This window comes from Paenibacillus lupini, assembly GCF_011761355.1.
GTDB lineage: Bacteria > Bacillota > Bacilli > Paenibacillales > Paenibacillaceae > Pristimantibacillus > Pristimantibacillus lupini.
On record NZ_JAASRW010000003.1, the window covers coordinates 173,014 to 230,684 of the forward strand.

Consider the following 57,671-nt stretch of genomic DNA (forward strand, 5'->3'; position numbering starts at 1 on the left):
TTTTTGAACAGCCGCGAAAAATAAAATACATCGCTGTAGCCAAGCGCTCCCGCGATTTCCTTAACCGTCTGCTCGGTATTGAGCAGGCGGTTTTTGGCTTCCGCCATCTTGAGGCGATGGACGTATTCATGCAGGGCGAAGCCCGTGTATTCGCTGACAGTACGGCGAAGTGTCGACAATGCCCAGTGATGGCGCTCTGCAAAAGCTGCAGCGTCGAATGGCTCATGCAGCGTAGCGGACAAGGCTTCTAACAGTGGGGCAAGCCTTGCTGATTTGCTCCCGGAAGGAGAAGCTTGGCAGAGCTGCACCCATTCGTAGACAAGTGATTCAAGCAGCAGGGAAGCACGGTCGGCGTTGGCGGGTGTACCACTTTCCATCAACGCGAAGATCCGGTCGATTCGGTTCTGCGACGAGGCATCCTCGCCCGGATGCATGACCGTATTCGGCTGAAATGGCCAATGGTCCAGCCATTCCTGCAATCTTGTTCCTTCAATTGTAAAATAGTACTCATCCCAAAAACCGTCTGGGTCCGGACCATAATCATAGTGGACACCAGGCTGGAACAAGAAGAGGCTGCCCGCTGTCACGCCTTGCGGTTCTCCATGGTTCACCCGATAGGTGCCAGATCCTCCTGCAATATAAACGATCGCCCAATGGGTGAAAACAGCCCCCTGCCGGTAATGAGTCCGGCCTGGCAAATAGCCTGCATTCCGAATGACGAGAGAACGAACGGACAGCTTGGCGGGATCAAGCGTCAAATCGACAACGCGGAGGGGCTTTGGACTGATCATATAATCCATGAATTGAGCCATGCTGTTCATTCCTCTCTTTTTAATCTCATGATAAATTGAACATAGATCTGATTGCAACTGATTATAGGAAACATGGAGGAGATGCGGGCAATGGCGAAATTAAAGGTTGGAGTTATTGGAGCAGGGTCAATATCGAGTTCACATTTGCATGCTTATTCGGTTCATTCTGAGGTGGAGCTTACAGCAATTGCTGATATGAACGGAGAACGTGCGCAGGAGAAGGCTGCAGCTTATGGCATCCCTCATGTTTATGATAACTATATAGAACTGCTGGCTAATCCGGATATTGATGCGGTAAGCATCTGTACTTGGAACAATAGTCATGCGGAAATTGCTGTAGCTGCGCTGCTCGCTGGCAAGCATGTGCTATGCGAAAAACCGCTTGCCCAAACCGTGGAACAAGCACTAACCGTACAGGAAGCGGTGAAGCGTTCCGGTAAAATGCTGCTTGTCGGCTTTGTACGCCGCTATGCCGATCAGGCACAGCTTGTGAAGCAATATGCAGAGAGCGGGCAGCTTGGAGAAATTTATTATGCGAAAGCATCCGCTATCCGCCGTCTTGGCAATCCTGGCGGGTGGTTCTCGGATGCCACGCGTTCGGGCGGCGGCCCGCTGATTGATATCGGAGTACATATGATTGATTTGTGCTGGTATCTGATGGGCAAGCCAAAGCCAGTCTCCGTGAGCGGGAATACGTACCGGAAGCTGGGCAACCGGTCGCATATTGAAGGTTTAAGCTTCTATAAGGCAGCGGACTACAATGCTTCGCTTAACGATGTCGAGGATATGGCCAATGCGCTGATCCGCTTCGAGAACGGTGCTTCGCTGTACGTGGATATCAGCTATACGCTGCATGCAGCGCAGAACGAGATGAGCAGCAAAATTTACGGAACCAAAGGCGGAGCGGAGCTTGATCCAAAGCTGGTGATCGTAACCGAGCAGTTCAACAAAATCGTGAATATCGAGCCGCAGTTGGATCATCTGGACTTCCAGTTCCAGGACAGCTTTAATCAGGAGATTGCGCATTTTGTAGATTGCTGCTTCGGAAAAGCCGAGCCAATCAGTCCGGTTGAGGATGGCGTTGAGCTGATGCGGATGCTGGAGGCGGTCTATCTGTCGGCGGAGCTTGGGGCAGAGATTATATTGGAATCAGATGCAGTGGTTGAAGTAGCAGCTGCGACGAAGGAGGGTGTATAAACGATGACGGATCTGGTGAGAACAAAGATTAGCAATCCAATCGGTGTTATTGTCGAGAGCTTCGGAATTGGTCTGCAAGAGGGTTTAAAGAAGGCAGTAGAGGTTGGCGCAGAAGGCGTACAGATCTACGCGGTCAGCGGCGAGACCGATCCTGCAAACTTATCGGCTTCGGCACGGCGTGAGCTGAAGGATCAGATTGATTCGCTCGGATTAACCATATCCGCCTTGTGCGGTGATCTTGGCGGGCATGGTTTTCAAGACGCGTCCGCGAATCCGGCTAAGATCGAGAAGTCGAAGCGTATTCTGGAGCTGGCGCTTGATCTTGGAACGAATATCGTGACTACACATATTGGCATTGTACCTGAGGATACAGAATCGGCGATTTATGCTGCGATGCAGAGCTCATGTGAAGAGCTGAGCAGCTATGCGAGCAGCATGGGGGCGTATTTTGCAATCGAAACAGGACCAGAGCCTGCTGCACGATTGAAGTCATTCCTCGATTCATTATCGACAAACGGCGTGTCGGTCAATTTTGACCCGGCGAATATGGTGATGGTAACGGGAGATGATCCGGTCCAAGGTGTGTATCTGCTGAAGGATTACATCGTGCATACCCATGCGAAGGATGGGCTGAAGCTGGCGGCTGAAGTGGATCCTCGTCAGGTGTACGGCTACTTGGGTTATAACAAGATGGACCATAATGTGATCGCCGATATGGTAACGGACGGGGCTTTGTTCCGTGAAGTGCCGCTTGGCGAAGGCAGTGTTCCTTTTGACCGTTACTTGAAGGCGCTTCAGGATATCGGGTTCAACGGCTATTTGACGATTGAGCGCGAGGTAGGGCAGCAGCCGGAAGAGGATATCCGTAAGGCAGTTCAGTTCCTGCGGGCTTTTCGCTAGAGACAAAGCCTGAGTGGTCACAAGGTAGCATGTCTTGATATGACGCTCACTATGCCCATAGTTGGCAGATTTCAGTGAAAACCGTTGCAAAATGTTAATATTTACGCCGTATACAACCCCCTATTGTCCGTTAATATAGAGGTAATAGCGAGAAGGGGGTAGTTACAGATGAACGTTCCTGTTGGAGTATGGATTTTTGCCGGCATCATCGTTGTTTTGCTCACCTGGATGACCCTTTGGGTCACAAAGAAAGCATATTCGAAAAAATGGGACGACTCCGACGTCTAGTCAGATCGCACTATTATAAATAAGGGCTGCCTGAAGTGAACATAGTTCACTGGGGCAGCTCTTTTTCGTTGTTGGGGCGGCGGGCTTAGCGATACGGCGCATCGTTAAGGAGTGGAAAAGCAGGTAGGGAGAGGGCTATACGATGTGCGACATCGTTAAGGTGGACGAAAACGTGCGAAAGTGGCTTAAAAGTAGCTGGTTAGTTGGGCTAAACGATGTGCGACATCGTTAAGGAGTGGAAAAGGCAGGTTGGGGAGAGCTATACGATGTGGGACATCGTTAAGGTGGACGAAAACGTGCGAAAGTGGTCTGAAAGTAGCTGGCTAGTTGGGCTAAACGATGTGCGACATCGTTAAGGAGCGGAAAAGGCAGGTAGGGAGAGAGCTATACGATGCGGAACATCGTTAAGGTAGGCGGAAACTTGCGAAAGTGGTCTGAAAGTAGCTGGTAAGTTGGGCTAAACGATGTGGGATATCGTTAAGGGTAGTACGGGTGGAGGCGGAGTATGATCAACCTGTAAAAGTACATGTAAATACACTGCATTGGTGCTCGTATGGTTAATGTGATGCGAAAATGCAGGTAATTTTACTGTCACTGCACCAATTAGCTTCGTTCCCTGCATTTTATCTGCACTTTTGCATCAGGATGTTTAAAATTAGGTTCTATCAGCGGATTAAGTTGCACTTTAGCAGTAGAAATCAAAAGAAAAGGGCTACCCCTAAGCCTGTAGCTTAGCGAGCTGCCCTTTAGATATTTCCTATTAACCCTTGAACTCGAGCAGAGATGGGTCGAAGGCAGGAACGAGGCCTTCTTCGGCTGCACGGGTGAGCAGGGAAGTGATTGCGGCATAACCGCTGCTGCCGAGGTTGCCGGTGAAGTCGTTCACATACAGGTTAATGTGCTGCTGGGCAACGGACGGGTCCATTTCCTGCGCATGCTGCATCACATATTCCTTCGACGCTTCCGGATGCTTCCAGGCATACTCGACGGATTGCTCGATCCAGCTCGAGATGGATGCCAGATCCAGCGATCGGCGGGCGATAATGGCACCAAGCGGGATCGGCAGTCCGGTATCAGACTCCCACCAGCTGCCGAGATCAACCAGCATGGACAAGTCATAGTTCTGGTAAGTGAAGCGTGCTTCATGAATGACAAGCCCCGCATCAATCTTGCCATCGCGTACAGCAGGCATGATCTCATGGAATGGCATAACGATAATTTCGCCTACGCCGCCGGGCACATTTTGAGCGGCCCATAGACGGAACAGCAGATAAGCAGTCGAACGCTCACTTGGTACGGCTACCTTTTTACCGTTTAAAGTAGACGGATCTTCAAGCTTCTCCTTCGTCAGGACAAGCGGGCCGCAGCCTCGGCCAAGTGCACCGCCGCATGGCAAAAGAGCATAATCTTTGAGCACCCATGGCAGAGCAGCGTAGGAGATTTTGAGCACATCCAGATCACTGTCGCCGCTGGCAGCCAGGTTGTTTGTAATGTCGATATCAGCATATGTCACTTCAAATTCCGGCGCGCCGGGAATCAGTCCATGCGTCAAGGCATGGAACACAAACGTGTCATTGGGACACGGGGAAAAAGCAATTTTCATTCGATAACCTCCCGTAATACGGAGCTTGCAGCTTCAAGAGACTGCAGAGCGTCCTTGATCCGCCAAGCGCTGCGGTCACGCGGGCCAACCGGATTTGAGATGGCACGAAGCTCCAGCACTGGAAGACCAGCACGGCGGGCAGCAGCGGCAACACCAAAGCCTTCCATCGCTTCCGCGGCAGCACCAGAAATACGCTCGGTGAGCGCAGCAGCTGTCTCGGCTGATCCGGTTACTGTAGACAAAGTAAGGACTGGGCCTAGTGTTGTTTGTAACCCGGCAGCTTGAAGCGCCGATGTTAAGCGCTCAGCAAGCGCTACATCTACCTCAATAACAGCGGAGCCAAATCCAAGCTTGTCCACGCTGTGGAAGCCTTCCGGTGTTTCAGCACCAAGATCGGCGGCGATAATCGTATTTGAGACGACAAGCGAACCAACCAAGGCACGCTCCTTGAATCCACCGGCGATACCGGCGGAAATTACAAGGCGATAAGCACCGGGACCTGCTAGTGCAAGCACCGTTGCTGTGCTGACAGCCGCTTCAACCGGGCCAACACCTGCTTCCATCACCTCGAAGCGGCTGTCTCCTTGTAGACCGCGCAGGACGGCATCTCGTTCAACCGCTACTGCGGTCATGACGAGTATTTTTCCATTTTCGCTCATGCTGCAAACTCCTTTAATAATGAAACGCGTCGCCAAAGTTCGACGAAACATTTCACATTGGCGATAAAATCTACCTCGTAACGCGGTCGCTCATCTGCGGATAAGCTTCAATAATGATTTTCTCACTACTAAAGTAATTATAGACCTCTTAGAAGGCTGTTGTCATTTTTTCGAACGGCTGTTATCGCTTGCGAACCTCAAAAAACTCGCATTCCTGCCTGGTGTAGTAGACGAGGTCGCTTACGCTGGACTGGATCACAACGATGTTGTCGTCGAATCGGACCACGGAGCCGCCGCTGTTCACAATATAATCATCCTTAAAGACGCGTACCGGATATTGCCGTTTAACGGCCTCTTCGAAGTCCGGATCGGTAAACAATTTACGGTTCATAGCCACTATTCTTTTCTCCCCTTTCGTGCTTAATGAATTCGTTAAAAACAGTGTAGGCTTAAATGAGGCCGTTGTCCATGCGGAGCACAGAGCTTGGTTTATGTATCCTAAGAGGGTACAATATAGAGAGCATTTATAGAAGCGGGAGGAAATAATTCATGACCTTACATAATGAAAAACTTACTGTATTTATCGGATCTTACGCAGAAGCTTCGGCCAGCGGCGTGTACCGGTATGAATTTGATACGACGGAAGGGACGCTTACGCTGCTGAATCAAGCATCGGGTCTGAAGAACCCAACGTTCCTTAATGTAGACGTAGCTAACCGCAGACTATACGCGATCGCAGAAGGTGTGGACGCTGAAGGGGCGAAGGTTGGTGATAGCGTTGCTTTTTCGATCGAGGGAAGTGGACTTACTGAGTTAAACCGGAAGCTTGCGATTACAGCACCTTCCTGCCATATTCAACGTGATGCGAACAGCGAATTTGTGCTGCTCTGCAGTTACCATGGAGGCCGGATCAGCCTTGTTTCCTTGACGAAAAATGGTGAGATCGGCGAGCTTCTCGACATCCAGCAGCATGAAGGAACTGGCCCGCATCCGAACCAAAATCAGCCGCATCCACATAGCACGAATTTCAGCCCGGACGGTAAATATATTTTTGTGCCGGATCTTGGCATTGACCGGATTGTGGCTTACACCCTGGATAAAGAAAACTGCAAGCTGGTTCGCCATGGCGAGACCGTTGTGCATCCTGGCGCAGGCCCGCGTCATATGACGTTCCATCCGAACGGTCAGTTTGCTTTTGTCATTAACGAGCTGGACTCGACAATCATTGCTTACCGTTACGATGCGGAAAAGGGTGCCCTGGAAACGCTGCAGACGGTATCCACTTTGCCTGAGGGTTATACGGAAGCGAATGGCTGCGCAGAAATCGCGATTTCAGAGGATGGTCGTTTCTTGTACGGCTCTAACCGTGGTCACGATAGCCTTGTTGTTTTTGCGGTTGATGGGGAAAGCGGTCAGCTTACACTGGTTGGACATGTGTCGACGGAAGGCAAACATCCACGTCATTTTGCGCTGGTACCAGGTGGTCAATTTGCGATTACGGTGAACAAGGATACGAATAATGCTGCGGTGTTCCGTATTGCGGAGTCGGGTATGCCGGTATATACGGGTTATTCGATCGAGATCGCTGGGCCGGTGTGCGTCATTCCTGTTCAGCTTTAATATTGCGTGCGTAGGGGGAGAGGTCGGTTATGCAGATTCCTGAGCATTTGAGCGAGACGATTAAATCCGTTCATGGCGAAAAAGGCGAGCTGTGGCTGGCAGATTTCGATCAGCTTTTGCTTCAATGTGAAGAGCAGTGGGGGATGACGGTAGAGCTGCCGTCTCCCTTTACGTTATCGTTTAATTTTGTAGCTCCGGGTGTGCTCCGGGATGGGACGGCTGCCGTGCTGAAGCTTTGCGTGCCCTGCCGGGAATTCCGTACGGAGCTTGCGGCGCTGCGATTATATGATGGCCGCGGCGCGGTGCGTGTGCTGGCCGCGGATGAGGAGCGGGGCGCGCTATTGATTGAGCGCGTGAGCCCGGGTATGATGCTGGCGGAGTCGGAGCTTGGTGACGACGACAGGACATTGGCGGCCGCCGAGGTGATGCGGCGGATTTATGTTCCTGCGCCGGACGGGGGAGAATTCCCGTCCGTAGCGGACTGGGCCGCGGGCCTTGGCCGGCTGCGTCAGCGGCATGGCGGCGGCACGGGGCCGTTGCCGGAGCGCGTGGTCAGCCGCGCGGAGGCAGTGTTTGATCGGCTGCTCGGAGAGCGCAGCCGGATGCAGTTGCTGCTCCATGGTGACTTGCACCATGGGAATATTTTGTCTTCGGGAGATGGGCAGCCGGGATGGCTGGCTATTGACCCGAAGGGTGTGGTTGGAGAGGCGGAATACGGAACGATTCCGCTGCTCTTGAACCAGCTGCCGCCGAAGGGGCAGCTGGATGTGATTCGGCGCCGCGTAGAGCTATTATGCGGCGCGCTTGGTCTTGACCACGCCAGGTTACTGGCGTGGGGGTTCGCCCATGCGGTGCTGTCAGCCGCATGGTGCGATGAAGACGGCGTCGGCGATATCGACGGCACACTGAAAGTAGCGTACTGGTTCGAAGAGCTGCTCGCTGAGTTGCCAACTAGCTAACCCCACGGCAAACCTCGAGCAAATAAGACGGAAAAACCGTACTACAGGCGGGAAACGAGTAGTCTAGGCGGCGCATCGAGTCCAATAAGTCGATTAACCCGTACTACAGTGGTAGGCCGAGCAGTTTACATACAACGCGATAACCTAAAGCCGACCTCGCGTCGGCTTTTTTTCAATCCAAATAAAAATTCCGCATGGAAGTAGTTGACATTTCCAGTAAAATAGATTAATTTATTGATAAATAAATAAACGAGGTAGCCTATGACGCCAAGAGAAAAAGACTTCACTGCTATATCGAACCGAAAAGATCAGATCCTGGATGCTGCCGCTTCACTGTTTGCAAACAATGGATTTTATAAGACGACAACGGCTATGGTAGCTGCAGAGGTAGGGGTGACCCAGCCTTATGTGTTCCACTTCTTCAAGACGAAGGAAGAGTTATACCTCGCCGTACTCGAGAGAGCACAGAGCCGGCTTATGCATGCTTTTTCTACGGTTGACGCTCCGCCGGAAAGACTTGCTTATATGATGGGCAATGCATTTAACGAGCTGATGGCAACACACCGCGATGAGATTCTGTTATGTATGCAGTCGTTTGCGACACCTGAGCCGAATATTCGGGAGATCGTGAAAGACAAATTTGCTGAAATTCATACGGTTGTCGCCGAACGCTTCGAACGTGCCGGTCTGCCAAATCCGAGCGCGCAGGCTTCATCCTTTATTGCATGTGGAATGGTCATTACGATGTCCGAAGTCCTGCAGCTTCCTGTACTAGGACAGCTTGGGCAAACAGGAATGCAGTAACACGCTGTGCACGGATTCTCACCTCTAGACGCGGTCGCATATTTTCGATAGACCACGGTAGAGGTTTTTTTACTGGATTCATTTATTTATCAATAAATAAAGTTCCAATAAAAGGAGAAATTCACATGCTATCTACTGGTTCACGGGTTAGGCTGCTTGTTGTCACTTGTATTGCCCTGTTTATGGCGATGCTCGATAATCTGGTTATTGGGGTGGCGCTGCCATCCATCCAGGAAGATTTTCACGCGGGTATGTCCGATCTGCAATGGTTTCTCAATGCCTACACCTTAGCTTTTGCCGTACTGCTCATTCCGTTTAGTGTGCTGGGGGATCGATTTGGCCGTAAAAAAATGTTCCTGCTCGGCGTCGTCCTATTCACCTTAGGCTCGCTTGCTTCCGCGCTTAGTACCAGCTCAATTGAGCTTTCGCTGTCACGGGCTTTGCAGGGTATTGGCAGTGCGGCGATCATCCCGCTTAGCTTGACGCTGGTGAATGCAGCTTTTCCTCCTGAAAAACGTGCCGCGGCTATCGGCCTATGGTCCGGCATATCCGGACTAGGGCTGTCCATTGGTCCTTTGGTCGGCGGTATTATTGTAAACGGAGCGCCTTGGCAGATGATCTTCTGGATTAACGTGCCGATTGGGATCGTTGCGATAATTTTCGGAGCATTTTGGTTGACGGAATCGAAGGGAGAGCGCAAGCCTTTGGACCTGCCGGGTATTGTACTGCTGGGCACTTCCTTGTTTGGCATTGTATTCGGATTAATGCGCGGCAACTCGGAAGGCTGGGGAACAATTGATGTGTGGGGATCGATGGCAGGCGGGGCAGTCCTGTTGCTGGCGTTCTACCTATGGGAGCGCAGCCGGAAGCAGCCGTTCGTGCAATTCAAGTATTTCCGTAATCGGTCGTACAGCGCCTATTTGTCGGCTGGCTTTTGGATGAACGCGGGGATCTTTGGTGCGATCTTCCTACTAACGTTGTTCCTGCAGCAAGCTCAAGGTTATTCAGCTCTTGGAGCAGGTGTAAGGGAAATGGCATGGACCGTATGTACGATGATTTGTGCACCGGTTGCGGGTCTATTAGTCGGACGTTATGGTACCAAACGAATCCTACTCTTTGGACTATTGCTGCAGATAGCTGCGATGGTCTATATTGCAGTGCTTATTATCAATCAAGGCGCAGTCATCCCGTTTGCCATTCTAGTCCCGGCAATGGTTGCGGCAGGCGCAGGTATGGGCTTCAGCTTTACGCCGCTTTCCCACGGTATTCTTACATCTGTTCCGGAAAATGCGGCAGGTGAAGCAAGTGGCTTAAGCAATGCGTCGCGTGAGCTTGGCGGTGTGTTTGGCGTAGCGATTAGTGGTCTTGTCTTTGAGAGTGGCGGAGCAATCACTTCTCCGGAAGCTTTTGGTGACCATCTTGTTCCTGCACTATTCGTGCTGGCTGGTATGCTGGCTTTGGGCTTCTTGTCGGTTGCTATCCTAATTAGAGGAAAACATAAGTCCTCCTCAAAGGAATCTACGACCAACGTTCGAGTCGAAACTAGCAATTAATATTTTGTATTTCGAAAGAAGCCTAGTCAGGTCCAATTGGATCTGACTAGGCTTCTTTCGTATGTTGGATTTCCTCCAGTGAAACAAAACCCAAACCGATCGTCTTACCCTCTAGACTGGATTTCCTCCAATATAAACTCCATTCTGGCGCATCTCGAAAGTATTTTGATTCAATTCTACTGGATGAAATCCAGTCTAGCTTCAGGAGAACGTCCCAGAGAGTAAATATAGTGTACAAAATCCAACGTAGCGCGCTAGTTTGGTGAATTGCGGGAGAAGTCAGTGAAAGAGCAGATAGTAGTAGGGATATATGACGAGTTGGATAGGTGATAGGAAAGTTGCCTGGAGTGTGAATAGCGCTAGTTAGGTGAATTGCGGGAGAAGTAGGCGAAAGAGCAGATAGTAGTAGGGATATATGATGAGTTGGATTGGTGAGAGGGCAAATACTTGGAGTGTGAATAGTGTTAGTTGGGTGTTATGTGGGAGAAGTCGGTGAAAGGCAGATAGTAGTAGGGATATATGATGAGTTGGATAGGTGAGAGGGCAGATACTTGGAGTGTTAATAGCGCTAGTTAAGTGATATGCGGGAGAAGTCGGTGAAAGGGCAGATAGTAGTTGAAATATATGACGGGTTTAATGAGTGAGTAGGCAGGTGGTTGAAATTCGATTGAGGTAGGTGAAAGGGACAAATGGGAGTGGGAATAGATAACGGAATGGATGGGTAAAGAGGCAGGTATTTGGAATGTGAGAGAGGTAGGTGAAAAGGCAGATAGTTCGAATATAAGAACGTTTGGTGGTCGGAATTAGCGCTCCGATGGAGGATATAACGGGGTTGATAACGGAGAAAAGAAAGCGGTTGAATGCTATGACAAATGGATCAAATCGCACTAAAACGGCTGGTGATTGAGTGAGAAAAGCATCCAAACGAGTGAGAATGAGCGCGAAAGCATGATGATTGTTATCACAAAACCCATCCTACAGGCGGCCTAGGGGACCCCCAAAATGGGTTGCTGCTGCGCTCAAACCAATTGTCCAATGTCCTACCGCTGGACTAGGTTATTTACAATTAGTTCAAAGGAGATGGCAAGCAACTAGCGTAATAACGGTATTTTTCAATCACTAGTATCCTTTATGATGAAAAACGACATCAAATGTTCATGAATTGCCATTGCTCAAGCCATCATTTACTGCTTGATTCTGCCTAATCAGGGTCAATAGACTATAAAATAAGGACAAACCTAGGCCAACTGGCAGGAAATCGGGAGGGTTGTCCTTTATGAGAATACTCTTATCATTTTTGACCTACCGGGCAATATCCCGATTCTGCTACTGTCTGTGGCAAAAGTCCTTGCATTCTACTCGGCATTAACCTCCCCACACATTATTTCCTCCTGCTTCCATATTCCGCAGAGCCCGCTGTTATGCGGAAAATCACGATTTTTGCAAAATCCTGACTCTATGCCAATGGATGTGTTTTAGATACCTAGAAATACATCGATTTTGATCGAATAATACATGAATTTACTGGAAATAATTCTCTCTTTTACATTAATTCATGATGAGAAATATGAAAAGCTAGGAAATTCAGCATGCAATAGTAATCAAAAAATGATAACAGCCGCCTAATTGAAAATATTACCTTCTTCCCTCATTGTCAGGGGGACCCTTGTGACATAATCAAAGTCGAATGTTGATGGAAAGGGATGGAGGTTATTGTCGTTTTGAGCAGCCAATTGGATTTAAAGGAAATAGTGTGGCTCGTTCGGAAAAAGCTTTGGCTCGTCATTATCGTGACCCTTATTGGTGCGACAGCGGCGGGAGCCTATAGTGCATGGGTGATGAAGCCTGTCTATCAAGCCTATACGAAACTGATCGTCAACTCGACAGCGGGTCAGGCGGGATCGTTCAAGCTGGATCTGAATATGATCAACACAAATTTAAGCTTAATTAATACGTACAAGGAAATTATTCGTACCCCGGCCATTATGGATCTGGTGGTACAGAAACATCCTGAGCTCGAGCTGACGACGGATCAGCTTATGCATAATATCCGGTTCAGCTCGGTAAATGGAACGCAGGTCGTTACCATTTCTTATTTGGACACGGACTACAAAAGAGCAGCACAAGTGGTTAATTCAGTCTCCTATGTATTTCAACAGCAAATTCCACTCATTATGAAGGTCGACAACGTGTACATCCTTCATACAGCAGACCTCGATGATCAGCCTGTGAAGGTAAAGCCGGATACGAAGCTGAACACGGCAATCGGTTTTGTCGCAGCATTCCTACTCTCGATTACACTTGTTCTGGCCCTTAACTATTTCGATGATACGATCCGCACGGAAGCGGATGTGGAACGGTATCTTGGCCTTCCTACGCTGGCAGCCATACCGAATATTAAGCAAGGCGATCTGAAGCCGAAGACACTCTCTATAAGTAAGACGACGAGTACAGGGAAGGACGGTGAGAAGAATGTCACGCAGTGATCTTAAACTTCGCCCGGTTGTAGCCGACGCAAATCCGACTTCTCCGATCTCAGAAGCGTACCGAACCTTACGTACGAATCTGCAATATGCCGAGACGGACCGTCCGCTGCAGCTGCTTATGGTGACTTCGGCGGGACCAAAGGAAGGCAAATCAACAACGATTATGAATTTGGCGGTTACTTATGCTCAGATGGAAAAGCGGACGATTCTCGTTGACGCGGACCTTCGAAAGCCAACAGCCCATTTCACTTTTGGTCTAACTAATCGAACGGGACTGTCGCATGTCCTGTCCGGACAGGCAGATCTGAGAGAAGTGGTAAAGGAAAGTCGTATTCCGGGGCTTGATGTGATGACCTCCGGACCGATTCCGCCAAATCCTTCGGAGCTGTTAGGTTCATCTCGAATGGATGCGCTGCTTGATCAGCTTCGTGAGCAGTACGATATCGTCTTGATCGATACGCCGCCAGTGCTTGCAGTTGCGGATGCGCAGGTTGTGTCCTCGAAAAGTGACGGTGTGCTGCTTGTCGTGAATGCTCGTACTGGTAAAAGACAGCATGCAATCAAAGCACGGAATGCACTGCAATTCGTGCAGGCAAGAATCGTTGGTATTGCCCTCAATCAAACCGCTCACCGCGATGCGGGTCCTTATTACGAATACGTAGATCGGACGTGAGACGACCCCAATCTAAAGCGGTATAAACCTGTTTAGAACAAGTTGATGCTTACGAAGCAAGAATTGCTTTACGAAGCAAGAATTGCCTCACAAATTTTTTAAGGAGGAATTCATTGTGCTGGCTCATTATCGGACAAAAGTCATTGTAGCGGGGGATTTGGCAGCTATGCTTGTCAGCTTCGCTATAGCGTATGCGCTTGAACCATCAGCTCCGCAAGGCGGGGCTATTGCCTGGCTGGCTTATGCAGCTTTAGCAGCAGTCGTCGGGTTCTGGAGGCTTCATCGGATGCGGCTTCACCGCCGGATCTGGCAATATACTGGCATCTCCGACATGCTCTGCCTGCTGCAGGTCGCACTGGCTGCGGCTGTTATCCCTTTTGCGGCTTGGTGGGTGATGCAAGGTGAAGCACATACGCTCTTGATGCTGCATCACGCAGCAGGCATCTTCTTGCTTATGGCTGGCCCGCGCCTTACCTGGCGTATTTTCTGCGATAAATACAGTGTAAGTAAGCCCGCTGTTGATAGCCGCCGCGCCTTGATCATTGGTGCAGGCAGCTGCGGTACGCTGATCGCGAAGGAAATGCAGCAGAACGACGGAGTTAGCGTAACGCCGGTAGGTTTTATTGATGACGACCCTTATAAGCACCTGATGGATGTCCTTGGTCTACCTGTTCTAGGCAACCGCCGGGAGATTGCTTGTGTCGTGGAATCACACCATATTGACGAGATTATTATCGCGATGCCGTCGGTATCGAAGTCACAAATCTCTGAGCTTGTTAACCTTTGCAAAACAACGAAAGCCAAGCTGAAGATCGTTCCGGATCTGCAGGATATGATTGATAACCGTGGTGCGGCAGGCCGTATGCGTGATGTCAGCGTTGAAGACCTGCTCGGGCGTGACCCGATCCGAACGGATCTCGAGCATATTGCTGGTTATGTTCAAAATAAAGTGGTTCTCGTAACAGGTGCGGGTGGTTCAATCGGCTCCGAGCTTTGCCGCCAGATCGCTCCTTTCGCACCAAGCAAGCTGCTGCTTCTTGGTCACGGCGAGAACAGTATTTATACGATTGAGATGGAAATGCGCAGTCTTTTCCCTCACTTGCCGATCGAAACAGTGATTGCGGATGTTCAGGACCGGACGCGTATCGATAGTGTATTTGCTAAATTCAAGCCGCAGGTTGTCTTCCATGCCGCAGCCCATAAGCATGTGCCGCTGATGGAGCGTAACCCTGCAGAAGCGATTAAAAACAACGTATTTGGTACCAAAAATGTAGCCGAATGCGCAGATGCATATGGAGCAGAGCGTTTCGTGCTCATCTCCACAGATAAAGCCGTTAACCCAACAAGCGTTATGGGAACAACGAAACGGATTGCCGAGATGTTCATTCAAAGTCTCGACATGCACAGTAATACGAAGTTTGTAGCGGTGCGATTCGGCAACGTGCTTGGCAGCCGCGGCAGCGTTATTCCGCGGTTCAAGGAGCAAATTGTGAAGGGTGGTCCGGTGACGGTTACGCATCCAGAGATGGTGCGGTATTTCATGACAATTCCGGAAGCCGTTCAGCTTGTTATCCAAGCAGGCTCATTCGCCAAAGGCGGAGAGGTATTCATTCTCGATATGGGTAAACCAGTTAAAATTTACGATCTGGCTGTTGACCTGATCCGCTTATCCGGCTACGAGCCGCATGTCGACATCGACATTACGTTCTCTGGTATGCGAGAAGGCGAGAAGCTGTACGAAGAGCTGCTGACAAATGAAGAAGGCCTTACTTCAACGATACACAATCGAATCTTCATCGGCAGACCTGTACAGCTCAACCGTAAAGATCTTGATTTCGAAATTCGCAAGATGGAAAAGGTGCTTGGACAGCATCCGGATGATATCCGTGCGGTTCTGCAGCATCTGGTGCCAACTTACCGGAACGGCGGCGCGACAGCTGCTGGTTAATGATTAAGTTAAGCAATTCTTTTTAGGAGAGTGCAGCATGAAGGACGGCGAAAAATCGGGCGCTTCAGCCATCAAGTCTGTCCGAACGCTTATAACAACTCGGCTTAGCCGGGGAGGAGGCGCCAGCTTCCTGATCAATTCGATTGGCATGGGACTGGCGATGCTGCTGCAGATCGCACTGGCACGACTTCTTGGTGTAGCAGATTACGGTATTTATGCCTTCGTAACGACAGTCGTTACGTTTATGGTGTTCCCGGCTAAGCTTGGCTTTGATACGGCAACGGTTAAGCTCGTCTCTGCCTACCGGGTAAAGGGAGACTGGCCGCTGATTAAAGGCCTCTTGCGCCGCAGCAATCAGATTGGCTTCACCCTCTCCATTCTTACTGCGATCATTGGCATTGCGGTTGTGGCTTGGATGGACTGGGGCAGTGGGAAACAAAGCGAAACCGCTGATCATGCGAAGACGATTGCTTATATCGCTGGTTTTGCTGCGATTCCACTTCTGACGCTTGCAACCTTACGTCAAAGTGCACTGCAAGCGATGAAGGACGCATTGTTCGCACAGCTGCCGGAGAAGATCATCCGGCCGGTGCTGACGATCGGCTTTGTTGCTGCACTTGGAGCTTCGGGCGTGAAGCTTGGCGCTGCTCTAGCACTGCTCTGCTATCTGCTGGCAACGGCCGTCACCTACGTCATTGGTGCGGTTGTGCTGAAGAAACGGATCGGTACTCAGACTGCGTCAGTTGTCCCTAGCTTTGAGACACGAGGCTGGCTGCGATTATCATCGTCGTTAATGGTTAATGCCGGCATGTATTTAATACTTGGACAATTAAACGTGTTAATGATGGGGTTTATGCGGGGAGAGACGGAGTCGGGCCTATTCTCCGCAGCGGTTAGATTGGCCGTATTGGTATCGTTCATGCTGACGGCGGTTAATATGACGGCTTCGCCGCTTGTATCGGAAATGTACGCAAAAGGCGACATGAACGGGCTGCAGCGGGTGTGCAGACGGACAGGCCGAATTGGTTTTGCATTCGCGGCTGTCGTTTTTGCCTACTTCGTCATCTTCGGACATTGGACGCTTGGATTGTTTGGCGCCGAGTTCACGAAGGCGTACCCGTCACTGCTCATTCTGGCCTTTGGTCAGCTGTTCAGTGCTTACTGCGGGCAGAACGGTACGGTAGCTACAATGACCGGACGCCAGAACTCATTGACTAAAATACTTATTGCCGCAGCGATTGTGAATGCAGCCCTTAATGCACTGCTTATTCCTCAGCTTGGCATGCTGGGCGGCGCACTTGCTGCTACTTTATCGCTTATCGTGTGGAACTCAGCGGCTGTGCTGCTCGTCAGTCGTAAGCCTGGTGTGCAGACGCTTGCCTGGGCGCCAAGATTATCACTTGTTAGAAAGAGGGGGAATTACTCGTGAAGAAGGTATTGCTGGCGGGGGTTCCGAAGTCGCCAAATTTAGGAGACGGCCTCATTGCCTATACGTTAAATCGCATTATCGCTATGCGCGGCAAACATCAGGTTATCCATTTTGATCTGCTGGATGGCCGATGTGATCAATCGATGCCGATCTACTCGGCTCGTGGTGGTCTGCATTATGCAATTGCTGGTGCTCCAGCAGCAAAGTCAGCGCAAGCTGCTTCGGCACCAGCCCTTAAGCTGAATAGTGCCGGCTCCAGCAAGAAGATGACGCCAGACGCCCTTCGCCGCTTGAAGGCTTATTGGCTGCATCGCAGCAAGAACGAGAAGCTGAACGGCGAACTGAGGAAAGCGGTTAGCGAGTCGGAAGCCGTATTTATCGGGGGCGGACATCTGCTGATCGATACGTACTGGACCTTCCCGCTGGCAGTCCGTCGTGTAGCGGAAGAGGCTAAGCGTCAAGGCAAGCCGCTTCATATTCTGCTTGTTGGTGCACGTGGACCTTGGAGTGCGCAAGCCAAACGCTGGCTGCTTGGGGTTTGCCGGTATGCCGCTTCTATTGCTGTGAGGGATGAGGACTCGCGGCGTTTTCTGCTTCAACTGGATCCAAAGCTGGAGAGCAAGACAGTTACTTTAGCTGACCCTGCTCTATTCACACCAGAAGCTTTTGGTTTGACCGAAGCTTCTGCTGGTGCTGAGAGACCAGGGAAGCGGAAGATTGGCCTCGGTATTATGGATCCACATGAGATGAATCGTCACTGTGAGCTCCGCTGGGAACGTGAAGACTGTGCCGATTGGTGGGCTGCTGCAGCGAAGGAAGCTCTTGCAGCCGGTCATGAGGTAAGCTTGTTCACCAACGGTGCTGCATCAGATAACGCTTTTGTTGAGCAATTTGTGAAGCCTCGTTTGAAAGGTGTGCCGGGTGTCGAGATGACGCCGTATCCAACAACCGTTGAGCAGCTTGTTGGCACGATAGCCGCCTGCCATACCGTTATTGCGCAGCGTCTTCATGCCTGCATCCCGTCGCTTGCGATGGGCAAGCCGACATACGGTCTTATCTGGGACAGGAAGCTTGAGAATATTTTTGCCGATCTCGGCATGTCCAGCCAGCTAATTGATTTCCGTAAAAGCAGGCAGCAGCTTGCTGCAGCAGTGGAAGGCAGGATGGCGGATTCGGCAGAAGCCATTAATGATAAAAAACTGCAGCTCTATGAACATATCGGGAGAATACTGCCATGAGCCATAACAAAATCAAAGTGCTGCACGTCGTTGGACGCATGCATCCAGGCGGCATCGAGACGCTGCTGATGAATGTGTATCGGAATATTGATCGGGACAAGTACGAATTCCATTTTGCCGTACAGTCGCCGGAGCCTTCTTTTTACGATGAGGAGATCCGGGAGCTTGGCGGGACAATCTTTGTTCAGCCGCCGCCGAAGGACGGTATTCGTTCCTTCCGCAAACAGCTGATGGAGAACATGAACAAGTACGGGCCTTATGCTGCGGTTCATAGTCATGTATTTGGTTTCAGCGGCTATGTGCTCAAGCTGGCAGACAAGCTGGGTGTACCCGTGAGGATCAGCCATAGTCATAACACAAGCGACAGCAAGTCGTCCTCGCCGCTGCGCAATATCTACCGGTCGTATATGCGAGGATTGATCCGCCGTCACTCTACGGACATGCTGGGCTGCTCACGCGCTGCTTGTGAATCGCTCTTTGGCTCAAGCTGCTGGAAGGACGGACGGGTTGATGTATTTCCGAACGCGATAACGCTTGCTCCTTATGAGTCGCTCGTTCAGGAGAACCGTCAGGAACTTCGCAATCGCTTTGGGGCAGCAGATGATGAATTGCTTATTGGTCATATCGGCCGGTTCAGCAAACAAAAGAATCATGCGCTGCTGCTTGATAGCTTTGCTTCCCTCGTAAAGAAGCGTCCAAAGTCGCGTCTCTTGCTTTGCGGTGATGGTCCGCTAAGACCCGAGATGGAACGTAAGGCGAAGGAGCTTGGAGTAGCGGACAAAGTCAGCTTCCTTGGCCTCCGTAAGGATGTGCCGGAGCTGCTAGGTGCGCTGGACGCATTCGTGCTTCCATCTCTTTATGAAGGACTTGGCATTGTGCTCATTGAAGCGCAGGCGGCAGGAGTACCATGCTTGATCTCGGAAGGTGTACCACGTGAAGCGGATCTGCGGATTGGTCTAATCGAGCGGCTTGCGGTGAATGATTCACCAGAGCGCTGGGCAGAAGCAATGGCTAGTCTAGCAGAACGCAAAGGCAATGGCGGCGGGGAATGGCAGGCAAGAGCGGCAGCATTAGGAGAGCGCGGCTACGATATTCGGGTAAGCGCGGCGAAGCTGGAGCGATTGTATGCAGGCTGATCGTTTTATCGATTCGCGGAAGGTCATGCTGCTCGGCTACTCCGTCCTTCTGATACTGACGGCGAAGTGGGCTTTTGCCGCGGATGAAAGACTGTCGCTGATTTTATACTGCGGACTGCTGCTTCCGTTCTTCGTGTTAATGCGCTGGCCAAATGCGCCGGTGCTGCTGATGGTAAGCTTTACCGCCACGCTGGCGGGGAAAGCGATCTATGCAGCAACGGTTAATCCGCTAGCCGGACCGGATGAGATTCACTATTACGAGCAGGTAACGACCTTCGAGAAGCTGTCGCAATTTATGCCGTATGCGATTGAACAGGTACAGAACGGCTGGATGAACATTTCCGCCTATCCGGTATTCGGCATGCTCTATATGCCATTCTTCAAATGGCTGGAGCTGGATGATCCGCTGGCGATTATTTTGTTTAATACCGTCATATTGATCCTGATCGTGAATAACGCCTATAAGCTGAACGAAAGCCGTTTCGCTTACACGCTTCCTGATCCGGACAATGCGAGACAGCCGTTTATTCTGATCTCGGTCATTGGTCTTATGCTTAGCCCATCGCTGATGTACATGTCCTCTTTGTTTGCAAAAGACATTACCTGCGTATGGCTGGGGTTGCTAGGGGCGATGCTGCTGCTTCGTAAAAGGTGGCTGCTGTTCATCATCGTTGTTCTGTACTCCACGGGGCTGCGGGATTACGCGGTTATATACACACTTTGTTTTTATTTCTTATATACGCAGCGAATACGTACTGCAATTGGCGTCATGCTTGCTGCGGCGGGGCTCTTGTTTATGCAGATTGGACCTCTTGGCATCATTAATGCCGGGATGCTGTCGGTCTTCCTGTTCATTAGTCCGAACCCGATTAATTTCAGCAACTGGGAGCCAGAGCTTTTGCTTCGGACGCTGGAAGCCGTATTTATGGGGATTGTCCTCATGATCTCGGTCTATCAGGCTATTGTGTACAAAGAAACACGGAAGTTTTACCTGATGGCGGCGGTGCTTATTTTCACTTATGCCTGTGCGCTGGTGCTGGTCGGATACGTGACGATTACGGGCCGTGAGCTCGACTACGGCGTAGGGACAATCGGGGATAACATGGTGCGTAAGAAGCTTCCTGTTCTGCCACTGATCTACACCATCAGCGGTTATGCACTTGTATGGTGCCGCAAAATCTTTATTCTGAAACATCGGAAAATTCAGTTATTAGAAGCTGAACAAAAAGGTGAGCTGCCGCAGCTTAATACGGCTGGGATGCCGCTTGGAGGAGCAAAGTCTCCTGCTTGGCATGGACGGCTTGCTGGAGGAAAGGGGGGCGATGGACATGCAGGAACAAGAACAACATAGGGCAGGTGAATGGACGAGAAAGCACTTGGAACGCAGCAGCGTGCATAAGACGAAGAAACGGGGCCGTGATCAGTTCGGTAAGTTTCGGGGGATTCTTCGCTTGACGGAAAAGGTACTAAAGCCGCTGCCGAGGCCGCTGCTTCAGTGGATGTGGGTACTAAGCGATTGGCTGCCGGATCTGCCAGGTGTGGCCATGCGCTACGTTTTGCTGAGACGACTCGCCAAACGCTGCGGCGATAACGTGTTGATCGGACGCTCCGTGGAGCTCCGTTATCCGGAACGGCTTGTAATTGGCTCGAATGTGAGTATCCATAAGCAATGTTACATCGATGCTTATGGCGGGCTCATCATCGAGGATGAAGTATCTATTGCGCATCAATCGTCGCTTGTCTCGTTCCAGCATACATGGAACGATCCATCGCTGCCGATCCGCGACAATCCCGTGCTGGGCTCGGCCATCCGTATTGGCCGAGATGTCTGGATCGGCTGCGGCGTCCGCATCCTCGCCGGCGTAGAGATCGGCGCACGAGCGGTCGTTGCCGCAGGCGCCGTTGTCACCAAGCCGGTCGCAGCAGGCATGCTGGCAGCCGGTGTGCCAGCCCGCCCCGTGAAGAGCATCGGGTCGGCAGCGGGTTCCGCGCCGCATGGCGGCGCGGAAGGCGGCTAAGGCCAGAGCGCCAGAATGTTGAGATAGTAGCGAGGGTCTGAGTTCGCGCAAGCGAAGAAGGTAGCTAGTGAGAGACTGGCTGGTGCATCAACGTCTGAGGTAACTAGTGAGAGATTGAATGGTGCGCCAACGTCAGAGGTAGTTAGTGAGAAACTGAGTGGTTCACCAACGTTAAAGGTAGCTAGTGAGAGTCTGGCTGGTGCGCCAACGTTAGAGGTAGCTAGTTAGAGACTCAATGATGTACCAACGATAGAGGTAGCTAGTGAAGCCAAAGTTCGCGCCAACGCCTAGGTGGTGCGCTAACACTTCAACTGTGGGCGGAGTTTAAGGTTCCTAAGGGACCTTAAACTCCAAATCGATTAGTAGTTTTGGGTAGTTAAGGTCCCTGAAGGACCTTAACGCATAGAGAAAAGCGCAAAAGTCGTAGAAAAGCAGCTGTTTGAGGAGATTTAAGGTCCCTTAGGGGCCTTAAGCTCCAGAATGAGAAGCTGTTTCGGATAGTTAAGGTCCTTGAGGGACCTTAACGGAGTACAAAAGCCAGCCCGAGGCGGCGAATCCGCCGCCGGGCTGGCAAATAAGACCCTGCGAGGGCGCTATTCGCCCCGCGCAAGTCAAGAACAGAGCGATAAGACCCCACCAGGGTCTTATCGCAGCCCCAAGGCCAGCCCGAGGCGGTAAATCCGCCGCCGGGCAGGCAAATAAGACCCTGCGAGGGCGTTATTCGCCCCGCGCAGGACAAGAACAGGGCTAATAAGACCCCACCAGGGTCTTATCGCGGCCCCAAGGCCAGCCCGAGGCGGCAATCCCGCCGCCGGGCAGGCAAATAAGACCCTGCGAGGGCGCTAATCGCCCCGCGCAGGTCACTAGAAGGAGGGAACAGCAATGAACGTGCTTTGGGCACATGACCATACGTTTTATTTTAACGAATCGGGGAAATTTTTCTCTGGCGGCAAGCTGCCTTATGCAGTGTGGGAACGGTATCTTGGCGTATTCGACCAGATTACGGTCGCCTGTCGGGGTAAAAAGGCATCAACAGATGCCGATATGGCGGGCAAAACGTTATCAAGCGGACCAAACGTTGACTTCCTTGTACTCCCGTCACTCAGCAATCCAGTCAATAAAATGACGAAGCGGGGCTACATCGAGCAATTGCTGAAGGAAGCAATCGGCAAGGTCGACGCCGTTATTGCACGTGTACCAAGTGAGATTGGTGCTGAGGCGATTAGAGTTGCACGTCTAATGGGCAAGCCTTACGCCGTTGAGGTTGTTGCTTGCGCTTGGGACGGCTTGTGGAATTATGGCAACCTGCAGGGCAAATTGTATGCACCGTTCTCGCTGAATCAGACACGGGCAATCGTTAAAGACGCACCTTACGCGCTCTATGTAACGGAGAAGTTCCTGCAGCAGCGTTACCCAAACAACGGTGGACAAACGGAATCCTGCTCGAACGTGGAAATTCCTGAGCCAGGTGATGAAGTGCTGACACGGAGACTGGAGCGTCTTCAGGCGATGAGTCCGGATGCACCACTTACGATTGGTCTGATCGGCTCGCTGAACGGCCGTACAAAAGGAATTGACATTGCTCTTCGCGCAATTGCCAAAGCGAAATCGCAGCTGCCGGCAACACGCTTCCGCGTCCTTGGCGACGGAGACCCGGCTCGCTGGCAAGCGATGGCGGACAAGCTTGGCATCGGCAGCCTTGTATCGTTCGAGGGTGTACTTCCAAGTGGTGGAGCTGTATTCGAATGGCTCGATGGCATCGACTTGTATGTACAGCCGAGCTATCAGGAAGGGCTGCCGCGGGCAACGATTGAAGCGATGAGCAGAGGATGCCCAGTACTTGGATCAACAGCCGGCGGTATTCCTGAGCTGATTCATGAGAGCTGCCTGCATCGTCCGGGCCAGGTCGGCATCCTTTCAGAGCAGATCAAGCGGGCAACATTTGACCGCAGATGGCTGATAGAACAAGCGGAACGGAACTTTGGCCGGTCACGGCAGTTCACGAAGCAGCTTCTGGATGCGAAGCGGCAGGCGTTTTGGCAGTCTTTTGGCGATGCGGTAAAGCAAGGTTCGATCAATGAAACCATTCCAGCGGAGCAAGTCCGCGTTGAACGTGTAGAGCGTGCTGAACAAAGCGACAGCAGAGAAAGGGTGGAGGCGTTATGACGATTTTGGTAACGGGAGCGGCTGGTTTTATCGGCTTCCATTTGAGCGCGAGATTGCTGAAGGAAGGTAAGCGTGTCGTCGGATTAGATAATTTCAACGACTACTATGATGTGCAGTTGAAACGGGATCGTTTTGCCCAACTGCTCGAATCGCCATCTTTTGTAGGTGCCGAGCAGGATCTGGCTGATTACGAAGGGCTGCTTAACCTCATCCGTGCAGAGGGAGTAACAACGATCGTTCACTTGGCTGCACAAGCGGGAGTACGGTACAGCATTACGAATCCTTTTGCTTATTTGGAGACGAACCTGCAAGGCTTTGGCCATGTGCTGGAAGCATCACGTCAAGCGAGCATCAAGCATCTGATCTACGCTTCCTCAAGCTCTGTCTACGGTGCAAATGTGAGCATGCCGTTCTCGGTGAACGACAATGTCGATCATCCTGTCAGCCTTTATGCAGCTACAAAAAAATCTAATGAGCTTATGGCTCATGCCTACAGCCATCTCTATAACCTGCCGACGACGGGCCTTCGGTTCTTCACTGTATACGGTCCATGGGGCCGCCCGGATATGGCGTACTTCAGCTTCACACAGAAGATTATGGCTGGCCAGCCGATTCAAGTGTTTAACGACGGCAAGATGCAGCGTGATTTTACGTACATCGATGACATTGTGGAAGGCATTTACCGTTTGCTGGACCACGCGCCGCAGCCGAATCCCGAATGGGACCGTGTGCAGCCAGATCCGGCAACCAGCTATGCGCCTTACAAGGTATACAACATTGGCAACAACCAGCCAGTTGAGCTGATGAAGTTCATCAATACGATTGAGGACAAGCTGGGGCATAAGGCGGTTATGGAGTTTAAGCCGATGCAGCCAGGTGATGTAATGGCGACTTATGCGGATATTGACGGTCTGATGGCAGACGTGGACTTCCGTCCGGAGACGACGATTGAGGAAGGAATCGGGCGTTTTGCTGATTGGTACAAGTCGTACTATGGCAGCGAAGCGACAAGCCTGGAAACGGCGGTAAAGGCGGCGGGAAGATGACGCAAAAGATAGCCCATATATGCACGTCCGGCATCAGCCACAAAATTATGGGCGACAAGCTTCGGCTGCTTCAGCAGCAGGAAGGGGTTGAGGTGACGTTCATCACTTCCCCTGAAGGGGTGGATGAAGGGCTGATGAAAGAAAAAGCCTATCCATTCGAGTGGAAGCTCCTTCCGATGGCGCGTACTATTCAGCCTGCTGCAGACCTGCGTTCGATTATCGCGATGTACAAGCTGTTCCGCCGTGAGCGGTACGACATTGTACATACCCATACAGCGAAAGCGGGGCTGATCGGACGTATTGCAGCGAAGCTTGCCGGTGTTCCGGTTGTTATTCATACGAGTCACGGATTGCCTTTCTATGAAGGGCAGCCGAAGAAAACGTATTTTGTATATAAAATGCTCGAGAAGTTTGGCGCGTTCTGCAGCCATGCACTCGCTTCGCAGAACGAGGAGGACGCGGGCGTGCTGCGGAAGCTGGCGCCTTGGCGGCCGGTGTTCGTAGAGGGTAACGGTGTTGACCTCGAACGGCTCGATAAGCTTTCGAATGCGGTTACGGCAGAGCAGGTCGCAGAATTAAAGATGAGAAACGGCATCGATCGGGAGGAAAAGATACTGTTTATGGCGGCTCGTTTTGAGCCGGTGAAGGATCATTTTCTTCTGCTGGATGCTCTGATTGAATTGAAGTGTGCGAATGCGCTGAACTGGGTGACCGTGCTGGCGGGACAAGGTCCGCTGGAGCCAGCCATGAAGCGGTATGTGGAGGAAAGCGGGCTGTCTGATGATGTGATCTTTGTTGGGCAGCAGTCTTCTATTATTCCGTGGGTTGTGATGGCCGATGCGGTTACACTGACCTCTGAAAAAGAAGGCATTCCTCGCTCCCTGATGGAAGCGATGGCGCTTGGCAAACCGATTGTTGCCACAGATGTGCTTGGCACAAGGGAGCTTGTGGCGCATGGCGAGACGGGGCTGCTTGTTCCTTATCGTGATCGGATGCAGCTTGGTGAAGCACTTGGGACGATAATGAACTCCCCGGAACTTCGCCTCAAAATGGGTGAAGCTGGACGCCGCCGAGTGGAAGCGGCATTCACTGAGACGCGGGTAGTTGAGCGGCTGATGCAGCTCTACCGCAGCACGGAGCGGCGGCAAGAGCGTGCGCGCAAGATGTCTTTTAAGCTGAACGCATTTGGCAAAAGGCTGTTTGACCTGGTAGCAAGTGTACCGGCAGCGCTATTGCTGTCGCCGGTTATTGCGGTTGTCGCCCTGCTCGTTAAGATAAAACTTGGCTCGCCTGTACTATTCAGGCAGCAGCGGCCTGGGCGGTATGGCAACCCGTTCTATGTAATGAAATTCCGCACGATGCGGGATGCTTACGATCGGTCGGGGCAACCGCTGCCGGATGAAGCAAGGCTGACGTCCTTCGGCAAGCTGCTTCGCAAGCTGAGCCTGGATGAGCTGCCGCAGCTGTTTAATGTGATTCGCGGCGATATGAGCTTGGTAGGGCCGCGCCCTTTGTTGATGGAATATCTTCCGCTTTATACGGAAGAGCAGGCACACCGCCACGATGTTCGGCCGGGTATTACCGGCTGGGCGCAGGTGAACGGACGTAACACCGTCTCTTGGGAGGACAAGTTCAAGCTTGATCTGACGTATGTCGAGCGGCAAAGTATATGGTTTGATTTTCGCATATTGGTACGCACTGTGGGGAAGGTGCTGAAGCGTGATGGAATCTCAAGCGCGGGTCAGGCCACCGTTCAAAAATTTACAGGATCAAGGGAAATGGGGAATGCATCATGATTAGCGGTCATACGGAGCAATACCGGGTAATGGAGGAGCCTGCGAGGCGTCCACTTATCGTTGTGGGCATGGGCGGACATGGGCGAGTGCTGATGGATATTGCCCGCGTCTCACAGACCTACCGGCTGGCGGCCGTACTGGATGACCGCTTCTCAGGAGTGGAGCTGCGAGGCGGACTGCCTTATGGTCCGATCTCAACGCTGAAGCATTTTCTAGCAGATGAGCCGGGCATGCATGTTGTGATCGGCATCGGTGATAACCGGACTCGGAGAGCTATCGTGGAAAAGCTCGCTTTGCCCGAGTCCTCTTACGCGGTACTTGTGCATCCTGCGGCTGTTGTCGCGGAGGATGCTCGCATCGGGCTTGGCGCCGTCGTAATGCCCGGCGCTGTTATAGGGCCTGGCGCCGCTGTTGGCGCTCACGCCATTATTAACTCCGGCGCTGTCGTTGAGCACGACGCGCTGGTTGGTCCGTTCGCGCATGTATCGCCGAACGCGACCATGGCTGGTGCCGCCGCCGCTGAGGAAGGCGCGCATATCGGCAGCGGCGCGGTGCTCATTCCGCGTATCCGTGTTGGCAGCTGGTCCGTGCTAGGCGCCGGCGGCGTCGCCGTCCGGGATATCCCCGGTGGCAAGACCGCCATGGGTGTCCCGGCACGAGTCGTAACGCCGCGCCGCAGCATCGAGCAGGCGCTGTAAGCGCCAAAAGAATCTAACAGCTGCCCACCGTGGGCCGAACAGTCGCTGCAAGCTCCAAAAGGTGCTAACAGCACGACAAACTGTGCTCCACATTGGTGAAAAGGCAGCTGTAAGCACCAAAGGAGTCTAACAACTGCCCGCAGCGAGCTCAAAAACCGCTGTAAGCGCCAAAAGGTGCTAACAGCACGACAAACTGTGCTCCGCAGCGGTGAAAAGGCAGTCGTAAGCTCCAAAGTAGTCTAACAGCTGCCCGCAGCGAGCTCAAAAACCGCTGTAAGCTCCAAAAGGTGCTAACAGCACGACAAACTGTGCTCCACATCGGTGAAAAGGCAGCTGTAAGCTCCAAAGTAGTCTAACAGCTGCCCGCCACAGGGGGAACAGTCGCTGCAAGCGCCAAAAATGTGCTAACAGCACCTAAACCAGCCGCGTGGTGAGAGAAGTGGGGAGTTGAGAGGTTGAAAACTACCTGTCAGCGACTCAACCAAGTGTGCGGCGCATGAATAGGAAACGTGTAAGGCCGAAACCAACCGGCCCTACAGCCCGCATCACCGTGTCACTCTGAAGCTGTAAGGCTGGAAACCGCCTTACAGCAACCAAACCGGGCTCACGATTAGCGCAAACGGAACTCGTAAGGCCGAAACCGGTCTTACAGCCCGCATCGCCGTGTCAATCTGAAGCTGTAAGGCTGGAAACCGCCTTACAGCAACCAAACCGGGCTCACGATTAGCGCAAACGGAACTTGTAAGACCGAAACCGGCATTACAACCGGCCCCGCCGCGATAATCAGAACCTGTAAGGCCGACATCCGCCTTACAGCATAAGCACTCTAACGCCGCTGCGCGCAGCGGCACATAAGCAACAACAATTCGAGGAGTGATCACGACGTGAACAGTCGAATCTATTTATCCCCGCCGCATTTGGGAACGCGGGAGCGCGAGTATGTGGAGGATGCCTTCCGCACGAACTGGATCGCGCCGCTTGGACCAAATGTCGACGAATTCGAGCGCGAGCTTGCCGAGCGGGTTGGGGCGAAAGGGGCAGTAGCGCTGTCCTCTGGCACCGCCGCAATTCATATGGCGCTTAAGCTGCTTGGCGTTGGACGCGGCGACCGCGTCTTCGTCTCCTCGCTTACTTTTATAGCAAGCGTTAACCCGGTACTGTACGAGGGAGGTATCCCCGTATTTATCGATTGTGATCCACAAACCTGGACAATGTCGCCGCAAGCATTGGAGCGGGCGTTCGAAGAAGCACATCGCAACAAGCAATTGCCTAGAGCTGTCATTGTCGTTCATCTGTATGGGCAGAACGCCGACATGGATGCGATTAACGAAATTTGCGTCAAATACCGTGTTCCGGTCATTGAAGACGCAGCGGAATCCCTTGGTACAACCTACAAGCAGAAATCCAGCGGAACCCACGGCAAGTTCGGGATCTACTCCTTTAATGGCAATAAAATCATCACGACATCAGGCGGCGGAATGCTCGTCTCTGATGATACAGCAGCGCTTGCCAAAGCACGCTTCTGGGCAACGCAATCTCGCGAACCGGCACCTCATTATGAGCATGCGGAGCTCGGCTATAACTATCGGTTGAGTAATGTACTTGCAGGCATTGGCCGCGGACAGCTGCAGGTGCTCGATGATCGGGTGAATGCACGTCGTGCCGTATTCGATCGTTACAAAGAAGCATTCGCTGAACTCGAAGGCGTAACGATGATGCCTGAAGCCGAATACGGCCGGGCAACACGCTGGCTGACTACAATGACGATTGATCCAATCATTGCAGGCTGCACACCAGCCGATCTTCTGGAACGGCTTACCGATGAAAATATCGAAGCGCGCCCGGTGTGGAAGCCGATGCACCGCCAGCCGCTTCTGCAATATTACCCTTATTATCCGCATGAGCAGGGCAGCAGCGTGTCGGACACGCTGTTCGAGCAAGGCATCTGCCTGCCGTCCGGCTCCAGTCTCACTTTGGAAGAGCAAGATCGCGTTATTATCTGTATCAAGCAAACTATTCAAGCTAATTCGAGGAGGATGTTGTCACATGAAAGTGCGTAAAGCGATAATTCCAGCTGCGGGTCTTGGTACCCGTTTCTTGCCTGCAACGAAAGCTCAACCGAAGGAAATGCTGCCGATCGTGGACAAGCCGACGATCCAATACATTATCGAAGAAGCGATTGCTTCTGGCATCGAAGACATTCTGATCATCAGCGGCCGCGGCAAGCGGGCGATTGAAGACCATTTTGACAAAACGTTCGAGCTCGAAGATATGCTGGCGAAGAAAGGCAAGACAAAAGAACTTGAGCAAATCCGTGGTATCTCCGAGATGGCGAACATTCACTACATCCGTCAAAAAGAACCAAAAGGTCTCGGCCACGCAATCTGGTGCGCACGCAGCTTTGTTGGCAACGAGCCGTTTGCCGTTCTGCTTGGCGATGATATTGTCCAGTCCGAGGAGCCTTGTCTCAGCCAGCTGATTCGTGTTCATGACCGTTATCAGTCCTCGGTTGTTGGCGTGCAGCGCGTAGCTGATGAGGATGTATCCAAATACGGCATCATCGCTCCTCGCGGATCGTCGATCGAGCCGTCTGTCTTTTTCCTTGATGGTCTGGTTGAGAAGCCTTCGAAGAAGGCCGCTCCTTCCAACTATGCGATCATGGGCCGTTACATCCTAACGCCGGAGATCTTCGATATTCTCGAGCATCAATCTCCAGGCGCAGGTGACGAAATTCAACTGACTGATGCGATCAAAAAGCTGAATGATCAGCGCAACGTGCTTGCTTATAACTTTGAAGGCGTTCGTTATGACGTAGGCGACAAGTTTGGCTTTATCAAGGCACAACTAGACTTCGCGCTGCAACGCGATGATCTGCAGAAGGATGTGCTGGGCTACCTGCAGCAGGTGTACGAGAAACATTTTATTACAAAGGCGGCGAACTAATATGCGGAAAATAACAGTTATCGGTACCGGATATGTGGGTCTCGTCTCGGGGACTTGTTTTGCAGAAGTGGGTAACCGGGTTATCTGCTGTGACGTTGATCAGCGTAAAATCGATCTGCTGAACGATGGTGTCATTCCGATCTATGAGCCGGGTCTCGAAGAGATGTCGCTTCGTAACAAGGCGGAAGGCCGCTTGCTGTTTACGACTGAAGTTGGTGAAGCCATTGAAGCTTCGGATATCGTCTACATTGCAGTTGGTACACCAATGTCGGAGACTGGCGAAGCGGACATGCGTTATGTCATGTCAGCGGCGAAGAAAATCGGCGAACATCTGAACGGTCACAAAATCATCGTGAACAAAAGCACCGTGCCCGTCGGTACTGGTGAGCTGGTACGCGAGGTTGTCCAGGCGAATAAGAAATACCCTTGGACAAGCTTTGATGTGGTGTCCAATCCGGAGTTTCTCCGTGAAGGGACAGCGCTATCGGACTGCATGAACATGGACCGTGCCATCATCGGCTCGGATAATGCAGAGGCGGCGGAGCAAATCGCACAGCTTCATGCACCATTTAACACGCGGATTTTCAAGACCGATCTGGAAAGCGCGGAAATGATCAAGTACGCGGCGAACACGTTCCTCGCAACGAAGATTTCTTTCATTAACGCCATTGCGAATATTTGTGAAAAAGTTGGCGCCGACGTCGAAGACGTAGCCAAAGGGATGGGTATGGACAGCCGGATCGGCGAGAAATTCCTGCAGGCGGGTATCGGTTACGGCGGCTCCTGCTTCCCGAAAGATACGTATGCGTTGGCGCATATTGCGGATAAGTCGGGTTATGATTTTGAGCTGCTCAAGTCTGTTATTAAGACGAACCAGCGCCAGCGTTTTGTCGTGATGGACAAGCTTCGTGAGACACTTGGCGGACTAGCTGGCAAACAGATCGCGGTGCTGGGGCTGGCGTTTAAGCCTAACACAGACGACATGCGCGAAGCGCCGTCTCTAACGATTATTCCGGAGCTTCTGAAACAGGGGGCGATCGTTCGGACATTTGATCCCATTGCGACAGAAGTTGCACGCAAGCTGCTGCCTGCAGATGTGGCGTATATGGAATCAGCTGAACTAGCTGCGGCAGGCTGTGATGCTTGTGTGATTTTGACAGAGTGGAATGAAGTTCTGTCTATGGATCTTGCGAAGGTCCGCGAGCGGATGAAGCAGCCAATCGTTATCGATGGGCGTAACAGCTTTGATCCGAAGGTAATGGAGCAGCACGGATTTGTGTACTACTCGGTAGGTCGCCGTCCGGTGAACCGCCTTGAAGCAGAGCGCAAATCTGTGAATTTATAACATAGCCCAAAGTAAGTTAAAGGGCGCTATCTGCTGATCCTGATCTCGAAAGGGGGTGAGCGCTTGAATGACAGTCCGCTTCGGCCGGGCGGATGGAATCCAGGTTTACCTTATAAACGAAAATGCAGGAAATGCAGGAGGCTATGCTTCCAAAGTAAGAAGGACCACGAATGTCAGATTACGTCCATTTAGGTGGAAATTCTTTTCAAGGAGGAAAAACATGAAGAAGAAATTCAGAGCGCTAACTACGCTGGCTGTTACGGCTTTGCTCGTGCCGACGCTCATCGTTAATGCGTCTTCCGCAGCAGCGGCATCGAAAGTGCCAACTGAGACGGCGAAAGTTTCGTCATTTTTCTCGCAGTCGTCTTTCGAACCGTTTGCTAATACGCTCATTCAGAAGGTGCTTCAGAACCTTGCACAAGAGGTGCAAAAGGCAATAAGCAACATTCAGAATGGCAACAGCGGTAACAGCGGCAACCATGGTAACAACGGCAACAATGGCAACAGCGGCAACCATGGTAACAACGGCAACAATGGCAACAGCGGCAACAATGGCAACAGCGGCAACAATGGCAACCATGGTAACGGTGGCAACAACGGTAACGGCGGTAACAACGGCAATGGCGGTAACAACGGCAATGGCGGTAACAACGGCAACGGTGGCAACAAAGAGAAGAAAATCCAAAAAGTCTACAATGATACTTCAGCACAGCTGTTCCAGCTGCGCAACCAGTGTCAAGCAGGCTTGACGGACATCGCTGTAGAGTTCACGACTTTGACGTCTACGCATGAGAAGACCGAATTGTATAAGACAGGTACAGCGGCGTTCAACAGCTGCACAGGTCAATACAAAACGATCATGAACAATGCTAGTGCGCAAATCACTGCTCTTAAAGGTGACCCTTCTATCCTTGAACCGATGCAAAAACGGTACTCGGAAGAAATCATCTCCGGACGTGCACAGCTTAATGCAATCGTAGGTAAATAACATTTACCGTACTTAAAAGAACCGCGTAATGGGGCGACCTATTGCGCGGTTTTTTCTATGCTCTTTTTCGATTAACAGGAAGAGGGCTATAATAGGTACGGAAATGGAGGTTATCGTAATGATCATCAGAGAACTGCAGGCGAAGGATAACGCCGCGATTGAACAAATCATCAGAGAATGCTTGATTGAATTTGGAGGCAACCGGGAAGGGCTGGCGTGGGCAGACGAGAGTCTAAGTCACCTATCCGATTACTATAATCAAGAGGGCCGTGCTTACTGGGTTATTGAGCAGGAGGGGAAGGTCGTTGGCGGCTGCGGGATTGCGGAATTTAACGGGTCTAATGAAGTATGTGAGCTGCAGAAAATGTACCTCTCCCGCGATACCCGCGGAACAGGAATTGCTGCAAAGCTTTTGGACACGGCATTAACATTTGCGAGGCTGCATTATAAACAGTGCTATCTAGAAACACTGCAAAATATGCATGCTGCTAACCGCTTCTACGCCAAACACGGCTTCGAAGCACTTGCTGCTCCACTCGCCGGCTCAGAGCATTTTGCCTGTGATGCCTGGTATATTATTAATCTGATTAAATAGCTTTCCAAAAGGCTGCCGAGGGATTGGCGGCTTTTTTTGCATGGGTATATTTCAAAACAATCTAAATATATTGTAATACGATAAATTTTGTGGTAAGTTCAATTTGAAAATAATGAAGTGAGGTGCATGTTGTGAAACGAGGGACAACACTCTTTTTAAAGGTCGCTGTTATTCTCATTGGAATCCCCATTCTGGCTTTGTGCATATTTGCGGTACCGGAGATTGCCAATTATACAGCCGAATTATACCCAGATGATACTTATCTCAAATATCTTGTGTTTATCGATTTGTATGCCGCGGCGATACCTTTTTATATTGCTTTGTACCAAGCATTTAAACTGCTCGGCTATATTGATAAGGATCAAGCTTTCTCTGAATTATCTGTGCAAGTCTTAAAGAATATAAAATACTGTGCGATAATAATCAGTGGCATATATGTGCTAGGCTTGCCGCTCTTCTATCTTTTTGCTGAGAGAGACGATGCCCCAGGTGTCATATTAGTAGGAATGGTCATAATTTTTGCCTCCATGGTGATCGCCGTGTTTGCTGCCGTTCTCCAGAAGCTCTTGAAAGAGGCTATTGATATAAAATCAGAAAACGACTTAACGATCTGAGGTGATTAACTTGGCCATAATAATTAATATTGATGTCATGCTGGCTAAAAGGAAAATCAGTGTTACAGAGCTTTCGGACAGGGTCGGAATCACGATGGCTAATCTCTCCATTCTAAAAAATGCAAAGGCCAAAGCGATCCGATTGTCCACTTTAGAAGCGATTTGCAAGGCTTTAGATTGTCAGCCTGGCGATATTTTGGAATACAGAAGTGAGGAAGATTCACAAGGGTAATACTGGTAAAACTATAGAAATTACGATAAAGGCTGCCGACATGATCGGCGGCTTTTTTTTGACTTCATATTTCGTCCCTGACATACAGTTGTCAGGGTGACCATTGTAAGATGAATGTATAAGTTAACTACAGAAACCGGAGGTAATACAAATGACGGATATGAACACGCATTGCCTGAGATTTTACGACTTTCACGTATGGGGGAATAAACGAATCTTTAATCACTTAAAGGAGCTTCCGCGTCACCTATACAAACAGGAAATTCAAAGTGTGTTTCCATCAGTGGCAAAGGTTATGGTGCATATATACAAGGTTGATTGTGGTTGGCTTGATATCTTAATGGGTAAAAGTATGAGGGAGGCTATGGAAGCATCGGTTGCAATCGAGGCGGATGCAGAAGCAAAAAGCCTTGAAGAACTGGAGGCTATGTATGATGAATTGTCCGTTAAATTCAGAGCCTATATTAGCCAGCATGAAGATCTTGAGAAAGAGGTTGTCCTGGATAATCCTTACGCTGGAATATTGAACACCAGATATTCAGAATTTGTTATACAGGTTGTTAATCATGGTACGTACCACCGTGGCAATATATCGGCTATGCTTCACCAAATGGGACACTCCTCTGTGATGACGGAATACGGGCTTTTTATGTACCATGCTGAATAGCTAACTTACAAATATTTCAAGCAAACCATGTTATAATGAGTTCTATGTTTCATTACTCTACATAAAGGGAGATGTTATTTTATGTTTAAGCATATTGAGGATTTTGTGGCAACTTGGCAGCATGAAACGGCAGCAACATTGCGGACGCTGGAGATGCTCACAGACGAGTCTCTGAGCCAACAGATCACAAGCGAGAATCGTACGCTTGGACGTCTTGCATGGCACCTAGTACAGACGGTGCACGAAATGCCAACGCGCACGGGATTGTCTTTCGAAGGACCAAGGGAAGATGAGCCGGTGCCAACTTCTGCAGCAGACATTGCGGCAGCCTATAAGCGGACCTCGCAAGGACTCCTTGATGCTGTACAGTCCAGTTGGAAGGATGAGAATCTGCAACACTTAAGCGAGATGTACGGCGAACAATGGCCAAACGGTTTAACGCTGGATATCCTCGTCAAGCATGAGATTCATCATCGTGGTCAAATGACAGTCCTGATGCGTCAGGCCGGCCTTCGTACCCCGGACCTTTACGGTCCAACGAAAGAGCAGTGGGCAGAGTTTGGTATGCCGGCTCCGGTTATTTAGAGTAAAGAATGAGATCCCGCTTTGGCCGTTTGGCTGAAGCGGGATTTTTTTGTTGCAACGCAACGATTTCCATTTTATCCCGTCTATATATTCGTCATGAATTTGATGGCTAGATTAGCAAATCGGAGGAAAGCGATGAACAAAATCTATATGATAGTGGTCGTATTGGTTATCTTCTTATCGGGATGTACAAGTCAACAGAACTCAAATCCAGCCGTAGATGATCAGAGAGCTGAATCACATGAGTTTAGAAAAGTAACTGCAGCTCAATTAGGTCAAATAACAAAGGATATGACATACAAAGAGGTTATAAATACGTTAGGTCAAAGCAAGGATATTGGTTCTGGAAGATACATCATTAAATACGAGCTCGAAAATGGTGATTTTCTCGACTTTAACTTTGGCAGCTATGAGGAAGTATTAAACGATCAGAGCTATGCAGCGATTCAGAAGCTGTTGAACTAACCTTAGGAGCAGGCGGGATCCGTCTGCTTTTTTTGTTTTCAGAAAAACTGTTTGGTTGTCTGCAGAGTCTAATGATATAGATGCAATATGGCAGGGGAGGAAGCGTGTGGGAAACGAATTACTGGTGGCCGCGGCGAAAAGAGGCGACGATGCTGCCTTCTATAGTCTCATTACGCAGCACAAAGAAAAAATGTACCGGATGGCGTATTCGTATTTGAAAAACGAGACCGATGCTCTCGAAGCCGTGCAGGAAGTGACCTGCCGGGCTTATATGCAGATTCACAAGCTGAAGGAGCCGGAGTATTTCGGGAGCTGGCTGATCCGTATTCTGATGAATTATTGCTCAGACGAAGTTAAGCGGAAGGCTCGAAGAAATGATGGCCAGCAAGCGGTGGCTGCAGCTCTGGATTCACAGGCAAGTGGTGAAGCGGCCTTATTAGAGAGGGTCATGCTCGAATCAGCGGTCGAGCAGCTGGATCCGAATTTTCGAACCGTCATACAGCTTAAGTATTATCATGATCTGACTATAACTGAGATTGCGAGAACTTTGGAGAAGCCGGAAGGAACAATTAAAACTTGGCTGCATAAAGCACTTGGCGGGCTCAGGCAGCGACTAGCAAAGGAGGGTGAACCAAATGAGTGAGTTTCCGGATCAGCAGGGGCAGGAATTGCAGCGGCTTGAGGCGATGAAGGGATATACGGAGGACATTCCAATCCCAAGCGTAATTGATGAAAAAATATGGAACGGCATAAAGGCCGGCAGGCAGCGTAAAAGGCGCAGAGTGATGACCAGAATGGTTTCTTACACGGCATGTTTATTAATTCTTATTTCGGTAGCTTCCGTCCGGTTCTCTCCTGAAGTCGCAGCCTATGTAGGTGAGAAAATACCTGGTCTCCGGTCGCTCGTTGAGCTGATTCATTATGATAAGGGGCTTGAGCTTGCACTGGATAACGACTATATGCAGCCTGTTGGTTTGTTCGAAGAACATGATGGAATGAAGGTGACCATAGACGGTCTAATTGCCGACGACTCGAGAATTATTGTGTTCTATACGTTAAAGAACGTGGACGGACAGAGGAGCATTGTTAATCTTCATGAAGCGAGTTTAACGAATAGTAAGAATATGTCGAGTTCATACGGTTTCTCAGCAAACAACGAGGATTGGGAGAATATACAAGGAACAATAGATTTTTATCCTAATGAAGAGGGAAATATCCCGGATACCTTGAACCTGAAACTTGAGTTTAATTTGGAGACGGAAACAGCTAGTAAGAACACAAAGTGGAAATTTGCTATTCCTGTAGATAAAGCCAGATTCGAAGGGTTAAAGGAGATCTATGACATCAATCAGACCGTTACGGTTGAGGGTCAGGAGATTACCTTTGGGAAAATGACTGTTTATCCAACAAGAATCGGAATTGAAGTAGCATACGATCCAGCCAATACGAAGAAACTCTTTTACTTTGACGATCTCCGGCTGGAAGATGAGGAGGGAGAAGAATTCGGCACCATTACAAATGGTGTATCTGGTTCTACGATTAGTGAGAATAGCCAGGTGCTTTACTTCCAAAGCAATTACTTCCGTCAGCCTAAACATCTCTATCTACGGGCAAGCAGCATTCGGGCGCTGGATAAAGATAAGCTGGAGGTGAAAGTGGATCTGGAGCATAAGAAGCTGATTTCCCGACCGGATGGCCTGCTCATTTTGAAAGATATCAGAGCTGGCGATAAGGAAGATCAAGATAAGCTCGTCTTCGAATTGAAGAATGAGGACCCTCTCGATCAGGACCGAATGTACAGCTTATTTAATATGAAGTATAAGGATGATTCTAGCCAATCTTTCGATATGCTCTGGACGGGATCGACCGGAGATGAATATCAATTCTATATTGAGAAGAACAATTACCAAAGCCCGCTGACATTCACCATTGAAGATTATCCGGCCCGGATTCATGGGGACATTAATCTGCGCATAAAATAAAATAGCATAAATACCAAACAAACCGCGTAATTAGTGAAGCAAGACTTTAATCCTGACCCGTATAGTTGTGGTCAGGATTAGAGCAAGACTTCATCCATTACGCGGTTTTGTTTCTATATAAAGATGCCATACTGAAGGAATAGTGAGTTTCAAGCAATTCATTAAGCTAATGCTTACGAAGTAGGAATTGAAACCAGAAGCATGTTTCAATTCTTTAAGATAATGCTTAAGAAGTAATGATGCTTACGAAGTAAGAATCGCAACAAAAAGCGTGTTGCAATTCTTTTAAGGAGTGATAAATGATGAAACTCTATGATTGCGCCATTATTGGCGGTGGACCGGCTGGCCTTAATGCGGCGCTTGTGCTTGGCAGGGCGAGGCGGTCCGTCATCCTGTTTGACGATAATAAGCCGAGGAATGCGGTCACGCATGAATCACATGGTTTTATAACAAGAGATGGCGTTAAGCCGGAAGAGTTCCGTCGTCTTGCGCATGCAGATATAAGCAAGTATCCCTCTGTCCAGCTCGCTCGGACAAAGGTTGTTGATATGGTGAAGCGGGGCCATTCTTTGTTCCTGGTGCAGACGAGCGCAGGTGAGGTGTTTCAGGCGCGGACGATTATTCTGGCCATTGGACTGAAGGAAAAGCTTCCTAACATAACGGGAGTAACCGATTATTACGGTACTTCTTTGTTCAGCTGCCCTTATTGCGATGGCTGGGAGCTGAGAGATCAGCCTCTTGCTGTCATTTCGGAGAATGAATCACATCGTTATTCGATGGCTTCGATGGTGTACAACTGGAGTAAGGATCTGATTATATGTACAAATGGAGTTGGCTCTTTCGATCACCAGCAGCGGGCGAAGCTGCATAGCCGAGGTATTCGACTCTACGAGCAGCGGATAGCTGGCTTCAAAGGGAAGAGCGGCCGTCTGCAAAAAATCGTATTTGTGGACGGAACAGAAGTGGCGCGTACGGGAGGTTTTGTAACGTCGAATTGGCATCTCGCCATTCGATTTGCAGAGAAATTAGGTTGCCGGGTGAATGAAAGCGGAGGGCTTGCGATTGATGACTACGGTAAAACAACGGTTGAGCATGTGTATACAGCCGGAGATGCGGCGACGATTTCTCCCGCCCAGCTTATTGTTGCCGCGGCTGGCGGCAGTAAAGCAGCGATGAGCGTGAATACAGCACTGACCCATTTGGACTTTTAGTTCATGCGTAGGATAAATGTCAGAATATTTTACATATTGTGAAAATTATATTGCTTACCGTCTTCCTAACCTGCTAAACTCTTGATAAATTGCTAGCTGATTGATAGATTGCTTGAGCAGCTCAATTTGTGCTAGACCAATGTTGAGAAGGGTGGAATGGACGATGGGGAAGCGATTATCCGTACTTCTGGCAGCAGGTATTCTCATCATGACGATGGCAGCATGTGGAGCAAAGAGTGACAACAGCAGTGGCAGCAGCAGCGAGAGCAACAAGAACGAGAAGGTGTATAAGTTCGCAACAGATGCGGCTTACGCACCAATGGAATTTATGGATAAGGACAAGATTACAGGGTTTGACGTGGAATTTCTGAAAGCGGTCATGGAGGAAGCAGGACTGGAATATGAGCTGAAGAACACGGGCTGGGACGCGATGCTTACGGAAGTGGAATCCGGTAAAACGTATGATGCCGGCATCTCCAGCGTATCGATCACGCCTGAGAGGGAAGAGACCTATGACTTCTCCATTCCTTACTTTGAATCTACAAATATGATTATGGTGAAGGAAGACAGTACAATCGCAAGTGCGGCTGATTTGAAAGATAAGAAGGTAGCGGTGCAAGGGGCAACCACGGCAGAGACACTGATGGCTGGTATTATGGGGAATGACAACAGCAACCTGAAGCGTTTCGACAGCAATGCGGTTGCGATGCTGGAGCTCGATTCCGGCGGGGTGGATGCGGTAGTAGCTGATATCGCGATTGTCCGTGAATATATGAAGAACAATCCGGAACGCAAGCTGAAGGGGATTCTGGATACGGCGAGCTTTGGTTCCGAGTTTTACGGGATTCTGCTGCCCGCTGGCAGTGAGCTCAAGGCGAAGCTGGATCCGGCAGTCACGAAGCTGCTTGAGGACGGTACTTATACGAAGATTTATAAAGAATGGTTCGGTGAAGAGCCGAACATCGACAATGTGCTAAACGCGAAGTAAGGCGGCAAAAGGCGTGCGTTATGAAACAAGTTGCGCATGCCTTTTCTCATACTAGGAGGACGAGCGCATGCATTTTCGATTCGAAATTATCTTCGATTATATTCCTCTTCTGCTCAAAGGCGCTGCGCTGACGATCGGGATCTCCGCGCTTGCCATTGTGCTGGGCTCTATTCTTGGGCTTGTTGTCAGCTTTGGCAAAATGTCCACCAGATGGTATTTCAGCTGGCCGATAAGCGGCTATATTCATTTTTTTCGAGGGACGCCATTATATGTGCAAATCTTGATCGTGCATTTTGGGCTTGTACCCGCCTGTATCGGACATACCGATGCCATCGTTGCGGCTGTGACTGCACTTGCGCTGAACTCGGCGGCGTATACGGCAGAGATTTATCGGGCGGGTATCCAGTCCATTGACAAAGGGCAGACGGAAGCCGCGCAATCGCTTGGCATGACGAGTGGTCAGACGATGCGGTTTATCATACTCCCTCAGGCAGTGAAACGGATGATTCCGGCTTTTGGCAATGAATTTATCGTTCTGATCAAGGATTCCTCGCTAGTAGCGCTTATTGCGGCGCCGGAATTGATGTACTGGAGCAATGTGATGCGCGGTCAATATTTGCGTGTATGGGAGCCGTATTTGACGGCTGCCTTCATCTATCTGATTCTGACCTATTCGCTTAGCAAGCTGTTGGGCTGGATGGAGAAGAGAGGGGTGACGGGATGAGCACGGCTCCGATTATCGAGGTTACAAATCTCCACAAGTCATTTGGCACAAATATCGTCCTGCGGGATGTTTCGATGCAGGTTGCACCTGGTGAGGTTGTTGTTATTATCGGACCATCAGGTTCGGGAAAGTCGACACTGCTCCGCTGCCTGAACGGGCTCGAGAAGCCGGAGAACGGTGACATCAGAATCGAAGATCGTTCCTTGATGCAGGCAGGGGTCAAAATAACGGAGATCCGTTCTCGAATGGGGATGGTGTTCCAGCAATTTAATTTATTCCCTCATCTGAATGTGCTTCGTAATATTACACTCGCACCTGTGCAGGTTCGTAAGCAAACACCAATAAAAGCAGAGGAGCTTGCGATGTCACTGCTTGGCAAGGTGGGTCTTCTTGAGAAGGCTGGCCATTATCCGGCTTCATTATCTGGCGGGCAGTCACAGCGGGTTGCGATTGCAAGGGCGCTCGCAATGGAGCCTCAGATTATGCTGTTCGATGAGCCAACGTCGGCGCTTGATCCGGAGATGGTTGGTGAGGTGCTTGCTGTTATGAAGGAGCTTGCGGCGGAGGGGATGACGATGGTCATCGTGACGCATGAGATGGGTTTTGCCCGTGAGGTTGGTCATCGGGTGTTGTTCATGGAGCAGGGAGTGATCGTCGAAGAAGGTACTCCTCAGATGCTATTTGATGATCCGAAGCAGGAGCGGACGAGGGCTTTTTTATCCAAGGTATTGTAAACGGCCTACACACGCATAAGGTGAAATCTTCGCGGATACCCTACTAATGGCAAAGGAGGGGATTGGAAGCGATGGAATCGACAAGCGAATTTGTAGCGAAGGTCCATGACACACAGGCTAAGCAGCGGAAGAATAAGAATTATGGAAAAGGCAAGCCGTCCCAAAAGCTGCAAAACGTGCAGCATACAAACAATCCATAGCAATAAGCCAAGATTCGCCCGACTATCGGTCAAATTCCGAGAGCGGGCGGATTTTATGAATACGAGCTAAGACTTATCCATGGATTGACAAAAGATAGGAGTTACGGCATCATAAACATATGAATAGTTGCTCATATATGTATAAAGTGAGGTGTCAGTCTTATGAGTCATGAGCATAGCGACGGGAAACAGCAACATACCGGTTCTGAGGCTCATACCCATTTCGAAGGGGAGCAGGCGCACAGCTGCAGCGGTCAGAATCATAGTCATAGCCACAGTCACGCGCATCACGGTCATCACGGTCATGATCATGGCCACCATGGGCATCATCATCATTTTGATATGTCTGGCAACAAAACCGGATTATTTATTGCATTAATCATTACTGCAGGTATTATGGTGTTGGAGTTTGTAGGTGGATTGGTGACAAACAGCCTAGCGCTGCTGTCAGACTCCGGACATATGCTTAGCGACGTCAGCGCATTAATCCTCAGCTTAGTTGCTGTATGGTTCGCGGCCCGTCCGGCTTCGGCGGTTCGTACGTATGGTTTTCACCGGTTTGAAATTTTAGCGGCATTATTTAATGGGGTTACCCTTGTTGTTATTTCTGTTTTTATTATATGGGAAGCAGTCGGAAGAATGTTTGACCCGCCTGATGTGGCAAGCGGTTCGATGATGCTGATTGCGGCAGTTGGCCTCCTGGCTAACCTCGCGAGTGCTTGGGCGCTCATGCGCAAAGGGGATGTCCATAACAATCTGAATGTACGAAGCGCTTATCTGCATGTGCTGGGCGATGCGCTTGGTTCAGTCGGGGCGGTTGCAGCGGGGCTTCTTATCTATTGGTTCGACTGGAATATCGCTGATCCGATTATTTCGATCGTAGTTGCTGTGCTGATTGTGAAAAGTGCATGGGGAATGCTGAAGCATACCGTCCATATCCTGATGGAGGGGACCCCGGTGAATATAGATGAGCAGGAGGTTCGTGCGGCGCTTGGTGAGCTACCAGGCGTAGTTGATGTGCATGACCTGCATATCTGGACGATTACTTCCGGACTTGATTCGTTAAGCTGCCACTTGCAGGTTGCAGACGGCACGGACTGCCAGCAGGTGCTGCAAGCAGCTATTGCGCTCATCGAAGAGCGCTTTGGCATTCAGCATTCGACGATTCAAGTCGAGAGCTCGCGTATCCGCCATATGGAGCTGCAGGTGTAGCGTTCCATACAAAAAAGCCGCCCCTTTCTCAAGGGACGGCTTTTTTTTTGCCTTGTGATTACAGATTAATGTATCGTTCGAAGATCGGACCGAAGTCCTTCACTTTATATTGCTTCTGCGCGCCTTCGAGCCAAGCGAATGCCGATTTGTTCAGCTTGTCGAACGTATCAGCTACATCGTAGTCACCTTTGTGCGCATGGCTTAATGTAGAGGAGGCAAGCTCCAGGCTTTGACGTGCAAAGCTGAGGCTGATGTCGTTCTCGTGGTTAATTTCGGCGATTTTGATCAAGGATTTGTATAAGTCCTTTACTTGCTCGATATTCTTCTTATTCACATCAATGCTGAATGGAACGGAGCCGATCGTAAATTTAATCTCGACATCAAGGTCGACTGTACCCGCTGTTTCCAGCGCTACACTGGCGATCTTGTTCGTTGCGTACGAATAACGGTGCAGCATCCGTTTCTTGCTTACGGCACTTGTTCCATCCAGATGAATGAGTGCATAGTTCGTGAAGCAGTACTCATCTGTTTTCGATTTGATTAGAAAATAAATTTTTTCCCCATCTTCGTGCATGACGTAATCGTCAGAATCTACTTTGTCATAATTCTCCGGTCGGATGACCGCTCCAATATCACTTAGGCCGAGCAGATCGGCAGCTACTTTTCCGAACAATCTTACCATTCCCTTCAATGAAATAATAGCTCACTCTACCATTATATATGCGGTCTGGGGGATTATTCTAGTTTCGATATACCTAGATCAAGATTGCTCGGCGGCTGCTTTGGATGAAGCCATTTTATCCTCCATATGCTGTCTTTTCACCAGAATAGCGGCGATGATAAGCATAAGGCCATTAATAATAAACACCCATTTGATCGGGATGATCCCGCCGAGTACACCACCAAGCACCGGTCCAAGCATCGTTGCGAACTGCGTGGAAGACTGGTTCAAGCTGAATGCCCTGCCCCGGAAGCTGGTCTCCGTCGACTTCACGATCATGGCGTTAATTGAAGGAGTTACTCCGGCAAAGAACAGACCGTACGCAAAGCGCAGAATGCCAAATTCGGTAATATGCCCGACAAAAAACTGCAGGCAGTTGCCGATCCCGCCGCCTAACAGACCGATAAAGAGTACTTTTGAAAAGCCGATCTTCGAGCCTATCTTACCCCACTGCGGAGCAGCGATAAGCGTTGCGATCCCGACAGCCGAGAACACAATCCCTGATTGTAAGGAGGCATCATCCGGATTCGCTCCGAGCTGCAGGACATAAACGGTAAGCAGTGGCTCCAGAATCATGACCGAGAACATCGCAAGCCCGGACATGACAAGCAGCGCCATAAATGCTTTGTTTTGCGTGGCATGCTTCAAGTCATCGATGACGGAAGAGCGTACGCCGGTGCGGTTGAACTTTTGCTCGGTAGCGAAGAAGGTCGCGATAAGTGCTGCCACAAGCACGATACAGCCGGAGAAAATAAAAGACTCCCGGTTACCAATGTAATGGCTGACCGTACCGCCGATGAGCGGACCCATAATGCCGCCTGTTGCGCCAGAGGTTGCCATAATGCCAAGTGCATAGCCGGATTTATCCTCCGGTGTATTAGTTGCTACCAATGCAATTGCAGCTGGCACGTAGCCGGCGAGCAGGCCTTGGAATACCCGCAGAATGAGGAACACATATGGATCATGGATAAAGAACGTAGTGAAATAAAGAGCCGCCAAGGCGAAGCCCGAACGAATGAGCATCGGCTTGCGGCCATATTTGTCTGCGAGTGATCCCCAGTATGGCGCGATAAGCGCACTGGCCAGGAACGTAATACCAAACGCGAATCCGGACCACATTTCCAAATGGCTGTCGACACCCAGATCATTATGTAAGAACAACGGAATGAACGGAATCGATACAGAATAGGCCGTGCTGCAGAAGAAAACGCCAATCCATAAGATGATCAAGTTGCGTTTCCACGAGTAAGGTTGGGTCATTTCAGTCACATCCTAAAAAGTGCGTCGTTTTCTTTTATTGTAAACCTATTTTTACAGAATCTCCATGTTGAGCGGGAAAAACGATACTTTTGTCCTTGAAATTGCTGCCACACTCTGGTGGCGGACTGTGAGTATGCCTCACTAAATAGTGAGGAATTTCGCCGTGAAAGTAGCTTGAAAACACCATTGAGCAGCCAAAAATAAGGGTAGGCTCACTGTTAGTGAGCCTAAACGTAAATATAGTGAGGCTAGGCTAACTAATCACAAGATTAGCTGTGGGAGGCTGCGAATTAGTGAGTTTCACCTCATTAATTAATGAGGTGACCTCATAAAACAAGCACCCGCGTTGGTAAGCGGAGGCTCGAGTAAGCTAGTTAGTTATCAGCGTACCTAATGCTTCAACGCCTCCAGCAGGCAGGCGTTGAATAAATCCAGTTCCTCATAGAAGATCGCATGCCCGCTATTATCGAAGCGGAGCAGGACGGAATTCGGGATAGTATCTTTCATGATGATGGCGAGCTCGAACGGGCAGATGCGGTCGTACACCCCGTGGAAGATATAAGTCGGTACCTTAATCCGCTTCAGATCTGCGAGTACATTTTCATCCCGCAGAGTGTGACCGCAGGCGGTAATGGCGCGGGGCGATTGGTCGAGCTGCACCGAATCGAACCATTGTCGGAAGGCAGCTGTCGGCTCGTTATGGAAGAACAGCTTGCCGAACTCCTGCAGCATTTGTGGACGGTCGCGATTGGCAAGTGCAATCAGCGCATCTAGACCCTCAACGAGCATACCCTGCGGGAAACCAGGCTGCTTCGTAATATAGGGAGCAGCCGCAGCGAATAGGAGCAGCTTGCTTACACCATGCCCAGCATGACGTCCCATGTAGCGGACGGCAACGGCTCCGCCCATCGAGAAAGCAGCAAGCGTAATCTCCTTGAATCCCAGTGTATCTATGATGTATCGGACATCATCCGCCATCCGGTCAAGACTATAGCTCTCCCATGGTGAGTCCGACTTGCCGAAGCCGCGCAGGTCCAGCTGAATACAACGATAGCCATACTTGGGCAGCTGATTAACTTGATATTCATACATACGGTGATCAAGCGGATAACCATGAACGAACAAGACCGGCTGTCCAACTCCCGTATCCTCTACGTAGAGACTGACCCCCGGTTCGACATCCACATAATAGTTCAATGTGACATTCTCCTTCTTCCGCCAAATTCATTCCTTGTAGTAAAGGTATGAGACAGAACGACCTGTTAGAAGAAAGAAGCACCTATCTCAATCTCGCAGCTGCATCCTCCCATACGCCACTTGCAGCACAGGCGACAGAGGGGTGTTACGTTGGATTTCGTACAACGTAACAATGGTTGTGGACGTCACATAGCCGCCTATGTTGGATTTAATACAGTGAAATAGGCTCCATTCGCCGAGTAACCAAGCTATAGGTTCGATTCTGTTGGATGGAATCCAACAGAGGGGCGGTGGAGTCACACAAAGAGCGATTATACTGGATGAAATCCAACATGCGGCGCAAGAAGGAGTCACGGTATCTATCTGTGCATGCATCCCCCATATACGTGCATGCATCCCACATGCAGCACATGCGACAGAGGGCTGCTCCGTTGGATTTCGTCCAACGGAACAACGTTTGTGGACGTCACATAGCCGCCTATGTAGGATTTAATACAGTGAAATAAGCTCCATTCGCCGAGTAACCAAGCTATAGGTCCGATTCTGTTGGATAGAATCCAACAAAGGGGCGGTGCAGTCACAGAAGGAGCGATTATACTGGATGAAATCCAACATGCGGCGCAAGAAGGAGTCACGGTATCAATCTGTGCATGCATCCCCCATATACGTGCATGCATCCCACATGCAGCACATGCGACAGAGGGCTGTTACGTTGGATTTCGTCCAACGTAACAGCGTTTGTGGACTTCACATAGCCGCCTATGTTGTATTCAATACAGTGAAATAAGCTCCATTCGCCCAGTAACCAAGCTATAGGTCCGATTCTGTTGGATGAAATCCAACAGAGGGGCGGTACAGTCACACAAGTAGCGATTATACTGGATGAAATCCAACATGCGGCGTACGGGGTGCGGCTGATAAGGAAGGCAGTGGTAGGAGCACATCCGCAGCATGCAGCGCGCAGCGCATCAAAAAAAGCTGCCCCCAGCAGCCACTTTCATGACTTCTGAGGACAGCTAGTATAGCTATTAGATTCTTGCCATATTAGCCAGACTGCTGAACGCAATCGTACGATTGCGGCCGTCGCGTTTGGCCTGATAGAGCGCTTGATCTGCGTACTTGAAAAGCTCGAATACTTCATCGCTTATATCAGGAAAGGTGGCTACGCCAAGTGACATCGTCACTCTCTCGCCGATTGGCGTAATGGCGTGAGCAATCCGTTCACGAATCCGCTCGGCCACCTGAACCGCTTCGTCTTCCGAAGCATGAGGCAGCAGCATCGTGAATTCTTCTCCGCCGAACCTGCAGCAGTAATCCTCAGGCCCTTTTTCGCTTTGCATCACATCCGCGACAAACTTTAACACTTCATCGCCCATATGATGGCCGTGCCGGTCATTTACGCTCTTGAAATGATCAAGGTCCATTAGAATGACCGAGAACGGAGTGCCTTGCTCCTTCCACAAAGTTGTAATGGCGCCCATCGTTCTGCGATTCGTCAGACCTGTCAACGCATCGGTGTTCGCCTCGGCATGAAGCTCTTCTTTCTGTTGACGCAGCTTATTGAAGGCAACCGCCACTGTATTCATCAATTGATTCGCTTCATAGTTCCAGCTAATATCAGCTGTCAGCGGCTTCAGCTTCTCATCTCCGCTGGAGAGGCGGGAGGCGTAAGTAGCCAGACGATTAAGAGGATGCGCCAGCTTACGGGACAGCCAGAAGGACAGCAAGACCAGCAACAGAACAAATGGCGCCGAGAACTTCATCATTTCTCTAACGACATTCTCCGAAATATTCACCACATGATCCTGCGGGGTTTGAGACACAATGCCCCAACCAGCAGCAGGTACAGGAGCAAAGCCAGCGAGGAAGTTCTGCCCCTGCACATTAATAACCCGCTGAGCTCCTGCTAGTCCTTTCATAAGCTTTTGAACGACAGGGTTATCGCTTACATTCTCAGAAATACGTTCCTTATTGGGATGATAGATCAAGTTGCCGGAAGAATCGACGACATAGAAGTAGGAACCGCTGGTCGTGCTTGCCTGAACCCCAAGAATATCGCGAAAAATATTCGCCTGCTGCAGGTAGATCGACCCTCCGACAAAACCCTTGTAGTTGCCGGCATGATCGAAGATCGGAGCAGTTACGAGCACAATCAATCGATTCGTTATCGCATGGAACGGCTTGGAGATATAAGGCTTCTTCAACTTAAGTGCCTCCATAGTGGCTTCCGAATCCGGTTTGCTTCCGATCAAATTCAGATTGTTTGGAGAGGTGGAGACAATCACGCCGCTCGTGTTCACGATAGTCAGAGAGTTGAAATACGGGCTTGTCCCCATAAAAAAATCAAGCTGAGACAGCACATTCTGATCGCTCAGCTCCACCTCAGAGAAGTAATCTGCCGTTACTTGAAGACTCTTTTGCATGGAAATCACAAGAGACTCCGTCGTTTTGCTCAAATTAAGCGCAGCAACACCGTTCATTTCGATTGTATTATTGAAGAGCGATTTTCGCTCGGTATTATAGCCGATAATGGTACTAATAATGATCGTAACAAGAACAGATAGGATGACAACAAATGAAATAATAGATGAAAGCTTGAATCCTCTGCGCGGCCGGATCTTGTAGGTCATATTGTAAAAATATGCTCCTTCCTAATTCTTACTAATCGATAGTGTATCATTTTTTGTCGAAAGTATCGATAATCATTCTAAAACGCAGTAAAAAGCCCATCTGCCTCCCGCATGAAGCCAAGGAGAACAGATGGGCGTTCCTTTTTATTAACCTTTTACAGCGCCAGCTACAACGCCTTTTACAATGTACTTCTGCAAGAAGATAAACACTACGATCGAAGGCAGAACAGCCATAACCATGGCGGTCATTGCATACTGCCAGTCTGATGTATATTGGCCAACGAACGTGTAAGCCGCAAGGGTCAGAGTCTTCGTATCCGGCGAGCCGTTAACCATAAGGAGCGGCAGCAGGAAGTCATTCCACATCCACATAACGTCGATGATGATGATTGTTGTCGTTACCGATTTCAGCAGCGGGAAGATCACGCTGAAGAAGAGGCGGAAGCCGGAAGCGCCGTCGATTGTTGCGCTCTCGTCAATTTCTTTCGGGATACCTTTTACAAATCCATGGTAGATGAACACGGCCAGTGGTGCGCCAAAGCCCCAGTACAGAAGGCCAAGTCCCCAAGTGCTTTCCGTAATGTGAAGATCCTTCGACAGTTGAAGAACCGTCAGCATGATAGATTGGAACGGAATCAACATTGGCAAAATGCACAGCAGGTACAATAAGCCGCTCCATCTTGTTTTCGTACGAGCAAGCTTATAAGCTGCGATCGAGGAGACGAACACAATCCCGATCAGACCAACACCTGTAATAACGAAGTTGTTCAGGAACAGCTTCGGATAGTTAATAAAGGACCATACATGCTCATAGTTGCCAAACGCCAGCTTTTTCGGCAGGGCAATAACGTCTGTCATTACCTCGCCAAAGCTCTTGAAGGAGTTGTTAATGGCAAGGAACAAAGGATACAGGAACAACAGAGACAGGAGGACCATCACAACTTCGAGTATGATGCGTCCAGCTTTCGATTGACGGTTCATTATGCCTCAACCTCCCTGCGTTTGAAGATCGTCAATTGAACAATAGTTACGATAAGAACGGCAACGAACAGGATCAGCGCTTTGGCTGTACCATAGCCGTATAGATTGTTTTGGAACGTGTCACGGTAAATGTCATAAGCGATACTGTAGGTCGTTCCGCCAGGACCGCCGCCAGTCAGCGACAGGATGACGTCGAATACTTTGATCGAGTTCGTAAGCGCCATAAAGACAGAAATCGTAATCGAAGGCGCAAGCAACGGCAGCGTAATGTTGAAGAAGCGGCGAAGCGGGCCAGCTCCGTCTACGGTAGCTGCTTCCTTCAGATCATCTGGAACCGACTGCAGACCAGCGATATAGATAACAAGGTAGAAGCCAACCGACTGCCAGATCGAGACAAGCAGGATGGAGATAAAGGCAAGTCCAGGTTCACCTAACCAGCTAAGCTTGAAGATTCCCCAGCCTGTACTAGCTCCAAGCGACTCGAAGCCTTGCATGAAGATGAACTTCCAGATAAAGCCGACGATTACAAGGCTGAGAATGTACGGGATAAAGAATGCCGCACGCAGCCAGGTTGTTGATTTGAGCTTCATGTCGAGAACCAATGCGAGCAGAATAGCAAGCACGTTCACAAGCACGATGTAGAGTACCGCGTATTTTATCGTAAACCATGCGGATTGGGTAAAGTTCGTGTCATGCAGGAAAATTTGCTTGAAGTTATCAAGTCCGATAAATTTAGGATGCTTCGAGATACCGTTCCACTTCGTCAGGGAATAACGGATCGTCATCGCGAACGGGATATAAAAGGCAATTGCGATACAAATGAGAACTGGCAGTGTGAACAAGCCAAACTCGATTTTCTCGCTCCATCTTCTCCCCATTTTCTTAAACATATGTGCACCTCTTCTCGATGTCGTCAGTTGTTACGGGTAGTCTTGGTGTGATTAGCCGACTATACATCAGTACCTTATTCGATATACTGTGTATTATAATTGGACCGCCTGACAGCCAAAATGGATATATGAAAACTGTTAGGGGTAAAAAGGTGAACGAAAGCACGAAGACAGTGGGGAGTGTTAGCAATCGCAAATTACATAGCAAAAGGGTGGACCGCATTAACCGAGCGTGTGTCCAGCCGATTAGTGAACAAGCTTATTTTGCTTTTTACGACGATCATTATTCTTGTTGTAGGATCTTTGACTTTTATCTCGTACAAAATGCTGCAGCGGGAAGCGCTGAATAACAGCATCGCAAGTACATCGAATAACCTTCTCCTGGTTAATAAAAATCTGGAGGATTACCTGCTTGGCATGGAGCAGCTGTCGCTGCCGCAAATTAATTATGATGAGCTGGCTTTTGCCATCAGCCATGCGGCAACCAACTACGCGTCCAAAATGTATATCGAGAATTACTTGCGTAATATGTACTTTTCCCGCAGCAATGAGGATCTGGAAGCCATCTATTTATATTTTGTAAGCAGCGGGACGTACTACACGATCTCCAAGGAGAACTTCGATATTAAGATTCGGTCGGGTCAGGCGGAAAATATTCCGTCGATGTCCTGGTACAAACAGGCGATGGATAATTCGAAAAATCAGGCGTATCAATCCTTCCTGATGTCGAATGCCGAACGCGGCTACGATATGGATCCAAGCCGGAGCTTTATGGCTTATCACCGGGTACTTCGCTCCATTGCGACAAGAGCGCCGCAGGCGGTTGTCTCCTTCTATTACAACAAGAGCACGATGAACAAGATAATGAAGGATGTTCCTTACAACAAGGGGCAGCATCTTTTCCTCCTTAGTCCAGATAACACTCCGTTCGTGCTGGATGATCGGTCCTTCTATGAGACGATGGAAGGCAATGGCGTGCTGAAGCAGTTGAAGGCGGGTGGCTCTAATGCTAACGCTAATAATGACGGCTTAACTTGGGAATCCCCGGAGGACAGCAAATATTTGGTCGTCTACAACGTTGGGGAGCAGGAGGGATGGAAGCTGGTGAAGCCCCTCCCCTACACGGAATTGTATGCGGCGGCCAAAGCAACACGGAACCTGAACTTCATCATCGGTTTCCTGTTCCTGCTGCTAGCCGTTGTTCTCATTACCTACTTCTCGAATGCGGTAACGAAGCCGCTTAAGCTGCTGTCGCAGCAGATGAAACGGTTCAGTACCGGTGATTTTGAAGCTTCAACGGAGGTTGTTGGGCGAGATGAATTGGCTTATCTATCCCGTCATTTTAACCAGATGGTTAGCCGGACGAACGAACTCATTACAGAACGGTACAAGATGAAGCTGGTGGAGAAAAATGCAATCTTGAAAGCTTTAGAGGCGGAGATTAATCCGCATTTCCTCTATAACGCGCTGCAGGCGATCTCAACGAAAGCGCTCAAGGCCGAGCGTTTCGATATTGCAGACATGGTGGATGCCCTTGCCCTTACGCTTCGTTATTGCATCAGCGGCAAAGATATCGTTCGCGCGAGCGAAGAGCTGCTGCATATCGAGCGGTATATGTCGCTGCAGAAAGCTCGGTTCGGCGGCAGGCTCCAGCTTGTAATGGACTGGGAGCAAGAACTGAAGGAGCTGGAGATTCCGAAGCTGTCTATTCAGACGCTGGTTGAGAATGCGATTAAGCATGGAGTAGAGATGGTATCCACTCCAGTTACGATCAAGATTAGCGCGAGCGCGGCAGGTGGATATGCTTTTATAACCGTCAGCGATAATGGCCCGGGATTTGCAGAAGGCAGGCTTGGTCAGGTGATGCAATCCTTTGATGCCGACTGGGATGAACGGGCAGAGGAAGAGGGCAGTGTAGGGCTGGTGAATTTAAATACAAGACTCAAGCTGCTGTATGGGACTAGCTCGCAGCTTGTCATAAGGACCAGTCCTTCCGGAACAGAAATGGAAATGCTAATACCGCGAGGAGGCGGGCAATATGTATAGAGTGCTGATTATAGATGATGAGGAACCCCTTCGTGAAGCCATTCGCATATTAGGCGATTGGAAGGGGCTTGGCGTAGGAGAAGTATTGGAAGCAACGGATGGACAGATGGGGCTGGAGCTCATTGCGAAGCATCAAGTGGATCTGGTCATGGTCGATATGAAAATGCCAACAATGAGCGGGGCCGAGCTGCTGCAGGCGCTGGAGCGGGACTATCCGGATCTGCCTGCTATTGTCATCAGCGGCTATAACGATTTTGAATATACGCGTCAGGCCATCCGCTCCAAGGTCGTGGATTACCTATTGAAGCCAATTAATCGCCATGACCTGAATGCTGCGCTCCGCAAGGCCGTTGATCTGCTGGAGGCGCGCCGCGTACGGGAGAGCGAGTTCATTAACCGCAATATTACCCTTAATATGTCCTTGCCGAAGCTGAAGGAGAAAATGTATTTGTCCATTATCGACCGAAGCTTCCGCAGTCAGACGAATGAAGCGTTCCTGCCGCTGATCGGAGCGGATGATCCGGAGAACCGGTTTGCGGCTGTTGTTCTTAGGATGCTTAATATGGAAAAGGTACGCTCGGCAAGGTTCCATTCGGACGTTGACCTGCTTCATTTTGCCGTGGCGAATATGCTTAATGAGATCGCAGGGGAGTACTTTCAAGCTTTCAGCTTCGCTAGCCCGCGTCAGGACCGTGAGCTCATTGTCATTCTGACGATGAAGGGCGCGTACCAGGAGGATATCGTTTATCGCTGTCTGCATCAGATGAATAAAGCGCTGGCTGCTCTGCAGGATCTTCTAGGTATTGTTGCCGTAGCGGGTATCGGGACGCCGTGCACAGGAATTATGGAAATCGCATCGTCTTATGAGACGGCTAAGGCGGCTATCAGCGGCATTGATCTGCTCAAGCTGAAAGGGTATTCCGTTACGAATACCGTTGTAAAACCATCCAAGGAGATTTCTCCAATCACGGGGCGGATTCAATTGTTCCGCGCTGCGCTTGAAGCGGGCAATTCAGCAGGGGCGAAATCCATCCTAAGCGAGGAGCTGCGGAAATGGAGCAGCGAGGGCTTTTTCACCATTGGAGAGGCGGATCAGATGATTGCGCGGTTCATCATTATGATGAACGATATGTCCCTGGAGCTTGGTGTGCCGCGGGATAAGCTGCCGATTATGGAAGAGCATCCGATTCGTTTTATGCGGTTATCTGAGGATTTCGTAAACTATGAGCAGTTCAGTAAGCTGCTGGATGATGCGCTTCACTTCTATCTGGAGCAGATTCGGATGACGCAGACGACCTTCGAGATTGGGGATATTAAAGCCTATATCGATAACCGTTATTATGAAGACATCAAAATTTCGATGTTTGCTGATAAATATTTTCTAAGCAGAGAGTACATAATGAAGCTGTTCAAACAGCAGTTCGGATGCGGCATTCATGAGTATGTGCAGAGGATCAGGATGGACAAGGCGAAGGAGCTGCTGGATGATCCAAGCCTGAAAATACAGGATATTTCCGAGCGGCTGGGCTACAAGGATAAGAACTATTTCAGCAAAGCGTTCCGGAATTACTTCTCTGTATCGCCAACGGAATATCGGGCAGCAAGCAAAGAAGGATAAAAAGTGAACAAATGCAACACTCCGCTTTTTTACCCTTAACTAGTCACTTATGTGCATTCTTATCCCGATTCGTATTCATTATGATAAACGTGTGCATAAGGTTAGCTTGATGTCGACCCTCGAACAAGATGGGATGCCAGAAACGCTGACAACTATGAGAAATGGGGGCGTTACAATGTTTAAACGAATTGCAACGGTGTCGCTCAGCCTTGCGCTGGTCGGCGGTATGCTCGCTGGATGCGGCGGCAACAACGGCAACGATACAAGTAACAACAGCGGTACAAATAATGGTGGAGCAGCTTCGGACAAGCCAGTAACGATTAACATGTTCACAGCTTCGCCGGAGTACACGGACGCGTTCAACGCATATATCGCCGAGTACAAAAAGGTAAAACCAAACGTAACAATCAACCTTGAAATCATGCAAGCCGATTACAATACAGTATTGAAATCCAAGATCGCTTCGGGCAGCACGCCTGACGTATTCCAAACAACAGCTGGCGGCGACATTGATACATTCGCTGAGTACAGTGCAGATCTGACAAGCGAACCACTTGCAGCTGCTATGACAGATGGCGTTAGAACGAACATGACTTCTTCTGACGGCAAAGTGCTGGGTCTGCCGATTAAAGGCAACCTGATGACGCTGATCTACAACAAGAAGCTTCTGACTGATGCTGGTATTGCAGAACCACCTAAGACATTAACAGAACTGAACGATGATATTGCGAAGCTCCAAGCAAAAGACATTACGCCATTCGCCAACGCTTATAAAGAGTGGTGGGTATGGAAGCACATCTTCCAACACTTCGTGAATGCAGCTGCTGAAGATGCAGGTACAACACCTAAAGAATTGGTACAACAATTCATCGATGGCAAAACAACGTTTAACGATCATCCGATTCTGAAGGATAACTTCTTCAACTTCATCGATCTGACGGTTAAGAACGGTACAGACAAACCACTTGAGCGCGACAGCAATGCTGAAGTAAGTGACTTCGCACAAGGCAAAGCGGCATTCATGACTGGTAAAGGCGCATGGGATGAAGAAGCAATTAAGAAAATCAGCCCGGATATTCAAATCGGAATCGCTGGCTACCCTGTAAGTGAAAAACCAGAGCAAGCGCTGATAGTAACAGGTGCAGACCAAGCGCTTCGCATTAACAAGGACTCTAAAGTGGCAAGAGAAGCAATTGACTTCTTCAACTGGCTGTATACTTCGGACTACGGCAAACAATGGTTCTCGAGCGTAGCTAAAGTTATCCCGCCAATCAAGGACGCTCCGCTTCCTGACCTGGATATGCCTAAAGAGATGGATGAGATCCTGAAAACGGGTAAATCCGGCGATCTGTCGGTTAACTACTCGCTTGATACGTTCCACCAGAAGTTCGGTGAGATCATGCAGGCTTACATCGGTAAGAGCAAGTCGAAAGACCAAGCAATCAGCGAAATTCAGACTGCATGGCAGCAATTCGGGTCGGCCGAATAAGCTGGACCTTTATTAAACAAAAGTGGCCGTGTTGGTGATGAACCGATACGGCCGCTTTTTGTTTTGTGGTATTGTGGCGTTGTATTTCTTCCAACGTAAGACCGCTATTCGCGGGATGCTGTAAGCTCTGTTGGATTTCATCCAACGGAATTCAGCAAAAGGGCAGGGGAGGCTGGTCAGGTTGGATTTCATCCAGTAACTTTCGCTCATAATGAGCTTGTATCGCCCAAATGAACTGATTCTGCTGGATAAAATCCAATGTAGCTATAGCTACTGGGCTGGTACGCATCATTCTGATGGATAAATTCCAATGTAGCTAGGGAGAAGGTTTCGCACTGGTGAGTACAACCTCGGGCCTACGTTGGATTTCATCCAACGTAATTCAGCACAGGGGCAACTGGAGGCAAGCTAGGTTGGATTCTATCCAGTAACTTTTGCTCTTGATGCGCTTGTATCGCCAAAATGAGCTGATTCTGCTGGATGAAATCCAATGTAGCTATAGCTACTGGGCTGGTACGCATCATTCTGATGGATAAATTCCAATGTGGCTAGGGAGAAGGTTCGAGAGGTTATCACTTCGGCTCAATTCCGCTCTAGGGAGTACAACCTCGGGCTTACGTTGGATTTCATCCAACGTAATTCAGCACAGGGGCAGCTGGAGGCGAGCTAGGTTGGATTCTATCCAGTAACTGTTGCTCATAATGAGCTGGTTTCGCCTAAATGAACTAGTCCTGTTGGATGAAATCCAATGTAGCTATAGCTACTAGGTTGGTACGCATCATTCTGATGGATAAATTCCAATGTGGCTAGGGAGAAGGTTCGAGAGGTTATCACTTCGGCTCAATTCCGCTCTAGGGAGTACAACCTCGGGTTTACGTTGGATTTCTTCCAATGTAATTCAGTACAGGGGTATGTGGAGGGAGCTAGGTTGGATTCTATCCAGTAACTGTCACTCACAATGAGCTTGTATCGCCTAAACGAGCTGATTCTGCTGGATGAAATCCAATGTAGCTATAGCTACTGGGCTGGTACGCATCATTCCGATGGATAAACTCCAATGTAGCTTGGCACCGAAGTATTAAATTTCTGTGGTTGGGTTAATTAACAACCATTTTTGCATACACGATTCTGATTTCGAACTGAGAGGCGGTAATAAGTATGATGGGGATACACGTAATAAAAGAAAATGGTCTGAATCTGGTGTTTGAGGTGCGGGAGAACGGCGATGTTTTGCTGCTTCATTTTGGCGCGCTGCCTTGGCGTGAGGAGCTGGTGTCCGATGCTGAAAAGGTTGGATACCGTCTGCTTGAGCTGCAGCTAACAGGTGAAGATCGAGCTGAATACCACGGCCGTACGCACCGTGCTTCTTATCCGGGATTGCGGATGGTATTCGTTTCATTGTTTGATGTGCGTAATGATTTGGGTCGGAAGCTAGTAGTTGGATTGAAGGACCCTGTGACTGGAGTGGCGGCAGAGTGGCATGTTCAGTTCTATGACGGCGTATCGATTGCCCGCTGTTGGACGGAACTGTGGAATAGTGGTGCTGAGGAAGTTGGCGTTGAGTATGTTTCATCGTTCGCGTTGACAGGGTTTGATAAAGAAGGCGAAGGCGACCGTGATGAGAAGCTGACGGTTACTCTTGCGCATAATGCTTGGCAAAGCGAGCTGCAGTGGCGGACTTATACACTGCCTGAGCTCGGGATGTCTCATCTCATTGATCGAGGTTCTAAGCGTGTAGCCTTCAGTAATACGGGTTCATGGTCAGGTGCCGAGCTGATTCCAATGGCTGTGTTGTCGAATACGGCATCTGGTGAGAGTTTGTTCTGGCAGATCGAGCATAATGGCTCGTGGCATTGGGAGTTTACTGATCAAGTAGATCGGCTAACGGTTCTTATCAGCGGCCCTACCGAGCATGACAATCATTGGTGGCTGAAGCTGGCGCCGGGCGAGCGTTTTGTATCTGTACCTGTTGCAGTAGGAGCGGTTGAAGGTGGGATCGAAGAGGCGGCAGAACAGCTGACTACGTATCGTCGTCGGATCCGCCGGGAGAATGATGATAACAAACTGCTGCGTGTAATTTTTAATGATTATATGAACTGTTTGTGGGGCTCGCCAACAACCGAGAAGCTGCTCCCGCTTATTGATGCCGCTGCTGACGTGGGCTGCGAATACTTCTGTATTGATGCAGGCTGGTACGCACCGGGCGAATGGTGGGATGGCGTTGGCCAGTGGCTTCCGTCGGAGGAGCGCTTCCCGGAAGGAATCAAATATGTGCTAGATTATATTCGCAGCAAAGACATGATTCCTGGACTGTGGCTGGAGCTT

At 49.9% G+C, this 57,671-nt stretch carries 50 protein-coding genes and 1 pseudogene (2 of these 51 only partly in view); 41 read left to right on the forward strand and 10 right to left on the reverse strand.

Going from position 1 to position 57,671, the window contains the following annotated elements; all coding sequences use genetic code 11:
* Window positions 1-812, reverse strand: the 5' portion of a protein-coding gene (locus FHS17_RS10400) for a helix-turn-helix domain-containing protein (protein ID WP_167278351.1). 55 nt of this gene lie to the left of the window's left edge; the window shows 812 of its 867 coding nt (coding positions 1-812); it begins with the start codon at window positions 810-812; its stop codon lies off the left edge, out of view.
* A 90-nt stretch (window positions 813-902) separates the two neighbouring features.
* Here FHS17_RS10400 and FHS17_RS10405 point away from each other — a divergent pair, with 90 nt between their 5' ends.
* Both FHS17_RS10405 and FHS17_RS10410 read left to right on the forward strand, forming a co-directional pair.
* On the forward strand, window positions 903-2,009 hold the full coding sequence (locus tag FHS17_RS10405; protein ID WP_167278352.1) for a Gfo/Idh/MocA family protein: 1,107 nt from the start codon (window positions 903-905) through the stop codon (window positions 2,007-2,009).
* Between the two features lie 3 nt (window positions 2,010-2,012).
* Entirely contained in the window at window positions 2,013-2,909 is an 897-nt protein-coding gene (locus tag FHS17_RS10410) for a sugar phosphate isomerase/epimerase family protein (protein ID WP_208420321.1), read from the forward strand.
* Window positions 2,910-3,957: 1,048 nt separating this feature from the next.
* Here FHS17_RS10410 and FHS17_RS10415 read toward each other — a convergent pair.
* The 3 genes from FHS17_RS10415 to FHS17_RS10425 all read right to left on the reverse strand — a co-directional run bounded on the left by FHS17_RS10415 (window position 3,958) and on the right by FHS17_RS10425 (window position 5,856).
* A complete protein-coding gene (locus FHS17_RS10415) occupies window positions 3,958-4,800 on the reverse strand; it encodes a 1,4-dihydroxy-6-naphtoate synthase (RefSeq protein WP_167278353.1) in 843 nt (280 codons plus the stop codon).
* Window positions 4,797-5,459: a futalosine hydrolase gene (locus tag FHS17_RS10420; RefSeq protein ID WP_167278354.1), complete on the reverse strand. Its 663-nt coding sequence runs from the start codon at window positions 5,457-5,459 to the stop codon at window positions 4,797-4,799. Before FHS17_RS10420 ends, FHS17_RS10415 begins: the two co-directional genes overlap by 4 nt.
* Before the next feature lie 181 nt (window positions 5,460-5,640).
* Entirely contained in the window at window positions 5,641-5,856 is a 216-nt protein-coding gene (locus FHS17_RS10425; protein ID WP_167278355.1) for a hypothetical protein, read from the reverse strand.
* Window positions 5,857-6,008: 152 nt separating this feature from the next.
* On the opposite strand from FHS17_RS10425, the gene FHS17_RS10430 reads away from it, so the two are divergent.
* The 35 genes and pseudogenes from FHS17_RS10430 to FHS17_RS10595 all read left to right on the forward strand — a co-directional run bounded on the left by FHS17_RS10430 (window position 6,009) and on the right by FHS17_RS10595 (window position 42,514).
* Complete coding sequence (locus tag FHS17_RS10430) at window positions 6,009-7,079, forward strand: lactonase family protein (RefSeq protein WP_167278356.1); 1,071 nt, start codon at window positions 6,009-6,011, stop codon at window positions 7,077-7,079.
* 29 nt (window positions 7,080-7,108) lie between these two features.
* Entirely contained in the window at window positions 7,109-8,038 is a 930-nt protein-coding gene (locus FHS17_RS10435; RefSeq protein WP_167278357.1) for an aminoglycoside phosphotransferase family protein, read from the forward strand.
* Window positions 8,039-8,299: 261 nt separating this feature from the next.
* Window positions 8,300-8,842 carry a TetR/AcrR family transcriptional regulator gene (locus FHS17_RS10440; protein WP_167278358.1) on the forward strand — a complete coding sequence of 181 codons (543 nt, stop codon included), beginning with the start codon at window positions 8,300-8,302 and terminating at the stop codon, window positions 8,840-8,842.
* A gap of 125 nt (window positions 8,843-8,967) precedes the next feature.
* Entirely contained in the window at window positions 8,968-10,395 is a 1,428-nt protein-coding gene (locus tag FHS17_RS10445) for an MFS transporter (protein ID WP_167278359.1), read from the forward strand.
* A 1,721-nt stretch (window positions 10,396-12,116) separates the two neighbouring features.
* Window positions 12,117-12,881: a YveK family protein gene (locus FHS17_RS10450; protein ID WP_167278360.1), complete on the forward strand. Its 765-nt coding sequence runs from the start codon at window positions 12,117-12,119 to the stop codon at window positions 12,879-12,881.
* Window positions 12,868-13,554 (forward strand): CpsD/CapB family tyrosine-protein kinase, encoded by a 687-nt coding sequence (locus FHS17_RS10455; RefSeq protein WP_167278361.1) that lies wholly within the window; start codon window positions 12,868-12,870, stop codon window positions 13,552-13,554. Before FHS17_RS10450 ends, FHS17_RS10455 begins: the two co-directional genes overlap by 14 nt.
* Before the next feature lie 115 nt (window positions 13,555-13,669).
* Window positions 13,670-15,502 (forward strand): polysaccharide biosynthesis protein, encoded by a 1,833-nt coding sequence (locus FHS17_RS10460; protein WP_167278362.1) that lies wholly within the window; start codon window positions 13,670-13,672, stop codon window positions 15,500-15,502.
* Window positions 15,503-15,539: 37 nt separating this feature from the next.
* Window positions 15,540-16,931 carry a flippase gene (locus tag FHS17_RS10465; RefSeq protein ID WP_167278363.1) on the forward strand — a complete coding sequence of 464 codons (1,392 nt, stop codon included), beginning with the start codon at window positions 15,540-15,542 and terminating at the stop codon, window positions 16,929-16,931.
* Complete coding sequence (locus tag FHS17_RS10470; protein WP_167278364.1) at window positions 16,928-18,169, forward strand: polysaccharide pyruvyl transferase family protein; 1,242 nt, start codon at window positions 16,928-16,930, stop codon at window positions 18,167-18,169. Before FHS17_RS10465 ends, FHS17_RS10470 begins: the two co-directional genes overlap by 4 nt.
* Window positions 18,166-19,305 (forward strand): glycosyltransferase family 1 protein, encoded by a 1,140-nt coding sequence (locus FHS17_RS10475; RefSeq protein ID WP_167278365.1) that lies wholly within the window; start codon window positions 18,166-18,168, stop codon window positions 19,303-19,305. The genes FHS17_RS10470 and FHS17_RS10475 overlap by 4 nt, the downstream gene beginning before the upstream one ends.
* Window positions 19,295-20,656: a hypothetical protein gene (locus FHS17_RS10480; RefSeq protein WP_167278366.1), complete on the forward strand. Its 1,362-nt coding sequence runs from the start codon at window positions 19,295-19,297 to the stop codon at window positions 20,654-20,656. Before FHS17_RS10475 ends, FHS17_RS10480 begins: the two co-directional genes overlap by 11 nt.
* Window positions 20,634-21,323: an acyltransferase gene (locus tag FHS17_RS10485; RefSeq protein WP_167278367.1), complete on the forward strand. Its 690-nt coding sequence runs from the start codon at window positions 20,634-20,636 to the stop codon at window positions 21,321-21,323. The genes FHS17_RS10480 and FHS17_RS10485 overlap by 23 nt, the downstream gene beginning before the upstream one ends.
* An 882-nt stretch (window positions 21,324-22,205) precedes the next feature.
* Window positions 22,206-23,489, forward strand: coding sequence for a glycosyltransferase (locus tag FHS17_RS10490; RefSeq protein WP_243865295.1), 1,284 nt, complete (start codon window positions 22,206-22,208; stop codon window positions 23,487-23,489).
* Window positions 23,486-24,535 carry an NAD-dependent epimerase gene (locus tag FHS17_RS10495; RefSeq protein ID WP_167278368.1) on the forward strand — a complete coding sequence of 350 codons (1,050 nt, stop codon included), beginning with the start codon at window positions 23,486-23,488 and terminating at the stop codon, window positions 24,533-24,535. Before FHS17_RS10490 ends, FHS17_RS10495 begins: the two co-directional genes overlap by 4 nt.
* A gap of 47 nt (window positions 24,536-24,582) precedes the next feature.
* Window positions 24,583-25,641 (forward strand): annotated as a pseudogene (locus FHS17_RS30525) (glycosyltransferase family 4 protein); the annotation flags it as partial.
* 57 nt (window positions 25,642-25,698) lie between these two features.
* Window positions 25,699-26,331 (forward strand): sugar transferase, encoded by a 633-nt coding sequence (locus tag FHS17_RS30530; RefSeq protein ID WP_243865328.1) that lies wholly within the window; start codon window positions 25,699-25,701, stop codon window positions 26,329-26,331.
* Window positions 26,328-27,029, forward strand: coding sequence for an acetyltransferase (locus FHS17_RS10505; RefSeq protein ID WP_243865296.1), 702 nt, complete (start codon window positions 26,328-26,330; stop codon window positions 27,027-27,029). Before FHS17_RS30530 ends, FHS17_RS10505 begins: the two co-directional genes overlap by 4 nt.
* Window positions 27,030-27,913: 884 nt before the next feature.
* Window positions 27,914-29,089, forward strand: a complete 1,176-nt coding sequence (locus FHS17_RS10510) for an aminotransferase class I/II-fold pyridoxal phosphate-dependent enzyme (RefSeq protein ID WP_167278369.1) — start codon at window positions 27,914-27,916, stop codon at window positions 29,087-29,089.
* Complete coding sequence (galU, locus tag FHS17_RS10515; protein WP_167278370.1) at window positions 29,076-29,972, forward strand: UTP--glucose-1-phosphate uridylyltransferase GalU; 897 nt, start codon at window positions 29,076-29,078, stop codon at window positions 29,970-29,972. The genes FHS17_RS10510 and galU overlap by 14 nt, the downstream gene beginning before the upstream one ends.
* 1 nt (window position 29,973) lies before the next feature.
* Window positions 29,974-31,317, forward strand: a complete 1,344-nt coding sequence (gene tuaD / locus FHS17_RS10520) for a UDP-glucose 6-dehydrogenase TuaD (protein ID WP_167278371.1) — start codon at window positions 29,974-29,976, stop codon at window positions 31,315-31,317.
* 220 nt (window positions 31,318-31,537) lie between these two features.
* Window positions 31,538-32,305: a hypothetical protein gene (locus FHS17_RS30295; protein WP_208420322.1), complete on the forward strand. Its 768-nt coding sequence runs from the start codon at window positions 31,538-31,540 to the stop codon at window positions 32,303-32,305.
* 118 nt (window positions 32,306-32,423) lie between these two features.
* Window positions 32,424-32,900, forward strand: a complete 477-nt coding sequence (locus tag FHS17_RS10530) for a GNAT family N-acetyltransferase (protein ID WP_167278372.1) — start codon at window positions 32,424-32,426, stop codon at window positions 32,898-32,900.
* 131 nt (window positions 32,901-33,031) lie between these two features.
* Complete coding sequence (locus FHS17_RS10535; protein WP_167278373.1) at window positions 33,032-33,514, forward strand: DUF2975 domain-containing protein; 483 nt, start codon at window positions 33,032-33,034, stop codon at window positions 33,512-33,514.
* Window positions 33,515-33,524: 10 nt separating this feature from the next.
* Window positions 33,525-33,746, forward strand: coding sequence for a helix-turn-helix domain-containing protein (locus tag FHS17_RS10540; RefSeq protein ID WP_167278374.1), 222 nt, complete (start codon window positions 33,525-33,527; stop codon window positions 33,744-33,746).
* A gap of 151 nt (window positions 33,747-33,897) precedes the next feature.
* Window positions 33,898-34,413 (forward strand): DinB family protein, encoded by a 516-nt coding sequence (locus FHS17_RS10545; RefSeq protein ID WP_415639895.1) that lies wholly within the window; start codon window positions 33,898-33,900, stop codon window positions 34,411-34,413.
* An 81-nt stretch (window positions 34,414-34,494) separates the two neighbouring features.
* Window positions 34,495-34,998: a DinB family protein gene (locus FHS17_RS10550; protein ID WP_167278375.1), complete on the forward strand. Its 504-nt coding sequence runs from the start codon at window positions 34,495-34,497 to the stop codon at window positions 34,996-34,998.
* A gap of 135 nt (window positions 34,999-35,133) precedes the next feature.
* On the forward strand, window positions 35,134-35,463 hold the full coding sequence (locus tag FHS17_RS10555) for a hypothetical protein (RefSeq protein ID WP_167278376.1): 330 nt from the start codon (window positions 35,134-35,136) through the stop codon (window positions 35,461-35,463).
* A gap of 106 nt (window positions 35,464-35,569) precedes the next feature.
* A complete protein-coding gene (locus tag FHS17_RS10560; RefSeq protein ID WP_167278377.1) occupies window positions 35,570-36,106 on the forward strand; it encodes a sigma-70 family RNA polymerase sigma factor in 537 nt (178 codons plus the stop codon).
* Complete coding sequence (locus tag FHS17_RS10565) at window positions 36,099-37,445, forward strand: DUF4179 domain-containing protein (RefSeq protein ID WP_167278378.1); 1,347 nt, start codon at window positions 36,099-36,101, stop codon at window positions 37,443-37,445. The genes FHS17_RS10560 and FHS17_RS10565 overlap by 8 nt, the downstream gene beginning before the upstream one ends.
* Before the next feature lie 302 nt (window positions 37,446-37,747).
* Complete coding sequence (locus FHS17_RS10570; protein WP_167278903.1) at window positions 37,748-38,656, forward strand: NAD(P)/FAD-dependent oxidoreductase; 909 nt, start codon at window positions 37,748-37,750, stop codon at window positions 38,654-38,656.
* A gap of 163 nt (window positions 38,657-38,819) precedes the next feature.
* Window positions 38,820-39,644 carry a basic amino acid ABC transporter substrate-binding protein gene (locus FHS17_RS10575; RefSeq protein WP_167278379.1) on the forward strand — a complete coding sequence of 275 codons (825 nt, stop codon included), beginning with the start codon at window positions 38,820-38,822 and terminating at the stop codon, window positions 39,642-39,644.
* 67 nt (window positions 39,645-39,711) lie between these two features.
* Window positions 39,712-40,368: an amino acid ABC transporter permease gene (locus FHS17_RS10580; RefSeq protein ID WP_167278380.1), complete on the forward strand. Its 657-nt coding sequence runs from the start codon at window positions 39,712-39,714 to the stop codon at window positions 40,366-40,368.
* Window positions 40,369-40,379: 11 nt separating this feature from the next.
* Window positions 40,380-41,102, forward strand: coding sequence for an ATP-binding cassette domain-containing protein (locus FHS17_RS10585; RefSeq protein WP_167278904.1), 723 nt, complete (start codon window positions 40,380-40,382; stop codon window positions 41,100-41,102).
* A 71-nt stretch (window positions 41,103-41,173) separates the two neighbouring features.
* Window positions 41,174-41,302 carry a DUF4023 family protein gene (locus FHS17_RS10590; RefSeq protein WP_167278381.1) on the forward strand — a complete coding sequence of 43 codons (129 nt, stop codon included), beginning with the start codon at window positions 41,174-41,176 and terminating at the stop codon, window positions 41,300-41,302.
* A gap of 162 nt (window positions 41,303-41,464) precedes the next feature.
* Window positions 41,465-42,514 carry a cation diffusion facilitator family transporter gene (locus tag FHS17_RS10595; RefSeq protein ID WP_167278382.1) on the forward strand — a complete coding sequence of 350 codons (1,050 nt, stop codon included), beginning with the start codon at window positions 41,465-41,467 and terminating at the stop codon, window positions 42,512-42,514.
* Between the two features lie 58 nt (window positions 42,515-42,572).
* Here the strand turns inward: FHS17_RS10595 and FHS17_RS10600 are convergent, their stop codons facing one another.
* From FHS17_RS10600 to FHS17_RS10625, 6 genes are all read right to left on the reverse strand, one after another.
* Complete coding sequence (locus FHS17_RS10600) at window positions 42,573-43,187, reverse strand: PH domain-containing protein (protein ID WP_167278383.1); 615 nt, start codon at window positions 43,185-43,187, stop codon at window positions 42,573-42,575.
* A gap of 87 nt (window positions 43,188-43,274) precedes the next feature.
* The gene (locus FHS17_RS10605; RefSeq protein ID WP_167278384.1) at window positions 43,275-44,495 is read right to left on the reverse strand and encodes an MFS transporter; all 1,221 of its coding nucleotides are present in this window, start codon (window positions 44,493-44,495) and stop codon (window positions 43,275-43,277) included.
* A gap of 390 nt (window positions 44,496-44,885) precedes the next feature.
* The gene (locus tag FHS17_RS10610; protein ID WP_167278385.1) at window positions 44,886-45,692 is read right to left on the reverse strand and encodes an alpha/beta fold hydrolase; all 807 of its coding nucleotides are present in this window, start codon (window positions 45,690-45,692) and stop codon (window positions 44,886-44,888) included.
* Between the two features lie 1,028 nt (window positions 45,693-46,720).
* Entirely contained in the window at window positions 46,721-48,322 is a 1,602-nt protein-coding gene (locus FHS17_RS10615; RefSeq protein ID WP_167278386.1) for a sensor domain-containing diguanylate cyclase, read from the reverse strand.
* Between the two features lie 147 nt (window positions 48,323-48,469).
* Window positions 48,470-49,303, reverse strand: coding sequence for a carbohydrate ABC transporter permease (locus FHS17_RS10620; protein ID WP_167278387.1), 834 nt, complete (start codon window positions 49,301-49,303; stop codon window positions 48,470-48,472).
* Window positions 49,303-50,193 carry a carbohydrate ABC transporter permease gene (locus FHS17_RS10625; protein ID WP_167278388.1) on the reverse strand — a complete coding sequence of 297 codons (891 nt, stop codon included), beginning with the start codon at window positions 50,191-50,193 and terminating at the stop codon, window positions 49,303-49,305. The genes FHS17_RS10620 and FHS17_RS10625 overlap by 1 nt, the downstream gene beginning before the upstream one ends.
* 180 nt (window positions 50,194-50,373) lie before the next feature.
* On the opposite strand from FHS17_RS10625, the gene FHS17_RS10630 reads away from it, so the two are divergent.
* The 4 genes from FHS17_RS10630 to FHS17_RS10645 all read left to right on the forward strand — a co-directional run.
* Window positions 50,374-52,239, forward strand: coding sequence for a histidine kinase (locus tag FHS17_RS10630; RefSeq protein WP_167278389.1), 1,866 nt, complete (start codon window positions 50,374-50,376; stop codon window positions 52,237-52,239).
* A complete protein-coding gene (locus tag FHS17_RS10635) occupies window positions 52,232-53,857 on the forward strand; it encodes a response regulator (RefSeq protein ID WP_167278390.1) in 1,626 nt (541 codons plus the stop codon). Before FHS17_RS10630 ends, FHS17_RS10635 begins: the two co-directional genes overlap by 8 nt.
* Window positions 53,858-54,032: 175 nt before the next feature.
* Window positions 54,033-55,346 carry an ABC transporter substrate-binding protein gene (locus FHS17_RS10640; protein ID WP_167278391.1) on the forward strand — a complete coding sequence of 438 codons (1,314 nt, stop codon included), beginning with the start codon at window positions 54,033-54,035 and terminating at the stop codon, window positions 55,344-55,346.
* A gap of 1,158 nt (window positions 55,347-56,504) precedes the next feature.
* Window positions 56,505-57,671: the 5' portion of a glycoside hydrolase family 36 protein gene (locus FHS17_RS10645; RefSeq protein ID WP_208420324.1), read on the forward strand. It continues 933 nt past the right edge of the window; only the first 1,167 of its 2,100 coding nucleotides appear in the window; its start codon is at window positions 56,505-56,507; the stop codon falls past the right edge of the window.

What these genes read in the sequence shown, in the direction of transcription:
- FHS17_RS10590 (WP_167278381.1), top strand. Translation starts at nt 41,174, where the DNA reads ATGGAATCGACAAGCGAATTTGTAGCGAAGGTCCATGACACACAGGCT.
- FHS17_RS10405 (WP_167278352.1), top strand. Translation starts at nt 903, where the DNA reads ATGGCGAAATTAAAGGTTGGAGTTATTGGAGCAGGGTCAATATCGAGT.
- FHS17_RS10490 (WP_243865295.1), top strand. Translation starts at nt 22,206, where the DNA reads ATGAACGTGCTTTGGGCACATGACCATACGTTTTATTTTAACGAATCG.
- FHS17_RS10480 (WP_167278366.1), top strand. Translation starts at nt 19,295, where the DNA reads ATGCAGGCTGATCGTTTTATCGATTCGCGGAAGGTCATGCTGCTCGGC.
- FHS17_RS10620 (WP_167278387.1), bottom strand. Translation starts at nt 49,303, where the DNA reads ATGAACCGTCAATCGAAAGCTGGACGCATCATACTCGAAGTTGTGATG.
- galU (WP_167278370.1), top strand. Translation starts at nt 29,076, where the DNA reads ATGAAAGTGCGTAAAGCGATAATTCCAGCTGCGGGTCTTGGTACCCGT.
- FHS17_RS10530 (WP_167278372.1), top strand. Translation starts at nt 32,424, where the DNA reads ATGATCATCAGAGAACTGCAGGCGAAGGATAACGCCGCGATTGAACAA.
- FHS17_RS10415 (WP_167278353.1), bottom strand. Translation starts at nt 4,800, where the DNA reads ATGAAAATTGCTTTTTCCCCGTGTCCCAATGACACGTTTGTGTTCCAT.
- FHS17_RS10570 (WP_167278903.1), top strand. Translation starts at nt 37,748, where the DNA reads ATGAAACTCTATGATTGCGCCATTATTGGCGGTGGACCGGCTGGCCTT.
- FHS17_RS10555 (WP_167278376.1), top strand. Translation starts at nt 35,134, where the DNA reads ATGAACAAAATCTATATGATAGTGGTCGTATTGGTTATCTTCTTATCG.
- FHS17_RS10635 (WP_167278390.1), top strand. Translation starts at nt 52,232, where the DNA reads ATGTATAGAGTGCTGATTATAGATGATGAGGAACCCCTTCGTGAAGCC.
- FHS17_RS10545 (WP_415639895.1), top strand. Translation starts at nt 33,898, where the DNA reads ATGACGGATATGAACACGCATTGCCTGAGATTTTACGACTTTCACGTA.
- FHS17_RS10615 (WP_167278386.1), bottom strand. Translation starts at nt 48,322, where the DNA reads ATGACCTACAAGATCCGGCCGCGCAGAGGATTCAAGCTTTCATCTATT.
- FHS17_RS10495 (WP_167278368.1), top strand. Translation starts at nt 23,486, where the DNA reads ATGACGATTTTGGTAACGGGAGCGGCTGGTTTTATCGGCTTCCATTTG.
- FHS17_RS10575 (WP_167278379.1), top strand. Translation starts at nt 38,820, where the DNA reads ATGGGGAAGCGATTATCCGTACTTCTGGCAGCAGGTATTCTCATCATG.
- FHS17_RS10505 (WP_243865296.1), top strand. Translation starts at nt 26,328, where the DNA reads ATGATTAGCGGTCATACGGAGCAATACCGGGTAATGGAGGAGCCTGCG.
- FHS17_RS10485 (WP_167278367.1), top strand. Translation starts at nt 20,634, where the DNA reads ATGCAGGAACAAGAACAACATAGGGCAGGTGAATGGACGAGAAAGCAC.
- FHS17_RS10455 (WP_167278361.1), top strand. Translation starts at nt 12,868, where the DNA reads ATGTCACGCAGTGATCTTAAACTTCGCCCGGTTGTAGCCGACGCAAAT.
- FHS17_RS10640 (WP_167278391.1), top strand. Translation starts at nt 54,033, where the DNA reads ATGTTTAAACGAATTGCAACGGTGTCGCTCAGCCTTGCGCTGGTCGGC.
- FHS17_RS30295 (WP_208420322.1), top strand. Translation starts at nt 31,538, where the DNA reads ATGAAGAAGAAATTCAGAGCGCTAACTACGCTGGCTGTTACGGCTTTG.
- FHS17_RS10605 (WP_167278384.1), bottom strand. Translation starts at nt 44,495, where the DNA reads ATGACCCAACCTTACTCGTGGAAACGCAACTTGATCATCTTATGGATT.
- FHS17_RS10625 (WP_167278388.1), bottom strand. Translation starts at nt 50,193, where the DNA reads ATGTTTAAGAAAATGGGGAGAAGATGGAGCGAGAAAATCGAGTTTGGC.
- FHS17_RS10580 (WP_167278380.1), top strand. Translation starts at nt 39,712, where the DNA reads ATGCATTTTCGATTCGAAATTATCTTCGATTATATTCCTCTTCTGCTC.
- FHS17_RS10445 (WP_167278359.1), top strand. Translation starts at nt 8,968, where the DNA reads ATGCTATCTACTGGTTCACGGGTTAGGCTGCTTGTTGTCACTTGTATT.
- tuaD (WP_167278371.1), top strand. Translation starts at nt 29,974, where the DNA reads ATGCGGAAAATAACAGTTATCGGTACCGGATATGTGGGTCTCGTCTCG.
- FHS17_RS10435 (WP_167278357.1), top strand. Translation starts at nt 7,109, where the DNA reads ATGCAGATTCCTGAGCATTTGAGCGAGACGATTAAATCCGTTCATGGC.
- FHS17_RS10420 (WP_167278354.1), bottom strand. Translation starts at nt 5,459, where the DNA reads ATGAGCGAAAATGGAAAAATACTCGTCATGACCGCAGTAGCGGTTGAA.
- FHS17_RS10430 (WP_167278356.1), top strand. Translation starts at nt 6,009, where the DNA reads ATGACCTTACATAATGAAAAACTTACTGTATTTATCGGATCTTACGCA.
- FHS17_RS10410 (WP_208420321.1), top strand. Translation starts at nt 2,013, where the DNA reads ATGACGGATCTGGTGAGAACAAAGATTAGCAATCCAATCGGTGTTATT.
- FHS17_RS10565 (WP_167278378.1), top strand. Translation starts at nt 36,099, where the DNA reads ATGAGTGAGTTTCCGGATCAGCAGGGGCAGGAATTGCAGCGGCTTGAG.
- FHS17_RS10440 (WP_167278358.1), top strand. Translation starts at nt 8,300, where the DNA reads ATGACGCCAAGAGAAAAAGACTTCACTGCTATATCGAACCGAAAAGAT.
- FHS17_RS30530 (WP_243865328.1), top strand. Translation starts at nt 25,699, where the DNA reads ATGTCTTTTAAGCTGAACGCATTTGGCAAAAGGCTGTTTGACCTGGTA.
- FHS17_RS10465 (WP_167278363.1), top strand. Translation starts at nt 15,540, where the DNA reads ATGAAGGACGGCGAAAAATCGGGCGCTTCAGCCATCAAGTCTGTCCGA.
- FHS17_RS10550 (WP_167278375.1), top strand. Translation starts at nt 34,495, where the DNA reads ATGTTTAAGCATATTGAGGATTTTGTGGCAACTTGGCAGCATGAAACG.
- FHS17_RS10595 (WP_167278382.1), top strand. Translation starts at nt 41,465, where the DNA reads ATGAGTCATGAGCATAGCGACGGGAAACAGCAACATACCGGTTCTGAG.
- FHS17_RS10475 (WP_167278365.1), top strand. Translation starts at nt 18,166, where the DNA reads ATGAGCCATAACAAAATCAAAGTGCTGCACGTCGTTGGACGCATGCAT.